The organism is Actimicrobium sp. CCI2.3 (assembly GCF_035019065.1).
Classification (GTDB): domain Bacteria; phylum Pseudomonadota; class Gammaproteobacteria; order Burkholderiales; family Burkholderiaceae_D; genus Actimicrobium.
In genome coordinates this window covers 57,672-111,198 of record NZ_JASJWR010000011.1, presented here as the reverse complement: position 1 = coordinate 111,198, position 53,527 = coordinate 57,672, and the positions used below count along the sequence as shown (strand labels likewise).

Here is a 53,527-nt window from a genome sequence, read left to right as displayed (position 1 = left end):
CTTCCACCAAGTGCCCACACTTATCAACTGTTAATTGTTAAAGAACTTCCTGCACTCCGAACTGCACTTCGATTAACCTCACCGACCGTGCCGTGTTTTGCGCTGCTGACAAAGCGTTTTGTTTGTCTGCTTCAGAGAAGTGAGATTATGCTGCCTTGCGATGTTGCCGTCAACCTTTTCGTTGGCGCGTTTTGCTTTTAATTCCTTCCAAAACCGGAGTTCCGCTCGCATCGTTCGCTAACGTCACTACCGCATCGACAAAACTGCATTACCTTTTACTCCGCCCCGCTTTCCAGCGGGAGGCGAACTATATCAAATGCCCCGGAACGTTGGCAAGCGTTTCTCAACGAAAGCTTTCATTCCTTCTTTCTGATCTTCGGTAGCAAAAGTACTGTGAAACATACGACGCTCAAAAAGAACACCTTCAGACAGACTTACCTCGTAAGCGCGATTCACGGACTCTTTGATCATCATCACGGAGGGAAGCGACATACTTGAAATAACGATCGCCGCTGCAATAGCTTCATCGAACAACTTATCGAGGGATACTACACGCGAGACCAAGCCAGCCCGCTCAGCTTCGTTGGCGTCCATCATCCGCGCAGTCAGGCACAAATCCATCGCCTTTGATTTTGAAACGGCTCTTGGCAAGCGCTGAGTTCCGCCAGCTCCGGGCATGATCCCCAGCTTGACTTCAGGCTGACCAAATTTGGCATTGTCAGCAGCGATGATGAAATCGCACATCATTGCCAATTCGCATCCGCCACCCAATGCGTAACCTGCAACCGCGGCAATGACCGGCTTGCGTATCGTGCGAATCCTCTCCCAGTTACGGGTGATGTAATCCCCCTTGTAAGCGTCCATGTAACTGTAATTCGACATTGCACCTATATCGGCACCGGCAGCAAAAGCTTTCTCGCTTCCGGTCAAGACGATGCAGCCAATTTCTTCATTTGCATCAAAGTCGGCCAAGGCATTGCCCAACTCGTCCATCAGTACATCGTTCAAGGCATTGAGTGCTTTCGGCCGGTTCAGGCGAATGACACCAACGCGATCTTGTGTTTCAACCAGTATGTTTTCGTAAATCATAGCGATCTGCCACTCCATTAATTTAAAGGGAAAAATCTTTATTTCATCATCGCGGTATTCGCCGGCAATTTGGGCAGCAGCACCCACATCGTTCCACGCTGCTTCATCTTTCCAGCTTTTTCACCGGCCTCGGCACCGAAACCCCAGAAATAATCGGCACGCACTGCATTCTTGATGGCACCACCGGTATCCTGCGCCATCATTAACCGCTGCAATACAGCAGGATTATTAGGTTGGGTGGTGGACAAATAAACCGGTGCTCCCAGCGGAATAAACTGGGTATCGACAGCAATCGACCGCTGTGGTGTCAGTGGAACCCCAAGCGCTCCTTTGGGTCCTTTCCTGGGATCAGGAATGGATTCTTCCTTAAAAAACACGAAACTCGGATTGGCATTAAGCAGCTCCTGCTGGCGCTCCGGATGCGCTGCGTACCAGGCCTTGATTCCTTGCGCCGACGCCTGGTCGAGTGTCAGTTCACCACGATCAACTAAATAGCGACCAATGGATTTATAGGGATAGCCATTTTGATCCGCATAAGCAAGCCGAACGACAGAGCTCCCATCGGCGAACGATACCCTGCCCGAACCTTGAACTTGGAGAAAGAAAGCTTCGATGGGATCGTCCACCCAAAGCAGTTCCTTGCCTGACAGCGAGCCTGCTTTTGTCAGATCAGCGCGCGGGTAATAGGCCACGACCTTATTTCCCTGGATCCTCCCGCGCAAACGCATACCTTTCAATTCGGGATACACCGACGCAAGGTCAATCGTCAGCATGTCATCTGGCGTACGGTAAATCGGTGTCTGATAAATGCCGCCGCGCTTGCGGGCTCCGCGCAGCAAAGGCTCGTAATAACCCGTCACCAGTCCAGTGTCCGATCCATCCGCATTAAAGACTTGGTTAGGCACAAAGAAAGAAACAAAAAAGCGACGTACTGCCTGCAAGTCAGAGGCATTGACATCGCGTGCAATCGAGCAAGGCTCTTTCCAGTCGGCTTTCTTGATCAGTGCCTCGCAAGAGGCCAGAAACGCAGGCCAGCTTTCGCGTTGATCATCCTGCTCCCATCCCGGCAATACAGAAAAATTAACCGGACGCAGTGTTTCGCCTTTTTGGGCTGCTGGAGGAATACCAGGCACGGGAGCCGCAACCGGCGGCTCGGTGGGCGCGGTAACGCAACCACCCAGAATGATGGCGAGCATGGAAACTGAAGCGAGTAAGCTGAGGCGTTTTAATGACATGAAAGGTAATCTGTTATGTGGCTGTTACTGTTGGAAGCTGGTGTCGCTGGATGTTTGCTGATATTTATCGTCTGGTGGACGATGTATTCGGGCCCGAAAGCGCGCCGTCCGCCGCCGAAACCGCAGTCCCCTGAAGAAGACGACAAGGCTTGATTCAATGCAGGGTGCGCGGCAACGACAATACGAATTCTGGAATCACGGCCTGAAATTGTTCTCCATCCTGCGCGACACAAAAATATTCTCCTCGCATTGAACCTTGCGGTGTAGCCAGCGTTGCACCGCTGGTGTATTCAAATGCCTGCCCGGGCTCAAGCAACGGTTGATGACCAACCACACCGAGACCGCGCACTTCGTCAATATGGTTATTCCCGTCTGTGATCACCCAGTGACGGGAGATTAACTGTGCAGGAATCTGCCCCGTATTCTTGATGGTCACTGCATACGCAAACACGAAGGTCGAACGCTCCGGCTCGGACTGGTCGGCCAGGTACTGTGCTCTGACGGTTACGGTGAATTCGTACGCTGCTGCCATGAATATTCCTCGGCTGGTTGGGGTTGGATCAAATTGCTCTGACAATCGCTCTGGCAAAAGGTCTGGAAAATATTACAACCAAATCGACCGCACATTCTGACGAACGGTTCGCCGCTTAGCAAGCCTGACAAGGTTAAAATGCCGCACTTCCATTGAATTGACGACCATGCCAACTTACCACATCGCTCCCAGCATCCTGTCAGCCGACTTTGCCCGTCTAGGTGAAGAAGTACGTAACGTCGTCAGCGCCGGTGCTGACATCATTCACTTCGACGTGATGGACAACCATTACGTTCCCAACCTGACCATTGGCCCGCTGGTCTGCGCGGCAATCCGTCCGCATGTCCAGGTGCCGATCGACGTGCATCTGATGGTCAAGCCAGTTGATCGGCTTATCCCGGACTTCGCCAAAGCGGGAGCCAATATCATCAGCTTCCACCCCGAAGCATCGGAACACATTGATCGCACGCTGCAACTGATTCGCGATAACGGCTGCAAGGCTGGGCTGGTATTCAATCCTGGCACTCCTCTGCACTTTCTTGATCATGTGATGGACAAGCTAGATTTGATCCTGATCATGTCGGTCAATCCTGGCTTCGGTGGTCAGTCCTTTATTCCGGAAGCACTGAAAAAAATCGCGGCAGTGCGCAAGCTGATCGATGAATCCGGTCGTTCGATCCTGCTCGAAGTCGATGGCGGTATCAAGATCGAGAATATCGCTGCCGCGGCCAAAGCGGGCGCGGATACGTTTGTTGCCGGCTCGGCGATCTTTGGCGCGACTGACTACAAAACAGTCATCGATGCCATGCGCGCTGAACTGGCTGGCGCATGAATTTTACCGGCATCCGCGCGGCCATCATCGACCTCGACGGCACGATGATCGATACCGCACCGGATTTTCATTGCGCGATCAATCGGATGCGCGACGAACTCTCGCTCGTCCCGCTTGACCTGGAACTGATCAAGGGATTCGTCGGCAAAGGATCAGAAAACCTGATGCGCCGTGTACTGGCCGTCGATTTCAACGAGCAGGATGTCGAGCGCCATTTCGACGCCGCGTTGGCGTCGTATCAACGCCATTACCTGGCCATCAACGGCGACTACGTCACCCTGTACGACCAGGTCCATGAAGGCCTCGCGCAACTGCGGCACCAGCAGATCCGGCTGGCTTGCGTGACCAACAAGCCGATCGCCTTTGCACTGCCGCTGCTGGAAAAAACCGGACTACGCGACTATTTCGAGCTGGTCTACGGCGGCGACTCGTTGCCAACCAAGAAGCCAGAACCCGGCCCGTTCCTGCAAGTCTGCGCAGACTTCGGCATCACGCCGGCGCAAGTGGTGGCGATCGGCGATTCGTCCAACGATGCCCGCGCTGCCCGTGCAGCGGGCTGCCATGTGCTGAGCGTTCCGTATGGCTACAACCATGGCGAACCTGTACAGTCGATTGACTCGGATGGTATAGTCCAGACGCTGCTTGAAGCAGCCGGACTGATCTCATATTGATCCCACTACTGACACCTCTCACTCATGCTTCTCGCTAAAAAAACACACGCATGCTTCACCAGCGCTCCCGAGGCCTGGCTGTGGCGAGGCTGGCAAATCCCGGACTGAACTGTCCCCGATTCGCCGTTGATTTCGCCTGCCGGCGTCAACGTTTCCCGAGAACCCGCCATCCCGACAACCGGGAGGCCTGGAGAGCACCATGACCGAACTCGAATTCAAATCGCTTGCCACGCAAGGCTATAACCGTATCCCGCTGATTGCCGAAGCCTTCGCCGATCTCGAAACCCCGCTGACGCTCTACCTGAAACTGGCACAGCCTCAACACGCCGGGAAGAATACCTTTCTGCTTGAATCCGTCGTCGGCGGCGAACGCTTCGGACGCTACTCGTTCATTGGCTTGCCGGCCACGACACTCATGCGCAGCAGTGGCAACCTGACCGAAGTCCTCGTCGATGGCAAAGTCACCGAATCCGTCAGCGGCAACCCGCTCGACTTCATTGAACAATTCCAGAGCCGCTACAAGGTAGCCATCCGCCCGGGCATGCCACGGTTTTGCGGCGGACTAGCCGGTTATTTTGGCTACGACACGGTACGCCACATCGAAAAACGGCTGGCCGACTCGACCCCGAAAGACGATCTCGGATTACCCGATATCCAGTTGATGGTGACCGAAGAACTGGCCGTCATCGACAACCTGTCCGGCAAGCTCTACCTGATCGTCTATGCCGACCCGACCCGGCCCGAAGCGTTTTCGACCGCCCGCCAGCGTCTCAAGGACTTGCGCGCGATGCTGCGTCGCGCCGTCGATGCACCGGTCACATCGGCTTCGGTGCGCACCGAAAGCATCCGCGATTTTCCGCGCGACGCCTACCTGAAGGCCGTCGCCCAAGCCAAGGAATACGTGATGGCCGGCGACCTGATGCAAGTGCAGATTGGCCAGCGCATCCGTAAGCCCTACGTCGATTCGCCACTCAGTCTGTATCGTGCGCTGCGCTCGCTGAACCCGTCGCCCTACATGTACTTCTACAATTTTGGTGACATGCAGATCGTCGGTGCCTCGCCGGAAATACTGGTCCGTAACGAGAGCATCAATGCCGACCAGATGAAGGTCACGATCCGCCCGCTGGCCGGTACCCGTCCGCGCGGATCCACCCCGGAGAGCGACGCTGCGCTGGCCACCGAACTGCTGGCCGATCCGAAAGAAATCGCCGAGCACGTGATGCTGATCGACCTGGCCCGCAACGACCTTGGCCGCATCGCCGAAACCGGCAGCGTCAAGGTCACTGACAAGTTCGTCATCGAAAAATATTCCCACGTACAGCACATCGTGTCGAACGTCGAAGCCGTGCTCAAACCGAGCCTGTCCAACCTTGATGTACTCAAGGCGACCTTCCCGGCCGGCACGCTGTCGGGCGCGCCGAAAGTACGCGCCATGGAAGTCATCGACGAACTCGAACTGACCAAGCGTGGCATCTACGGTGGAGCCTGCGGTTACCTGTCGTTTGGTGGCGAAATGGACCTGGCAATTGCGATCCGCACCGGCGTCATCAAGGACGGCATGTTGTACGTGCAGGCCGCGGCTGGCATCGTCGCCGATTCAGTCCCCGAAATGGAATGGCAGGAAACCGAGAACAAGGCCCGCGCCGTATTACGCGCAGCGGAACAAGTACAAGATGGCCTGGACGGGGAGATCTGACATGCTGCTAATGATCGACAACTACGATTCGTTTACATATAACCTGGTGCAGTACTTTGGCGAACTCGGCGAGGACGTGCGCACCGTACGCAATGACGAAGTCACGCTCGACGCCATCGCGGCGATGAAGCCGGACCATATCTGCATCTCGCCGGGACCGTGCACCCCGCATGAAGCCGGTGTCTCGGTGCCGTTGCTGCAACGCTTTGCCGGCCAGATTCCGATCCTCGGCGTGTGCCTCGGCCATCAGGCCATCGGCGCGGCATTCGGCGGCAAAGTGATCCGGGCACGCGAAGTCATGCACGGCAAGACGTCGCTCATTGCTCACACCGGCGTGAGTGTCTTCAAGGATTTGCCGAGTCCTTACACGGTCACCCGCTATCACTCGCTGGCCATCGAGCGCGCCTCGTTGCCGGCGTGCCTGGAAGTCACCGCCTGGACCGATGACGGCGAAATCATGGGCGTGCAGCATAAGGAATTCAATGTGCATGGCGTGCAATTCCATCCCGAATCGATCTTGTCGGAGCATGGTCACGCGCTACTGCAAAACTTCCTGCGTGGCTGACGTGCCCACCTCCCCTCCATTGACAGGACATGCTATGCCCATCACGCCTCAAGAAGCGCTGCTGCGCTGTATCGACCACCGCGAAATTTTTCATGACGAAATGCTGTCGCTGTTCCGCCAGATCATGCAGGGCGAGATGTCGCCGGTGATGATCGCGGCGCTGACAATGGGCCTGCGCGTGAAGAAAGAAACCGTCGGAGAAATCGCCGCCGCCGCCCAGGTCATGCGCGAGTTCGCCACCAAGGTGCCAATGGCCGACACCACCAACCTGCTCGACATCGTCGGTACCGGTGGTGACGGTGCCCACACCTTCAACATCTCGACCGCCACGATGTTCGTCGCTGCAGCGGCCGGCGCGCGTGTGGCCAAGCATGGCGGACGCAGCGTGTCATCGTCGTCGGGCAGCGCCGATGTACTCGAAGCACTCGGCGCGAACATCAATCTGAAACCCGAACAGATCGCCCAATCGATTGCCCAGACCGGCATCGGTTTCATGTTCGCACCCAACCATCACGCGGCCATGAAACACGCTGCACCGGTACGCAAGGAACTCGGTGTGCGGACCATTTTCAACATCCTCGGTCCGCTGACCAATCCGGCTGGTGCCCCCCATATCCTGATGGGTGTCTTCCACGCCGACCTCGTCGGCATCCAGGTGCGTGTGCTGCAGCGACTCGGTGCGCAACATGCGATGGTGGTCTGGGGTCGCGACAACATGGACGAGATTTCGCTCGGTGCCGGCACCCTCGTTGGTGAGCTGGTCAATGGCGAAATCCGCGAGTACGAAATCCATCCGGAAGACTTCGGTCTGGCCATGGTCGCCAGCCGCAACCTCAAGGTCAGCAATGCGAGCGAATCGCGTCAGAAAATCCTCGAAGCGCTCGACGACACCCCCGGTCCGGTACGCGATATCGTCGCTCTCAATGCCGGCGCAGCGCTGTATGCCGCCGGTATCTCCGCGTCCATCGGCGAGGGGTTGATCGCCGCGCAAGCCGCCATCGCCTCCGGTGCCGCACGTGCCAAGCTGGCGCAATTTGTCAGCGTTACCCAGCAACTAGCCAGCTCCTGAAGCCACGAAAATCATGTCCGATATCCTTACCAAAATCCTCGACGTCAAAGCCGACGAAGTCGCTGCCGCCAAAAAATACCGTGACTTTGCCAGCCTGCGCCGCGAAGTCGAAGCCGATACCGAAGCACGCAGCAATCTGCGCGGATTCGAAGCCAGCCTGCGCCAGAAAATCGCTGCCGGTCAGGCCGGCGTGATCGCCGAAATCAAGAAGGCCTCGCCATCAAAAGGCGTGCTGCGGGTCGATTTCAAGCCCGCCGACATCGCCGCCAGCTACGCACAATTCGGCGCTGCCTGCCTGTCGGTACTGACCGATGTGAACTTCTTTCAGGGCGATCCGGCCTATCTGCGCCAAGCCCGTGCAGCCTGCAGTTTGCCGGCGCTACGCAAGGATTTCATGATCGATCCGTACCAGATTTATGAAGCCCGCAGCTGGGGTGCGGATGCCATCCTGCTGATCGTCGCGGCACTCGATCACGGCTTGATGGCCGAGATGGAAGCCGTCGCGCACGAACTGGGAATGGGCGTGCTGATCGAGGTGCACAACGCGGACGAACTGACCGCCGCGCTGCGTCTCAAGAGCGCGCTGCTCGGCGTGAACAACCGCAACTTGCGTACCTTCGAGACTTCGCTGCAAAACACCATCGACCTGCTGCCGCGCATCTCGCCGGACAAGCTGGTCATCACCGAGTCGGGCATCGTCACCACCGACGATGTCAAGCGCATGCGCGATCACGACGTCAATGCGTTCCTGGTCGGAGAAGCCTTCATGCGCGCCGCCGATCCGGGATTCGAACTGAACCGGCTCTTCGCCTGAACCGGGAATTCAACCGAGCCAGGCACGCCGCAATTTGACCGCAGCGGCGGGCTTGTCCAGCAACGACAAGGTGTTGGCCGGGGCATCATCGAGTGCGAGTTTGACGTTGAATGTCATCAGCTCGTCGCGCCGGAATGCATGCACTGCCACCTTGTCACCAGCGCGATAGCGTCGCAGCAAATCGGCCAGATTGGTGGCATTGACGCGTAATCCGTCGATGGCCACCAGCACATCGCCGGCCGACAGACCGGCCCGGTGCGCGACGCCTTTTTCATAGACGCTGGCGAGCTTGCAGTCATTGCCGTCGCGGGCAGTACGCACACCTAGCGCCACCACTCCCGATGCCTTCTTTGCGGCGAACACGACACCGAATGGCGCGAGCACGTCGGCCAGTGGCAAGTCGGTCGTACCGCGTACCGCACGGTCGAGCAGGCGCTTGAGCTTGAGGCCGCTGGCTTCGTCGATCAATGCCTCGACTTCGGCCTCGGTGACGCCACGGCCAGTCTCGAAAAAGTCGCGGCCATAGCGCTGCCACAACAACCGCATCACATCATCGAGTGACTTCTTGCCGGCTGTTTCGGCACGAATGGTCAGGTCCAGCGTCAGTGCGACTAACGAACCCTTTGTGTAGTAGCTGACGATCGCGTTCGGCGCATTTTCATCCTGCCGGTAGTATTTGATCCACGCATCGAAACTCGAATCCGCCACCGATTGCTTGCTGCGGCCACTGCCACGCAGCACGCTGTCGATGGTCTTGCCAAGCAACGTGAAGTAGGCAGCGTCATCGATGACACCGCTGCGTACCAGCATCAGGTCATCGTAATAACTGGTGAACCCTTCAAACAACCAGAGCAGCGAGGTATAGCTTTCGCTGGCCAGCGCATACGGCGCGAAGGCAGCTGGCTTGATGCGCTTGACGTTCCAGGTATGGAAATATTCGTGGCTGCACAGACCGAGGAAGGTGCGGTAACCGTCGTTCAGTTCGGGCTGGCCAAGCACTGGCAAGTCGGCCCGCTTGCAGATCAATGCGGTCGACGCGCGGTGCTCAAGTCCGCCATAGCCATCGCCGACCGCCAGCGTCATGAACAGATAACGCGCCATCGGTGCGCGTTTGGAGTCGGGTTCAAACAGGCCAATCTGCGCTTCGCAAATCCGGGTCAGGTCAGCCTGCAGTCGCGCCATGTCGAGGTTTGGAACATTGCCGGTGATGACGATATCGTGCGGTACGCCATGCGCGACAAACGTCGCCAGGGCAAAGGACCCCAGCTCGACCGGATGGTCGATCAACTCATCATAATTCGCTGCGACATAAGTGCCGAAACCCAGACGTCTCGCATCGAGTTCGGGCAATGCGGTAGCGACGCGCCAGTTCTGGCAAGCCACGTCGTCCGGCTTGACGATATCGACGACGTGCGGCACGCCGTCCTGCCCTGCCACTTGCAGGAACACGCTGGTGCCATTGAAAAATCCATGCGTCTGATCAAGATGCGCCGCACGTACCGACAAGTCCCACGCATAGACGTCGTAACTGACGACGAGCGCACCGCTGCAGGCAGCCGCTTGCCAGCTGTGCTTGTCACGCTTGCGCAGGATGACTTTCTTGCCACCCGAGCTGGCCCGGATCTGCACGATATTGCGGGCGAATTCGCGGATCATGTAGCTGCCCGGAATCCATGCCGGCAGACTCAGCAACTGGCCCGCCGGGTCGGGCCGGGCAATGGTCAGCGTGACTGCGAACAAGTGAGCGCCGAGATCGCGCGCGACGATGGTGTAATGAATCGGATGGGTCGTATCGTTGTTCACATCAGCTCCTGACATTGGCAGCGAGGAAGGTCACGAGCAATGCCGAGACGACTACGCAAGTAAGTTTGAAACGCAGACCGATAAACCAGCCCGGAATGTCGTACCACTGGTACAGGCGCTTGTCGATCTGGTAGGCGGCGATGAAGCCGGCCATCAGTACCGCAAAACCCACACCAATTTCGATCCGCGAGGCCAGCAGTGCAATCAGCGATGGCGTCACACCCCAGATCAGAGCGCGCTTGGTCTGATCGATAGTGAGCAACTTGACGGTCAGCGCCGCTCCCCAATGAATACCCCCGAGGAACGAGAGAATGGCAATCCCGTAAGCCAGCTGCGCCTTGATCAGATAACCGAGCCAATCGGGATGCACCAGCCAGCAGCCGAGCGACAACAACACAAATGGAATCAGCCCGGCAAATCCGAGCCGGAATGCCAGCCGCTGGTTAAAAAAATTGATGTTCATGCAGAAAATTTCCAGAGGTGGAAGGGACAGGCAGGATCATACAAGAGCTGCAGAACTAACCACTTTTTTGCAGGTCGTCCGGCGTGTCGATATCAAAAAAGATGCCGGGATCATCCACTTCGACCTCGACCACAGGATTGGCCCTGACCACTTCGCGCGCACCTCGATCGCCGTGCATGCCCAGTAGTGCCTGCTGGTGCAAGCGACTGAATCCGACCGGATTGCCGCGCCGCCCCTGATGCACGGGGACTGCAATATCGGCACCATTGCGAATTGCCAGATCAAGCGCGACGATGGTCGACGACTTCACGTGCGGCATGTCGGCCAGCGCCACAATCCAGCCCGGCGCGGCCGCACTGCTGCGCACGCCATGTGCCAGCGTGTGACCCATACCGGCAGCGGCATCGGCACAGCAACTGGTAGCAAAGCCGGACTGATGCAGCAAGGTCATCAGCCGCAAGGCATCGGGATGCACCACGACCAGCATGCTGGTTAATGCCAGCGCGAGCCGTTGCGCCGAACGCACGGCGACATGCTCGCCCTGCGGCATGATCTGCAGCAGTTTGTCCTGCAAGCCACTTGGATCAAAACGGCGGCCACGCCCTGCCGCAAGCAGGAGTCCGGTGCAATGCATCGTCGTGCGCCGTCAGGCCAGGTCGAATGGCAACTTGCGCAAGCGCTTGCCACTGAGCTTGGCCAATGCATTGGCGAAGGCCGGTGCCAGTGGCGGCAAGCCGGGTTCGCCCATGCCGGTCGGTGCATCGCCCGAAGCGACAATATGCACGGCCACCTTCGGCATGTCGGACATGCGTGCAACGACATAATCGTTGAAGTTGTTTTGCTCGACCACGCCATCCTTGAGCGTCACGGCTGCACCGGCCAGTGTGGTACCCAATCCCATCAGAATCGCCCCCTGCACCTGGGCCTCGATCGTCAGCGGATTGACCGCCAGGTTGCAATGCACGCCGGCGGTCACCGAATGCAGCTTGGGCTTGCCATCTGCCATCGAGGCCACCACGACGTAGGCCACCACCGAGTTGAATGACTCGTGGATCGCCACGCCAAAGGCCTGGCCTGCTGGCAGCTTGGTCTTGCCGTAACCGGACTTGGCCACCGCAAGGTCAAGTGCTGCCAGATGACGCGGATGCTTGTCACCAATGAGCTTCTTGCGATAGGCCACCGGATCGGCACCGGCCATCTGGGCGGCTTCATCGATCAGTGTCTCCATCACGAAACCCGTATGGGTCGAGCCGACCGAACGCCACCACAGCACGGGCACGTTGGCCGTGACATTGTGAACCGACAGGTTCATTGGCAATCCGTAGGGCACACCCATGCCTTCGGTCATCGTGGAGTCAACTCCGTCCTTGACGGCGAAGGCTTCAAAAGGCGTTCCCATCATGATCGACTGGCTCACGATCGTGTGATTCCAGGCCACGATATCGCCCTTCTCGTCGAGCCCGATTTCGGCCCGATGGACTGTAGCCGGACGGTAATATCCGCCCTTGATGTCATCTTCCCGACTCCAGATCACTTTGATCGGGCTGGTTTTCCCGGCGGTTTTCCAGGCCTTGGCAACCTGTACCGCTTCAACGATAAAGTCCGAGCTTGGCACCGCGCGCCGGCCAAAACCGCCACCGGCCATCATCGTGTTCAAGGTTACCTGCTCGACTTTCATGCCCGCCGTACGTGCAATCGCACCTTGGTCAACGGTCTGGAACTGGGTGCCCGCCCAGACTGTGCAGCGATCGGCCTTCAAGTCGACGATGCAGTTCAACGGTTCCATCGGCGCGTGCGCCAGATACGGAAACTCATAGTCTGCCGTGATTTTTTTCGGTGCCGTCGCGAGCTTGCCGATGTCGGCCTTGAGCGCGACCGTACCGGGCTTTTGCGCCAACTCCTTGTAAGCAATCAGTTGCTTGTCGCTGCTGATTTTTTCGACCGCACTGGTATTCCACTCGATGACGAGCGCGTCGCGCCCGGTCTTCGCCGGCCAGTAGCCGTCAGCGATCACAACGACGCCGCTCCCACCGCGATCGGTTGGCACTTCCAGCACGGCCAGCACGCCCTTGACCGCCAATGCCTTGCTCGCATCGAATTTGCCGACCTTGCCGCCAAATACCGGCGGACGTGCGACGACGGCGACTTTCATGCCGGGCACGCTGGCATCAATCCCAAACACTTGCTCGCCGGTTGATTTGGCACGAGCATCAATTCGTGGCGTCGGCTTGCCGATGATCCTGAAGCTCTTTGGATCTTTCAGCGCGACTTTTTCCGGCATCGGCTGCTTCATCGCAGCGTCGGCCAGCGCGCCATAGTTCGCCTTCTTGCCGCCGGGGCCGATGACGACACCCTTGGCGGTACTGCACTGAGCAGGCTTGACTTGCCATTGTTCGGCTGCGGCTGCGATGAGCATGGCCCGAGCGGTTGCGCCGATTTCACGGTACTGCGTGTAGGAGTGGGCGATGGTGCCGGAGCCGCCGGTCATTTGCATGCCGAATACCGGATCTTTGAAAACGTCGGCGGCAGGTGCCAGCTCGCTACGGACTTTGGTCCAGTCGCAATCGAGTTCTTCGGCGATCAGCATTGGCAGGCTGGTGTTGACACCCTGGCCAAATTCAAGACGGTTGACCGCCACGGTAATGGTGTTGTCGGGAGCAATCCGCAAAAAGGCGTTGGGCGCATACACCGCTTTCAGTGCCTGCGCGTTGGCCAGCTTGTTCGCGCCAGGCACGAAGAAGCCGAGCAACAAGCCACCGCCCACCACACCGGAAACTTTCATGAAACTACGGCGCGACACCGCGATTGAGGCCGGGCTTGCTTCGCCGGCACCAACGGGGCCAGCCTGATTTATCCATTCAGTACGCATTTGATTCTCCGAAAAGTGACAGGGCTCAGGCCAGCGCTTTTGACGCATCCTTGATCGCCGCGCGAATGCGCTGGTAGGTGCCGCAACGGCAGATATTGCCGCTCATGGCGGCGTCGATATCGGCATCGGAAGGTGATTTGTTAGAACGCAGCAAGGCGGTGGCTGTCATGACCTGGCCGCTCTGGCAGTAACCGCATTGCGGCACGTCAAGCTTGACCCAGGCCGCTTGTACCGCCTTGCCGATCGGATCGGCCTGCATGGCTTCGATGGTCGTGATCTTCGCACCGGCAGCCGCCGAAATCGGCGTCACGCAGGACCGGATTGGCTGGCCATTCAGATGGACGGTACAGGCACCGCACAGCGCCGCGCCGCAGCCGAACTTGGTGCCAGTCATATCGAGGTTATCCCGCAATGCCCACAAAATCGGAGTGGAAGGATCGGCATCGACCTGCATGTCTTTACCGTTGATATTGAGTGTGACCATGGCGTACTCCGTATGGTGAGGTGTGCTTGCGCTGACGCAGCGCGTTGGTTCGGTGGAATATAACGGATTTTATCGGGAGCCGGCGAAGCATCCCCCCGTTATTTCATGAATTGTGCGCGATTATTGCGTCGCGAGCTTGGCTTCCAGCCCCTTGGCATCCATCGCGCCGGGCACCCGGCTGCCATCGGCAAAGAAGATGGTTGGTGTTCCCGTGATGCGCAGCTTTTGTCCCAGCGCGAATACTTTTTCATTTGGCGTAGGGCATGCGACCGGCGCTGCGGCAGCTTCCTTGCCACGTAACATCCAGTCATCCCAGGCCTTGTTACGATCTGCAGCACACCAGACATTCTTGGCCTTCACGCCAGAGTCGTCGGACAAAATGTTGTAGAGAAAGGTATAGACAGTCAGGTTATCGACCCCTTGCAGGTTCTGTCGGAAGCGCTTGCAATAGCCGCAATTGGGATCCTCGAACACGGCAATGATCCGCTTGCCGTCACCCTTGACCGTTTTGATGGCCATCTCCAGTGGCAAGTCAGAGAACTTGACGCGGCTGACCTCGTCGATGCGCGCCTTCGTCAGATCTTTGAACGTCTTGCTTTCCATCACGCGGCCAACGAACAGGTAGTTCGCTTGCTCGTCGGTGTACAGAATGTCGCCACCGACATGCAATTCATAGAGTCCGCCATACGGCGTCTTGCGGACGGATTCGACGACGGCTCCCTCCCCCAGGCGCGGCTCGATGAGCTTCTTGATTTTGGCTTCCTGCGGTGTTTCAGCGCAAGCAACCAGGGTCGACAGGGTCAGCGAAGCAGCGAGTACAGACTTGAAAAAGTTCATGCAGTTAATTCCAGTAATGGGGTTGTGTACGCGGGATAAGGCAATCACTTGGTGCCTCCGGCAGCATGCGACATCAGGCGTCTTTTTATGACAGGCAACTTGTTGAGCAAGTTCAATCCAAGATTGCGAACCAGTCGCAGCGGTTCGAACTGCGACGAAAACAATCGCTGCAATCCGTCGGTCGCCATCTGCATCATCAGCACTTCTTCCTTGCGCGAACGCGCGTAACTTTGCAACAGACGGGCCTCACCACAATCGCGTCTGGCTTCGCTGCCAGACAAGACACGCAACAACGCAGCGACATCACCGAAACCCAGGTTCATCCCGTGCCCTGCCATCGGATGGATGACATGCGCGGCATCCCCAACCAGGGCGATACGCGGAGCGACAAACTGATGCGCACGGATTAACGCCAGCGGAATCGCGTGAACCCGTTCCGGCACCATCGGCAGCAACTGGCCAAACGGCTGACCGGGTAATGCCGTCAAGCGTGCGGCCAACTGCTGCGGCGACTCGCTCATCAGTGTTGCCGCGAGCGCATCCGGTGCCGACCAGACCAGCGAGACGCGCTGCCCTGACAACGGCAGCAATGCGATGATTCCTTCGGTGGAAGTGAACCACTGGTAAGCGACTCCTTGATGGGCAACGCTGCAATCAAAGTTGCTGACGACGGCGCGCTGTCCGTAAGGCCGGTAGTCGATCCCGATATCTGCATGGTTCCGCACCCAGGAATGGGCACCGTCAGCACCAATGACCAACGCAGCCGTCAATCTGGTGCCATCGGCCAGATGAATATGCGCACCGTCTGCCTCGACCTGCAACTGGTCAACCGTACCGCTGACCAGCGTCACATCCCGAGAAAAGCGCAGTGCCGCATCGAGTGCCTGATCAAGATTACGGTGCTCGACAATCCAGGCCAGTGCCGCGACATGCGCTCCGTAGGCGTCGAACTCGATCTTGCCGGCATGGTCGCCATCGCCGATGACCACCATTGCATCAATGGCCGCAATGCGTTCAGCGTCCAGCGCGTCCCACACTTTCAGTGAAGTCAGCAAATCGCGCGCCACCTCGTTCAATGCATAGACCCGCAAGTCCCAGGTCGCAGGTGCGCTTGCTGCCACGGGCGGAGCGGGAGGACAAAGCAGCGACACCCGGAATCCCGCCTGCGCCAATCCGAGCGCTGCGGTTTTTCCTATGGTGCCATTGCCGATAACGCAAATGTCGGTATGCATGTAGCTCGATCAAAAGAGGTTGGTATAAAAGTAGCTCCACGATTATAGCGGCTGGTCAAAAATTAGATTTTCCTGCCAGCTTGCAAAATCCGAAAGACTTGCTATAATTTCGCACCTTGGCCTGGTAGCTCAGTCGGTAGAGCAGAGGATTGAAAATCCTTGTGTCGGTGGTTCGATTCCGCCCCGGGCCACCAAGAAATAGTTCTTACATAACGCCAACCTTCGCAGGTTGGCGTTTTTGTTTGTGGGGCGGAAAGCGTGCGTGTCCAGTCTATTTCCGGTATTGTTCAGAAGGCAATCAGCGTTCAATGACGGAGTCTCGAGGATGAAAGAAGCGCCCCGCATCATTATCATCGCAGGCCCGAACGGCGCTGGGAAAACCACATTCGCACGCGAATTTCTGCCGGGCGAAGCTGCCTGCCCCGTGTTCATCAATGCCGACTTAATCGCTGCAGGAATTGCGCCGTTTGCACCCGAAACGGCATCACTACGAGCCGGGCGCTTGATGTTGCAGGAATTGACACGCCACTTTGACGCACGCACCAGTTTCGCCTTTGAAACGACTCTTTCAGAGTCGGGGCTACTTGCGTCTGATTGACGAATGGCAAATGGCTGGCTATCGCATCAAACTTATTTTTCTCCAATTGGCGAGCGCTGAAGAAGCCATTGCTCGTGTCGCGCAAAGGGTCAGACAAGGCGGCCATCACATCCCGGAAGAAGTGATTCGCCGTCGCTTTATTGCCGGAAAAAATAATTTTGAACAACTCTATGCGCCCATCGTGGACGCTTGGGCTTTGTATGACAAAGCCGGTTCCGTGCCGGCCCTCATCGACTGGAGCGAACGATAATGAACAAACAACCCATTGAACAGGCCATGGACCGCGATCTGCGCCTTTCGCAAGTCGCCATGCAAAGGGCAGTCCAGCGTGCGCATGATCTAGCAAGAGCAACCGGCACATCCATCGTCGTCAGTCACGATGGTGTCATCGAATACCTGAAACCTCATGTGCAGGTAATTTCAGCGAATAAATAAGCATGAAGATTGAAAAGCCTTTTGTCGGTGGTTCGATTCCGCCCCGGGCCACCAATAGATTCACCATTTAGCCCGCCCTTAACCAGGCGGGCTTTTTGTTGTGCTGGTTCCGCGTACTCCACTTTACTCAGCAAGCATATTGTTTGATCCAGCGACGAATCGCGGTCTCGCCACTATCCATACTTCGGCTGTTCCGAGTGGTCGTCAGCCGCTGTTTCTTGATCATGCGAACGACCTCCAGCTTCAGGCTGATGTTGAACTGTCGGCGTTGCTTTTTATTGATTTTTCCTCTGGGGGTGGAGATTTCCAGCTATCGAGGTCAGTGCCTGCAGTTCATACGGCACGCGCCATCACTGACATAGATAGCGAACAACAGCATACCGGCCCTGGCCTGTACTTGATCAATGGCACGCGTATCGAGTACACCGATATGAGTAAAACTGTCTTAGCCAGGAGCCTGTGTTCTCTAGAGAAAATTCTTCAGAGGATTTTGATTTGGCGCTGCAGCAGCTTCTTCCAAGCAGAAATATTCGCCCGACGAAAGACGAACAATCCTCAATTCCCTCAATAAGCCTTGGCCAAAAATGACAGTGACAAGCCGTGTGCCAATGACGAGGTCTTCTGGTGATAAGCCGGACGCTCCCAGCAATTGAACCCGTGATCGACGCCTGGATAGACCTCAATTACCGCCGTTTTCACTTCGGCGAATGCTTCCTGAACCGCTTTCACTGCCGCAGGCGCAATGTAGTGATCATTTTCTGCAAAATGTATCAGGATCGGACAGGTCACCTTGTCGACCAGATTCAGATGCTCCTCGATGGATCCCGGGTAGTAACACACAGCGGCATCGACGCCGGCGCTAGCTGCGCTGAGGTAGGACAGCAAGCCGCCCATACAGTATCCCAGCGAAGCCACCTTGCCATTACATTGTGGCAGTGCACGTAATGCGCTGACCGTTGCCGTCAAATCCTGTATCGCCAGCGGGAAATCCGTGTTTTGCATGAAACCGATTGCCGCACCGAAATCGGTTTCGGTATAACCAAGGTCGACGCCCGGTTGCTGACGCCAGAACAGGTCCGGTGCAAGCACCACGTAGCCGTCAAGCGCGTATTGGTCGGCCACTGCCTTGATATGGCCGTTAACACCGAAAATTTCCTGAATCAGCACAATGCCCGGACCAGCTCCTGTCGGCGGTAGCGCCAGGTAACCCTGAAAAGTTTGTCCGTCATGGCTGGCAATATCAATCATTTGAGATGTCATGGTGTCATTTCTTTCAAAATGTGAGGAAGTGATGGGGATGTGGTCCGCCGGCGTCGTGAGTTCCGTCGCGACAGGCAGCTGGGCCATTCCTGCGCCGAGCCGCAAAGCCCGATGAAGTCTAGGGTATTCGGACTATTCGTGCTGGATCGATTACAAAGACGCCGGCACATCCCCAGGCCCGTCGCCGCCCCGATGCAGACAGCCAGCGCAAATTGCGCCCTGTAACGTACACCGCTTCATACACCTTGGCATCAACAAATACACGGCTGAAATACCCGATTGCCAATACGCCAGCCCTTATTTATAACAGCATCCCGACCAGTGACTTCACACGACCTGAATTACAGGGTGTGCCCCCAAAAAAATAGCCCGGCAAGTTGCGGGCTATTTCTATTTAAACTTATCAGCTCAAGCACTGGTCTTCAGCTTGGCAACCCGAGGGGCCCGTTCCGGGATCAGGTCAGGTGGTAGTCGGCCCTTTTGGGCCAGCAACTTGATGAAATCCTGCACGATCTGACGATGGTGCATGTCCAGCTCCATGAAGTCAGCAATCAGTTTCGATTGCGCCGATTCGGAAGCGCCGCTGTTCTGGGGAGCCGAGATCACCGCATTATCTTCCGGCCCGCCAAAACGTAACCACTCTGCAGTAACGCCCAGCCAGTTGGAAAGGGCGCGTAACTTATCCTGAGTTGGGATAGATTCACCAACCAGCCATTTTCTGGCTGCATGGACGGTAATCGGACTACCTGAAAACCGGAAGTTGAATTCGCGAGACAAATAAGTCGGATGGTTCGCAGCATGATTGGCGTTGCGTAACGCCAGTTGCAAGCGAGCACTGAAGGCAGTGCGTTCGGTGGATGTTTTCATTTTATGCAATTCCGGAGGCAGTTTTTAGGCATCGACACATACACATGGTCCAGTCGTCGTTTTCAATCATGTTCCGCCTTCTACTACCGAAAGGTAGCAGAAGCTCCCGATGGATACGAGAAATATTTCTTGGTAACCCGAGCATACAGCATGTACCTCACCGAATACTATTAGTTTCAATAAATGACCAATAATTTGAAATCTGTCGTTTTGGTTTGTTTTACCAGTTTGAAGGGCTTGCGAGAGGACACACTCTTTTTCAAGAGCAGAACTCCTTTGACAAACTCCCGTTGACCGGTCTGTTGCATAAATGAACTATCCGAATGAAATGTCAATTTTTATTGTGAACTTTTGTTAAAGCAAAACGAAAAAAATCCCATGTTTAACAAAAGTTGGTAGATTGTTGGCAACTAATCCTGAAGACCCTTTGTGAACGCCCGCCTATGAGAATTGCCGTCCTTGATGATGACCGTACACAAACCGACCTGGTATGCCAAGTCCTGACGGCTGCTGGTCATGTCTGCCATCCGTTTCAAAGTGGCAAAGAAATGCTGAACCAGCTTCGTCGGGAAAGTTTTGACATGCTGATCATCGACTGGCAAGTACCTGACCTGAGCGGCGCTGACGTCTTGCGCTGGGCGCGCGAAAAATTGCCCGCCGTCTTGCCCGTTCTTTTCATGACCAGTCGTTCCGGTGAAGATGACATCGTCGCTGGCCTGGCTGCGGGAGCGGACGACTACATGATCAAGCCGATCCGGCGTGGAGAATTGGTTGCACGGGTGCAAGCATTGTTGCGGCGTGCTTATCCGACTCAAAACACGATCGAGCAAATTCAGTTCAGTCACTACATTTTTGAACCGCGTACCGGTCGCTTGCTCGATCATGGCGAAGCGGTGGAACTGACACAAAAAGAATTCGACCTGGCCTTGCTCCTGTTTCGAAATCTGGGACGACCGCTGTCTCGCGCCTATATTCTTGAAGCGGTTTGGTCACGCGACGTTGAAATTCCGTCGCGTACGATGGATACCCACGTATCGCGGGTGCGTACCAAATTAAAATTACGCCCAGAAAATGGTTTCCGGCTTGCACCGGTTTATAGTTACGGCTACCGTCTGGAACAAGTCTCCGGCTAACGAGTCAGTTGCAGTGAAGAAAACGCATGCATGCAACCACAACAGGCTGGCTCAGGATAGGTTTACTGGTATCGGTTGCATTGCTATCCTCGCCGCGGGCACAGTCGGCGGAAGCGAATGACGGACTGCTAGTGTCCGCCTCCGACATTACTGTCACCGCTCGTCAGGGCGACACCCTGTCCTCGATCGCCTCGCAATTTACCAAGGCAACCAGTAACTGGATTGCCATCGGAAAACTCAATCACATCAGCAAAGACACCAGCGTTCCAGTGGGCAGTGCCATTGTCATCCCGGCCAGCTTGCTGCCTGACGAACCCGGAGAAGCCCGCGTCATCATGGTGTCCGGCAAAGTCACGGCGATGGGTACCGACAAACAATCTGTGAAACTGAAGGTCGGCAGCCAGTTGACCGAGGGCATGCAGATTGAAACCGCAAGCAACAGTTTTTTGACGCTGGGCTTATCGGATGCGTCTCGCGTTTCACTGCCGTCGAATACCCGCATCAGACTGTCTGTCTTGCGCATGGCCCGATACACCCGCAGTCCACGAACCGAAATCACCATACTCGGTGGCAAAGTTGAATCGCAAATCAGCCCGCTCGCACCCAGCATGGGACGCTTCGAGATCCGCACGCCGCTGGCAATGGCCGGCGTGCGCGGCACGTATTTCCGCGTCGGTCTGCTCGCCGATGGCACGACGGCCACTGAATTGCTGTCCGGTGCCGTCGAAGTCAGTCGGCGAACGCCAGGTCCCGGCGTCACCTTGCAAGCTGGACAAGGCAATATCGTCAGTGCCGCCATGGCTGGATTGCCAGTAGCGCTGCTGGAGGCGCCGCAACTGAACGGCCAAGCCGCGATGCTGCCAGGTCGTATTGCCCAGTTCAAGACCAGCACGCTAGCGGGTGCCAAGGCCTATCACCTCCAGATCAGTACCGATGCCAGGGGTGAGGACCTGTTCGCCGAAACGCGGTCTACCGGCAATCCGATCCAGCTCGGCGGTATCGATGCGGGTGACTACTTCGTACGTATCTCGGCCATCGATGCCATGGGATTGGAAGGTTTTTCTCGTATCGTGCCAGTCAGCCTGCGCCCGCCTCCCTCTGCGGAGAGTCCGACACCGATACCTTCGGCACCGACAGTCGACTTCAGCGATAGCCGCCAATTCCAGCTCAGCTGGCGTAGTCCGACCGCTGCCGGGTTCAATCTCCAGGTCGCTCGCGATGTCAGGTTCAGCTGGCTCCAGTTCAACACCACTAGCAAAAAACCGCTGCTGATGCTGCCGCGTCCACCATTCGGTACCTACTTTACCCGCGTGCAAATTCGCAATAGCGATGGCAGCACAGGTCCGTATTCGGCAACGCAGAGTTTTGTCGTGACCGATCAGTGGATCATCCATGAAGGCGAACCGATCGCGTCACAATCAGACTGGCCCCGCTAACGCATCATGCCCATCCGCTCCTTCCTGCACATGCCGCAACTGACGGCAATGAAAAATTATTTTGCGCTGCGCGAATGGATCACGATGTTGCTGGTGATGCTGTTGCTGGCTGCCGGACTGGGCTGGCAAAACGGTCTGGGACGACTCGACCTGACGATCTATGACCAGCTTATTTCTGCCAGTCCCCGGCCTGCCCGCGAGGACATCATCATCGTTGCCATCGATGATTACAGCCTGGCTGAACTGGGTCGCTGGCCGTGGCCGCGCGAGCGACATGCGCAGCTGATCGACCAGCTCAGTGCGGCGCAACCACGCGCCATTGGCCTCGACGTGATCCTGTCGGAGCCCGAACCGGCACCCCGGCTTGGTGATATGGCACTGCAGGCAGCGATGGTCCGCAGCAAGCGCGTGATTCTGCCGGTGGTCATTACTGAGAACGGCGTCGACCACACCGCCACACCGCCGATAGCGGAATTCGCCCAAGTCGCCAAGGGCCTGGGTCATATTGGCATGGTCATCGATCCGGACGGCGTCTTGCGTAGCGCGTTTCTCGATGAAACCAGCGCGCGCGGGACCTGGCAGCATTTCGCCGCGATGATCGGCAGCGACCAGTTGCCTGCTTCCCGTCACCGCGAGCGACCAATGCTCATTCCCTATGCCGGCAGCAGCGGGCATGTGATGTCGGTGCCTTACGCCGCGGTACTGCGCGGCGAAGTTCCGGCGGCCTTCTTCACAAATAAATACGTGCTGATCGGTGCGACGGCCGTCGGCATGACTGATGCCTATCCGACACCGCTATCGGGCGAAGCCGGCGGCATGCCCGGAGTTGAAATCAGCGCCAATATTCTGGCCAGCCTGCTCGATGAACGCTCGCTAGTCGCCGCACGCCCCTGGCAAACTGCGCTGCTGAGCGGCCTTCCGGTATTGCTGGCGATGCTGGGCTACCTGTTTCTGTCACCGAGGACGGGATTACTGGCGACGGCCGGATTACTTCTGACTAGCCTGGCTGTCGCATTACTGGCCTTTCGGCTGGGGCTGTGGATACCGCCGGCGGCGGCCTGTATTGCCCTGATCATCGCTTATCCTCTGTGGAGCTGGCGCAGACTCGATGCGGCCATCAGCTATCTGAGCCAGGAATTCGGCCGACTCGACAGCGAACCGCATTTATTGCCCGAGCAGCGTCAGCGCGAACCACGCAATACCGACGTGCTGGAGCGGCGCATCAATGCGATGAAAAACGCTGCGCGGCGAGTACGTGACTTGCGCAAGTTTGTCTCCGACAGCATCGACAGCCTGCCCGATGCCACGCTGGTGACGACGGTCGATGGCTATGTCCTGTTATCGAACAAGCATGCGGTCGATTACTTTGGCCGCGTCGGCTTCAAGACCATCAACGGCGCGTTGCTGCCCTACCTGTTTGCGACGCCGGGCCAAACCGTCCCGCATGCGTTCGATCCCGACCTCGAAGGGCCGTTCGACTGGTGGGACCTGCTCGATCCCAAGCGTGCCGCGACCTTCGCCGACGGCATCGGCTATCGCAACGAGGCGGGTGCCGAACTGCTGGTACGCAGCGCAGCATGCCGCTCGAACGAGGATGTGCTGACCGGCTGGATCGTCAGTATTGTCGACATCTCGGCAATCAAGTCGGCCGAACGCAGCAGGGATGAAACCCTGCGGTTCCTGTCGCACGACATGCGTACCCCTCAGGCATCCATCCTGGCGCTGCTGGAATTACAGGCTGATCCGACATCGGCATTGCCGGAAGCGGAGCTGTTTTCCCGCATCGACAAGGCATGCCGAAAGACACTCGGACTAGCCGATAATTTTGTCCAGCTCGCTCGCGCCGAGTCTCATGAATACCGTCTGGAGGAGCATGATTTTCAGGACATCGTGTTCGATGCCACCGATGAAATGTGGACCCTGGCCAGCAGCAAAAAAATCCTGATTCGCAACGAGCTCACCAGCGAACACTTCGCGGTCCGCGTTGATCGCGGGCTGATGACACGGGCTTTCACCAACCTGCTCTCGAACGCGATCAACTACAGCCCGGAAGGAACCGTCATTACCTGCGCATTACGGCAACGCACGACCCTGCTTGGCACGCTGGTCGTCTGCGACATCACCGATCAGGGCTACGGCATTGCGGCGTCCGATCAGGTCAAACTGTTCCACCGGTTCCAGCGCGTTGACCAGCCCAACCAGCCGCGCCACGATGGTATTGGTCTCGGACTGGTCTTCGTCAAAACCGTGATCGAACGCCATCATGGCGAAATTTCATTTACCAGCAAGGTCGGCCTGGGTACCACCTTCACCGTGGTGTTACCGGTGATCAGTGTGCACACCTGACAGGTCATCGCGCATCCCACGCTATAATGACTTCTCACAAAGCAAGCCGGTCCATCCATACAATGCAATTGCTCGCTCTCGGACTCAATCACACCACCGCGCCGCTGTCACTGCGCGAAAAAGTCGCGTTCCCAACTGACCAGATCGGTCAGGCAGTCAGCGCAGCGCGAGCGTGGTTCGGTCGGGACGGCAACCTGCGTATCGGTGACGAAGCCGCCATCCTGTCGACCTGCAACCGCACCGAACTGTACGCCGCCAGCGACCTGCCGGGCGGTGCCGAAGCAGTACTCGATTCGACCGCTCATTTCCTTGCCAGTTATCACAACCTGCCCTATTCCGAATTGCGTCCGTTCCTGTATGCCCGCCCGCAAGACGCAGCCGTGCGACATGCATTCCGGGTCGCGTCCGGCCTCGATTCGATGGTGCTGGGCGAGCCACAAATTCTGGGCCAGATGAAAGAAGCCGTGCGCCAGTCTGATGCAGCCGGTGGCCTGGGCACCTATCTGCACCAACTGTTCCAGCGTACGTTCTCGGTCGCCAAGGAAGTCCGCAGCACGACGGAAATTGGCGCTCACAGCATCTCGATGGCAGCAGCAGCGGTGCGGTTGTCGCAACGGATTTTCGACAGCATCAACGACCAGCACGTGCTGTTCATCGGCGCGGGTGAAATGATTGAATTGTGCGCAACCCATTTTGCTGCACACAATCCGAAATCGATCACCATTGCCAACCGGACGCTGGAACGTGGCCAGGCACTGGCAGAACGATTCGGCGGCAAGTCGATCAGACTGGCCGAGCTCTCCGAAAAACTGGCCGCTTTTGACATCGTCGTCTCGTGCACGGCTTCGGCATTGCCAATCCTCGGTCTGGGCATGGTCGAACGGGCGGTCAAGACTCGTCGTCACAAGCCGATGTTCATGGTCGACCTGGCCGTGCCTCGCGACATCGAACATGAAGTTGCCCGCCTCGATGACGTCTTCCTGTACACCGTCGACGATCTGGGTGCCGTGGTCCAGACCGGCCTCGAAAGTCGGCTGGCGGCAGTATCCCAAGCCGAAGCCATCATCGACACCCGTGTGCAATCGTTCATGCACTGGATCGACCATCGCGCCGTCGTGCCAGTCATTCAGGAGCTGCACGAAACCAGTGAAGTGATGCGCTTGCATGAACTGGAGCGCGCCCACAAGCTGCTGGCACGCGGCGAAGATATCAATGTGGTGCTCGAAGCCCTGTCACGCGGGCTGACCGCCAAGTTTTTGCACGGCCCGCAACATGCATTGAATAACGCCGAGGGGGATGAACGCGCCCGCCTCGCAGCGCTACTGCCGCAATTGTTCCGCAATCGCCGCTAGCCGGTTACGCGTACTGCTCTTCGCTATTCCATGCGCCACCCGGCGTGCGTCTCACCCGCTTTCCAGGATGTCCAATGAAACCATCGATGCTCGTCAAACTTGATCAGCTGGCCGACCGGCTGGGTGAACTCAATGAGCTGCTCACACAAGAAGACCTCGCTTCGGACATGGACAACTATCGCAAGCTGACCCGCGAGCATGCCGAGCTCGGTCCGCTGGTGGCACTGTATGACCGCTTTCGCGTCACCGAAGCCGACATCGCCACTGCACAGGAAATGCTGGCCGATCCGGATATGAAAGATTTTGCGCAAGAGGAAATCCTCGCCGCCCGCGCGCGCGCCGAGCAGATCGAAGCCGACCTGCAAACCATGCTGCTGCCGAAAGACCCCAACGACGAGCGCAACCTGTTCCTCGAAATCCGCGCCGGCACCGGCGGTGACGAATCGGCGCTGTTCGCCGGCGACCTGTTGCGCATGTACACGCGCTACGCCGAGCGCAATCGCTGGCAGGTCGAAATGGTGTCCGAATCGAGTTCGGATGTCGGCGGCTACAAGGAAGTCATCGTGCGGGTCACCGGCAACGGTGCGTATTCGCGACTGAAGTTCGAGTCCGGTGGCCATCGCGTGCAGCGGGTGCCGACGACTGAAACGCAAGGTCGCATCCACACTTCAGCCTGCACCGTGGCCGTCATGCCCGAGGTCGACGAGATCAGCGATGTCGACATCAACCCGTCCGACCTGCGCATCGATACCTATCGTGCCTCTGGTGCCGGCGGCCAGCATATCAACAAGACCGACTCTGCCGTGCGCATCACTCACCTGCCCACTGGCATCGTGGTCGAATGCCAGGACGACCGTAGTCAGCACAAGAACAAGGCGTCGGCACTCAAGGTGCTTGCCGCGCGGATCAAGGATGCGCAAGTGCGCGAGCAGCAATCAAAAGAAGCTGCCACGCGCAAGTCGCTGATCGGTTCGGGCGACCGCAGTGAACGGATACGCACTTATAATTTTCCGCAGGGACGCATGACGGACCACCGCATCAATCTGACGCTCTACAAGCTCGACTTCATCATGGACGGCGACCTCAATGATCTGACTGGTGCGCTGGCAACCGAACACCAGGCTGAACTGCTGGCCGCTTTGGGCGAGGACAATTGATTCTCGCCAGCTTCAGCTACCGTTAAGGTCCCGTACTTTTTTTCCACCGACTTTTTTTCCTTGCCACTCTCATGAAAAACTCAAAACCAATCCTGTTCTGTATCGCGCTGGCGTGTTTCGTTCTGCTTGGCGTGGCGCTCTACTTGCAGATTGTCGAGCGCATGCAACCCTGTCCGCTGTGCATCATCCAGCGTTACGCGTTTGCGGCGATCGCTCTGATCTGCCTGGTGTTTGCCTTGTTGCCACGCGGTGCCAGCGCCACCGGCGCGGGCTTCGCGGCACTGGTTGCGCTGGCTGGCGCGGGCACTGCCGGCTGGCATCTATGGGTCAAGGCCCATCCTGAAATTACCTGCGGTGTCGATCCGCTGGAAACGTCGCTCAATGCGCTGGCACCGGCGAACTGGCTGCCGCTGGTCTTCAAGGCCGACGGCTTCTGCAGCACGCCGTATGCACCGCTCTTCGGACTGTCAATTCCGCAATGGTCACTGGTCTGGTTTGTCGGTTTCGTACTGATACTTGGCTGGATCGCCATCAAGCGCGGCCGCTAGGATGCCTCTTATCCTCGCTGGCGACACCATCGACACCGTGCTGAAGCAACCAGCACCCGGACTGGCGGAACGTCGCATCCTGCTCGGCCATGTACTTGGCCTGACGCGCGTCGCGCTCATTACCCGGTCCGAACAAGCGCTCACGCCTGCCCAGGCAGCCGGTGTCGCAGAGTTGTTTGCACGCCGCATTGCCGGCGAGCCCATTGCGTATCTGATTGGCTCGCGCGAATTTTACGGCTTGCGTTTCGAGGTCACGCCAGCGGTCCTGATCCCGCGCCCGGAGACCGAACTGCTGGTAGAGCTGGCGATCGATCGGCTGCCACGTCAGGGCCGCGTGCTCGACATGGGAACCGGTTCCGGAGCGATTGCCGTGGCGATCGCCAACAGTCGGCGCGACGCCGCTGTCAGTGCCGTCGATCTCAGCGACGCCGCACTGGCGGTAGCGCGTCGCAATGCGACCTGCCACGCGGTACAAGTGCACCTGCTACGCAGTGACTGGTATGCGGCACTGAGCGAACAACGTTTTGACATGATTGTCGCCAATCCGCCGTACATCGTCGCTGGTGATCATCACCTGAGCGAAGGCGATTTGCGCTTTGAGCCGGTCGATGCACTCACCGATCACTCCGATGGTTTAAGTGCGCTGCGCCACATCATCCGTGGCGCAGCAGCGTTCCTTGAGCCGGCTGGCTGGCTCCTGCTGGAACACGGTTACGACCAGGCTGCGGCGGTATGCGCACTGCTCGATACTGCGCAGTTCACCGAGGTACAAAGCTGGGCAGACCTGGCTGGCATCGCTCGCGTCAGCGGTGGCCGCCGGTGCAGCGTGACGTCATAGCTGTTTCGTGCAATCCTGATTCGTTCTCCATTCACCGCCTGATTTTCATTTCACTGTACACGCCATGCTGCCATCCATCGAACAACGCCTCGCCCTTGAACTCGTCGCCCGTCCGGCCCAAGTCGCCGCTGCCATCGCCCTGCTCGACGAAGGCGCGACCGTGCCGTTCATCGCACGATATCGCAAGGAAGTCACCGGCGGCCTCGACGACATCCAGTTGCGCCTGCTCGAAGAGCGTCTGCGCTATTTGCGCGAACTCGAGGCACGTCGCAGCGCCATCATCAGCGCCATCGAAGAACAGAACAAGATGACGCCAGCCTTGCTCGACATGATTCTGCATGCCGAAGACAAGACGCGCCTCGAAGACCTGTACTTGCCATTCAAGCTCAAGCGCCGCACCAAGGCGCAGATCGCGGCTGAAGCTGGCCTGACCGAACTGGCCGACGCACTGCTCGCCGACCCGCAACAGGATCCGGAAGTCGCGGCGGCAGCGTACCTGAAACCGCCATTCAGCACCGACAGCGGCGACAATCCGGGCGTCGCCGATACCAAGGCGGCACTTGACGGCGCACGCCAGATACTCATGGAGCGCTTTGCCGAAGACGCGACCTTGTTGCAGGCGCTGCGCGAATACCTGACCGAACACGGCATCGTCGAATCGAAAGTCATCGATGGCCAACAGGATGCCGGTGCCAAGTTTTCCGACTATTTTGATTACTCCGAAACGCTGGGCACGATCCCGTCACATCGGGCGCTGGCGCTGTTTCGTGGTCGACGCGAAGAGATGCTGACCATCGTGCTGCGTCTCGACACGGAAACGGAAAAGCCGAAATGGGATGCACCGCATAATCCCTGCGAAGGCCGCATCGCAGCACGCTTCGGCGTGCGCAATCAGGGCCGGCCCGCCGACAAATGGCTGGCCGACACGGTGCGCTGGGCGTGGCGCGTGAAAGTATTCATGCACCTGGAAACAGAACTGATGACCGGACTGCGCGAGCGCGCCGAGGTGGAGGCAATCAATGTCTTCGCACTCAACCTGAAGGCGCTGCTGCTGGCCGCACCTGCCGGACAGCACGCAACGATGGGACTCGATCCGGGTTTGCGCACGGGCGTCAAAGTCGCCGTCGTCGATGCCACCGGCAAGGTCGTCGATACCAGCACCATTTATCCGCACCAGCCTCGCAACGATTGGGATGGGTCGCTGCACACGCTGGCGCAACTGGCTGAAAAACATCAGGTCACACTGATTTCGATCGGCAACGGCACCGCCTCGCGCGAAACCGACAAACTCGCCCAGGACCTGATCAAGCTGCGGCCGGAATTGAAGATGACCAAGATTGTGGTCTCCGAAGCGGGCGCCTCGGTGTATTCGGCGTCGGAGTTTGCGTCACGCGAATTGCCGGACATGGATGTGTCGATCCGCGGTGCCGTCTCGATCGCGCGGCGCTTGCAGGACCCGTTGGCAGAGCTTGTCAAGATCGATCCGAAGTCGATCGGCGTCGGCCAGTACCAGCATGATGTCGGCCAGACGCAATTGGCGCGGTCACTTGATGCTGTAGTGGAGGATTGCGTCAATGCGGTCGGTGTCGATGTCAATACTGCGTCGGCACCGCTGCTGGCCCGCGTCTCGGGACTGAGCAGCAGCGTCGCACAAAGCATCGTCACCTACCGTGACCTGAAAGGCGCATTTACGTCGCGTGCCGCATTGCGCGACGTACCTCGGCTCGGTGACAAGACCTTCGAGCAGGCCGCCGGATTCTTGCGCGTCATGGGCAGCGACAATCCGCTTGACGCCTCGGCCGTGCATCCGGAATCGTATGCGCTGGTACAAAAAATTCTGGCCGATATCCAGAAAGACGTGAAAGCGCTCATCGGCGACGAGCGCTTGCTGAAGTCGCTCAATCCAGCCCGCTACGCCGATGACAAATTCGGTGTGCCGACGATCACCGATATCTTGAAGGAGCTCGAAAAACCGGGTCGCGACCCCCGTCCGGAATTCACCACGGCGACTTTCAAGGAGGGCGTTGAAGCGCTACGTGACTTGCGCCCTGACATGATCCTCGAAGGCGTGGTCACCAACGTCGCCGCCTTCGGTGCGTTCGTCGATATCGGCGTGCATCAGGACGGGTTAGTTCACATCTCTGCGCTATCGAACACCTTTGTCAAAGACCCGCATAGCGTCGTCAAGGCTGGCCAGGTGGTGCGCGTCAAAGTGCTGGAGGTCGATGAAAAACGCAAGCGCATCGCACTGACAATGCGACTGACCGACAGCGCACCGGTAGCCGGTGCCAAGGTGGAGCAACGTGCTGACCGCAATGATGCAAAACGGCTGACGCAACATCATCAGCAGCAACAGACCCGCACACCCGATGCCGGCAATGCGATGGCAGCGGCCTTTGCAAAACTCAAATCCTGATCAAGCAAGAGCAGCTGCTTTTTCCTATAATGACCAACCAAACTAGTGAGGTAAGCATGAGCGACGTAAAAACCTGGATTCAAGAGACCGTTACCCAAAACCCGGTCGTACTGTTCATGAAGGGCACTGCCCAATTTCCGCAATGCGGCTTTTCGGGGCGTGCGATTCAATTACTGAAATCGAGTGGCGTCGACAACCTCGTCACCATCAATGTGCTGGATGACGCCGAAGTTCGCCAGGGCATCAAGGACTATTCAAACTGGCCGACCGTTCCGCAGTTGTATATCAAAGGCGAGTTCGTCGGCGGCACAGACATCATGAACGAGATGTTTGAATCCGGCGAACTGCAAACTCTGCTCAAGGCCTGATGTGATGGAAGCAGCAGCGCCACGCCGCCTGATTATTGCCATCACCGGGGCTTCCGGATCGATCTACGGGGTGCGTCTGCTGCAGGTATTGCGCGAAGTCGGCGGCATCGAAACCCATCTGATGGTCTCCGAGTCCGGCGTACTGAACCTGCATCACGAACTCGACATGGACCGCAAACAGATCGGCGCACTGGCCGACGTGGTCCACAACGTCAGAGATGTCGGCGCTTCGATTGCCAGCGGATCGTTTCAGTCTGACGGAATGATCATTGCGCCCTGCTCGATGAAGACGCTGGCCTCGGTTGCCATGGGGATGTCGGATAACCTGATCACGCGCGCGGCCGATGTCGTTCTCAAGGAACGGCGGCGACTCATCCTGATGGTCCGCGAGACGCCATTCAATCTTGCCCACCTGCGCAACATGACCTCGGTCACTGAGATGGGTGGCATCATTTTCCCGCCACTGCCAGGGTTCTACCAGCGACCGGCGTCGATTGCAGAGATGGTTGACCACACGGTCGGACGCGTGCTCGACATGGTCAGTGTCAGCCATCAGATGACCCCCAGGTGGGGCGGCTTGAAAGCAGGAAATGGATAGTCAATATTGACTATCAACATGAAAAAAGCCCGTGATCGATAAAATCACGGGCTTTTTAAATGGTGCCGATTGCAGGACTTGAACCCGCCACCCCATGATTACAAATCATGTGCTCTACCAGATGAGCTAAATCGGCGAAACTGGAAAGTGCATATTGTACTTGATTACTTGATGCGTGTGAGCGTTGGACGACCACCTTTTTTTGGCGGCTGCGGCTGCGGGTCGTCTTCATTACCGCTGTTTTCCCCGGGCTCCTGCGATGCTTGAGGCACCGAGGTCAACGTCGGCGCAATGCTGGTCGGCTCCGTAACAAGCGCTGCCTCGCTGCTTGCTGATGCGCCACCTGCGTCACTATCCCGAGCTGGAAAACGGGACACTTCAAAAGCCATCCCTTGTCCATTTTCACGCGCATAGATCGCAATGATATTTTCAACAGGGACCGAAATGTCGCGAGATACCCCCCCAAAACGCGCACTGAAACGCACCAGATCGTTATCCATCTTCAGCGCACTAGTCGCATCGAAACTGATGTTCAATACGATCTCGCCATTTTTGACGAACTGCATTGGCACCTTGGTACTCGCGTCAACGAGAACTGCCAGATAGGGCGTATAGCCATTATCGGTACACCACTCGTAGATGGCGCGTAGCAGGTAGGGCTTGGTAGAAGATTCGGGCATGGGACTCTGCAAGTACCTATCAGGGGGTCGCTTGCCGCGCACTCGGAAAAATAACTTCCAGAGTGCGCGCAAGCGTGTTGGGATGAACGATTCGATCAGCGACGCATCACTTTTTCAGATGGCGTCAGCGCCTCGATATAGGCAGGACGGGAAAAAATCCGTTCGGCATATTTCATCAGCGGTGCGGCGGTCTTGGACAACTCGATACCATAGTGATCAAGACGCCAAAGTAGCGGTGCAACCGCAACGTCGAGCATCGAAAATTCATCGCCCAGCATGTACTTATTTTTCAGGAACAATGGTGCCAAGGTAGTCAGGCGATCGCGGATTTCCTGACGCGCTTTTTCCTGCAGCTTTTCAGCGCCTTTGGTCTTGTCATTTTCAAGCGCATGCACATGAACAAACAATTCTTTTTCAAAATTGAACAGCATCAGGCGTGCACGAGCGCGCATCAGCGGATCGGCCGGCATCAGTTGCGGATGCGGGAATCGTTCGTCGATATATTCATTGATGATATTCGACTCGTACAGAATCAGATCACGTTCGACCAGGATGGGTACCTGACCATAAGGATTCATCGTCGAGATGTCTTCCGGCTTGTTGAACAAGTCGACATCGCGCACTTCAAAATCCATGCCTTTTTCAAACAACACAAGGCGGCAGCGCTGGGAAAACGGGCAAGTAGTACCCGAGTAGAGAACCATCATTTTGTAGTTCCTTAGAAACAACGGGGTGAGACGATAACCGTCTCACCCCGACAAACCTGCCCGCAACGTGCGGGCCAGACAAATTACTTAACTTCTTTCCAGAAGGACGCATTCAGTCGCCAGGCGATGACGACAAACAGACTCATGAAAAGCAGAACGATGACTCCGAGGCGACGGCGCTGGTTTTGTGCCGGCTCACCCATCCAGCTCATGAAACCGACCAGGTCACCAATGGCCTGATCGTATTCGATCGTGGTCATTTTTCCTGGCTTGACCTGCGTATAGCCCGCGAACTTGTGCATGACCTTGGATTCGTCATGCGGATCTTTGACCTCGACGTATTTGGCTTCACGAATCCCTTGAAGTTCCCACAATACATGGGGCATCGCAGCATTCGGATACACCATATTGTTCCAGCCGGTCGGCCGACTTTCGTCCTTGTAGAACGTGCGCAGATAGGTGTACAGGTAGTCTGCCCCGGACCCCGCCTCGGAAGACTTTGCCCGTGACATCACTGACAGATCCGGAGGAACGACGCCAAACCATTCCTTGGAATCCTTTGGCATCATCGACACTTTCATCAGATCGCCTACCTTGTCTGAAGCGAACAGCAGATTGGTCTTGATTTGGTCTTCGCTCAGTCCAATATCACGCATCCTGTTGTAACGCATTGATGCTGCTGCATGACAATTCAAACAATAGTTAACGAACAGTTTGGCGCCATGTTGCAACGAGGTCAGATCAGTAGCATGGTCAGGTGCGCGGTCAAGTTTGGCAGCGCCTTCGTTCGCCAGAGCCAGTGCGGGCACGAATGCCAGCACCATTATCAATTTTTTAAACAGTTTCATTCTTGATCCCTTGGCGAATTAATGCGGATGAAACGTGACACGTTTCGGCACGGGCTTGAATTTTCCGGCTGCACTCCACCAAGGCATCAGAAGGAAGAAGCCAAAGTAAATGAATGTGCAGATCTGCGAGACCAGCGTACGACCATCAGTCGGAGGCAATACACCCAAATAGCCGAGAACCAGGAATGAAATACCGAAGACGACATAGACGTACTTGTGCCAGGTTGGGCGATAACGGATAGACCTGACTTCGGAATGATCCAGCCATGGCATGCCGGCCAGAATCAATACCGAAGCACCCATCAGCACCACACCAAAAAACTTCGCGTCAAGCACGAACATCGAAGCAATCGCCACCAGTCCGATAACCGCCGATGCCATCTTGGCCAAACCGGACAGGCGCGACTTCAGGATCAGTAGCGCGACGTAGGCTGCTACGGCCACCATCATTGCGTACAGGAATTGCGACGTCGTTGCCCGCAGCACAGAGTAGAACGGCGTGAAGTACCACACCGGCGCAATGTGCGGAGGCGTCTTCAGCGAATCAGCAGGCAGGAAGTTGTTGTACTCGAGAAAGTAGCCACCCATTTCTGGGGCAAAGAAAATCACTGCACTGAAAATCGTCAGAAAGATCGTCACACCGTACAAGTCATGAACCGAGTAGTAAGGATGCGATGGAATCGCGTCCAGCGGATGGCCGTCAGGACCCAATGTGTCCTTGACGTCGATACCGTCAGGATTGTTCGAGCCGACTTCATGCAGCGCGATCAGGTGAGACACTACCAGGCCCAGCAGTACAAGCGGAATAGCAATCACGTGGAAAGCAAAGAACCGGTTCAAGGTCGCATCGGACACAACGTAGTCGCCACGAATCCACAGCGACAAGTCAGGACCAATGAAGGGGATCGCACCGAACAGGTTGACGATTACCTGAGCGCCCCAGTAGGACATCTGGCCCCATGGCAGCAAGTAGCCAAAGAACGCTTCACCCATCAGGCACAGAAAGATCGCGACGCCAAACAGCCAGATCAGCTCACGCGGCTTGCGGTACGAACCGTATAGCAGCGCACGGGTCATGTGCAGATAAATAATGATGAAAAACGCCGACGCTCCGGTCGAGTGCATGTAGCGCACCAGCCAGCCCCACGGCACGTCACGCATGATGTATTCGACAGAAGCGAATGCCAGCGTGGCGTCCGGCTTGTAGTGCATGACCAGAAAGATACCAGTCACGATCTGCATCACCAGCACCAGCATCGCCAGCGAGCCGAAGATGTAGAACCAGTTGAAGTTTTTAGGAGCGTAGTACTGGCCCCATTGATCGTTCCAGAGTTTGGTCAACGGGAAGCGCGAATCGACCCAATTCAGGGCCTTGTCTGCCATCGGCGCGTTGGCCGGCAGTTTTTTTTCGTGAAACGCCATGATTACGCCTCGCCTTTCTCGTCTTTGCCAATGACTATCTTGCCGTCGCCAAGAAACATGTGACGTGGCACCTGAAGATTGTCAGGCGCGGGTTTGTTCTTGTAGACGCGACCGGCGAGGTCGAATGTCGAACCGTGGCATGGGCAGAGGAATCCGCCGTGCCAGTCGTCCGGCAACGATGGCTGTGGTCCTGTCTGGAACTTGGTGCCTGGCGAACATCCCAGATGCGAGCAAATTCCGACAGCGACCAGGATTTCCGGTTTGATCGAACGGAATTCATTGCGCGCGTATTCCGGCGTCAGCTCATCCTTGTTGCGCTCGGAATTTGGATCGGCCAACTCTGCATCGGTTTTCGTGTCTTTCAGCGAGGCCATCATCTCGGGCGTGCGCTTGAGAATCCATACAGGCTTGCCGCGCCACTCCACGGTCCTCATTTCGCCAGGCGCAAGGCCTGCAATATCGACTTCCACCGATGCCCCGGCGGCTTTTGCCCGCTCGGACGGTGCGAAAGTAGACACAAGCGCTCCCGCTGTTGCCAACCCTGCTACCCCGCCTGCCGCGCACGTCGCGACGAGCAAACCACGTCGACCGGAATCGACCTGTTTTTCGTTACTCATACCAACCCCAATCAGTCAAAATGCGAATTCCGTTCGAAACTGCTAGCAGTCGCGGATTATATCGGAGGCGACACGCCTTTTAAAGCGTTTACGTATTCCTGACAGTATTTTAATGAAGTTTTTCAATGGAACATTTTGAATGGCGACTTGATTTTTAGTTTTCACGACAAACAACTGGGCACCAAAGAGGGTTCAAAGAGGGTCGATAACGTGGGTTTAATCCATCACACGCCCGCCATGCAATGCCCGCATAGCGCAGACCAGGCGGCACCGGTACAATCGAAAACTTGGTAACAATCCGATCGGGGAGCACATGGGGATGCTGCAGGAATTTAAAACTTTCGCCGTCAAGGGTAACGTCATGGACCTCGCCGTCGGTGTCATTATTGGCGCTGCATTCGGCAAGATTGTTGATTCCATCGTCCAAGACGTGATCATGCCAGTCGTCAGCACCATTTTTGGCGGCCTTGATTTTTCCAACTATTACGTGCCATTGAATGGTCAGGGAATGCAGTTATCATTGATCGAAGCTAAAAAAGCAGGTGCCGTACTCGCCTACGGGAGTTTTCTGACCGTGCTGATTAATTTCGTGATTCTGGCGTTTATTATTTTCCAGATGGTCCGACTAGTTAATGCAGCCAGGCACAAGCAACCTGAGCCCGCGCCAGCACGATCAGTGACACCGGAAGACGTCCTCTTGCTGCGAGAAATCCGCGACGCATTACGCAAATGACCAACGCAAGTTTCACTTGATTGCTTCGATTCACACTAATTTTTCAATTACCAATTATCACTATTTATGCGACGTCTCTGGCTTCTGTTTGCTCAAACCGCTACCGTGGCACTTGCTCTCTGGTTTATCGTCGCGGTCCTCAAACCCGACTGGCTCAATAACCTGCCAGGCACTTCGCATCAAGAGCGACTGGGATCGTCCACCGTCGCGGTGCAGGTGGCACCCGCCAATACACTACCTGCGACACAAGGCTCGTATCGTGATGCCGCGCGCCTGGCCATGCCCTCCGTTGTCAACATTTATACGACCAAAGGCGCAAGACAGGCTCGCAATCCGATGCTTGACGATCCGTTCTTCAAGAAATTTTTTGGCGAGCGGCCGGAGCTCGATGAAAAACAGGTGAGCCTTGGCTCGGGTGTCGTCATCAGCTCGCAAGGCTATATCCTGACCAACAATCATGTCGTTGAAGCGGCAGATGAAATTGAAGTTGCCTTTGCCGACGGACGCAAAGCCGTCGCCAAAGTGGTCGGCGCAGACCCTGAAACCGACCTTGCCGTTGTCAAGGTCGCACTACAAAACCTGCCGGCAATCACGCTCGGCCACATCGAACAATCGATGGTCGGTGATGTGGTGCTTGCCATAGGCAACCCGTTCGGTGTCGGCCAGACAGTAACGATGGGCATTATTTCGGCGCTCGGCCGCAATCACCTGAACATCAACACGTTTGAAAATTTCATCCAGACCGATGCAGCCATCAATCCTGGCAATTCAGGGGGCGCATTGATCGATACGAATGGCAATCTGCTCGGCATCAATACCGCCATTTATTCGCGCAGCGGTGGCTCGCTTGGCATCGGTTTTGCCATTCCGGTGAGTACCGCCAAAATGGTGATGGAGTCGATCATCAATACCGGCTCGGTCGTGCGAGGCTGGATAGGTGTCGAGCCACAGGACATAACGCTGGAACTGGCCGAGAGCTTTGGGCTTAACCGCAAATCCGGAGCCATCATTGCAGGGGTTCAACGCAATGGACCAGCCGACCGGGCGGGCATGCGACCTGGCGATATTCTCCTGGCAGTCGAGGGCAAGCCCGTCACCGACACCACCGAAATGCTCAATCTGATCGCGCAACTCACCCCCGGCAAGAAGGCGAAGATGACGGTACAACGAAAACTTCAAGAGACCACGCTGGATGTCACCATCGGCAAGCGACCAAAGCAGCAACAACGACCGATAGACAGCGAGTAAGCCGAATGCATCTGCGCGACCTGACGCAATTTCTTGCCGAGCTTTCCGAGAATAACAACCGTGCCTGGTTCGTCATGAACAAACCGCGCTATGACATCCTGCGCGCCGAATTTCTTGAACTGGTCACAGGACTGATTGCGACGATGGCGCGCTTTGATCCGCTGGTAGCGGATTGCAATCCCAAAAAAGCGCTCTTCCGCATTAATCGCGACATGCGCTTCTCGCACGTCAAGATTCCCTACAAGACAACGTTTTCAGCCGCCATCATTCCAAATGGAATGAAGAAGCCTAGCGAGGGTGGCGGGCCGTCGTACTATTTCCAGATTGACGCAGCAGGCAACTTGCTCGTGGCCGGCGGCGAGTACATGCCACCAGCCGATCGTTTGCGACGGATTCGACAGCATGTGATCGCCGATCCGGGTGGTCTTGCAAAGGTATTGAAGAAAAAGAGTTTCGATGCACGCTACGGCGGATTGCAGCAAGAGGGCAAGCTGACACGCCCACCCAAAGGCTTTGATGCGGACGAGCCACAAATCGAAACGATCAAGCTGAAGAATTTCATAGCCTGGAGCGCGACCAGCCTGAAGGACACCACACCGATGACGCTGGAGAACGACATTGCCAGCGCCTTCAGTGATGTGCAGCCACTGATTGAGTGGCTGCGTCAGGCTTAGGCTTCCGGTACGTCCTCGGGAGCCTTGGTCATACGGGTAAACATTGGTGCGACCAGCAAACCCACTTCATACAGAACACACAGCGGCACCGCCAGCAAGAGCTGACTCATGATATCCGGCGGTGTCACGACAGCCGCAAGCACGAAGGCTCCGACGATCACGTACGGACGAACCTCGCGTAACTTCTCGACCGAGACAATGCCCATTCGCACCAGCACGATCACAACGATCGGCACTTCAAACGTCAATCCGAATGCGATGAACATCGTCATCACAAAACCGAAATAGGCATCGATATCCGGCGCGACGGAAATCGACTTCGGCGCAAAGTTGTTGACGAATTTAAATACGACACTGAACACCAAAAAATAGCAGAATGCCACGCCAGTCACGAACAGCACAGAAGACGACACGACTAGCGGGGCGATCAGTTTTTTCTCGTGGGAATACAGGCCGGGAGCAACAAAAGCCCATAGCTGATAAAGCACCCACGGCAACGCAATCATGAACGCCACCAGCAAGGTCACCTTGACAGGGATCAGGAACGGCGTAATGACACCGGTGGCGATCATGTGACTGCCTTCCGGCAATGCCACCATCATCGGATAGGCCAGCAAATCGTAGATTTGGCCAGCCCACGGCATGAGGCACAAGAACACGACGACCACGGCAATCGAGGCCTTGAGGATGCGATTGCGCAGTTCGATCAGATGCGAAATGAAGGTGTCTTGCACCCCCTCCGACAGAATGTCTGGTTTCATGATGAGGTGCCGGAAACAGGGAATTTCAAAAAGGGATAATCACGGCAGCGCAGGACGGTCATCACAGGAAAAAACCGTTTCCTGATGAACCGGACGGTCGGTATCTGGCAACCCGTGCCGCACCGGAAATGACGTGTGACTTATGGCCATTCTGATGCTTGTACCAGCTTGGCAGAGCCGAATTGCGTGCCAGTTTTTTCTTGCGGAAAAGCTTTGCTTTCACGGCTACCTGATCAGGTGTCGGCGTATCGCTCAAGGCGTTTTCTTCGTAGGCATTGCCGGACCAGGCCGATTGCATCGAACTCTCGACCTCGTTCATGCTCTTCGAGATACTTTGACCGACGTCACTGGCGGCTTCCTGCACATCTTTGTGCATCTTGCGCAGTTCGTCGAGCTCAATCTCACGACTGACTTCGGTTTTGACTTGCAAAATATAGCGCTGCGCGCGGCCGTACAAAGTACCGGCCATGCGGGCGACACGCGGCAGCTTTTCCGGGCCGATCACGACCAGGGCGACAACGCCTATCAAGGCAATCTTGGTGAGACCGAGATCTATCATGTGGGGGGAGTCAGAGTGAACCGGACGGACTGGAATATCCAGCCAGGACCGCATTAGCTCTTCGTCTTCTCTTTCGCATCAACGTCAATGGTGGCCTTGTCGTCCGACTTGGCGGTGGTTGTCTTGCCAGCCTCGGTTTCTTCGTCGCCCTTGACGCCGTCCTTGAAACCCTTGACGGCCTTGCCAAGGTCGGAGCCCATGCTGCCAATTTTCTTGGTGCCAAAAACCAGCATCACGATAACCAGAACGATTAACCAATGCCAGATACTGAATGAACCCATGACAATTACTCCTTGCGTATGCAAACGTACTACGATGATTGAATGGTTGGATTAGGACTGGCGACTACCCGCGCCAAGGATGCGGACCACCAATCACATGAAGGTGCAAATGGTACACCTCCTGACCGCCATCCGGGCCGGTGTTAAAAAGAGTCTTGAAACCGCCGCTGGCAACGCCTTGAGCATCGACCACATAATTGCAGCCCTGCTCTGCAGCCAGCCTGGGCGCAAGCAGCATCATCTTGCCAAGCAAGAAGGCATGATGTTCGGTGCAATCGGCGAGGGTAGCAATATGTTCCTTCGGTACGATCAGAAAATGGACCGGTGCCGCTGGATGGATATCGAGGAAAGCCACCACGTCGTCGTCCTCGTAAATCGCGGTGGACGGAATCTGTTTCGCGGCGATCTTACAGAAAAGACAGGCACTCATGCGGTTGCTCCGAAAAGGAATGGATAGTTACTGACCAGTACGACGATGTCCCGCTCAATGGCAGACTAGTCGCCATTTATCTCGCGCTCGATCAATTTGCGGTTGGCTTTTTCCTCGATCCCGGACAAGCCTTCGCGACGCGCCAGTTCATCGAGCACTTGCTGAGGCGTCAGGTTGAACTGCGCCAGCATGATCAGCGAATGGAACCACAGGTCCGCGCATTCATAAATCACCTTGCTGGTGTCGCCATCCACCCGTGCGTCCTTGGCTGCCATCACGGTCTCGGTCGCTTCTTCGCCGATTTTTTTCAGGATCGCGTCGTCGCCTTTTGAAAACAAACGGGACACGTACGAGTTTGCCGGGTCGCCACCATTAGCCAGTTTGCGGCTTTCAATGACGGTAGCCAGTCTTTGCAATGTAGTGCTCATGAGATCTTGTTGCGATAGTCGGGGAACCATCGCAACCTGTGCCTTGTATGAAAGAGAGGGATAACAGCGCAGTCAGGCTGCGCCACCGGTTATTTGTAGATACTGGCGGGGTCCACTAGCACCGGGTCAACGCTGACCCATTCGCCATCGCCGACCGACCCTTCAAACTTCTGAAAGAAACACGAGTGCCGGCCCGTATGACAAGCGATATTGCCAGTTTGTTCCACTTTCAGCAGAACGACATCCTCATCACAATCGAGGCGAATATCGTGCACCTTTTGCGTGTGCCCGGACTCTTCGCCCTTGTGCCACAACTTCTTGCGCGATCGACTCCAGTACACCGCTTCGCCGAGTTCGACCGTACGCTCAAGCGCATCGCGATTCATCCAGGCGAACATCAGGACATCATTGGAGCCCAGCTCCTGAGCGATCACCGGAACCAGACCGTATTCGTCCCACTTGACCTTGTTGAGCCACTTCACCTTGATACTCATGTCAATCTCACCGCTATCTGTTGGGCCGCCATGAACTGCTTGGCTTCGGCAATCGTGTGGTGGCCGTAATGAAAAATACTTGCTGCCAACACGGCATCGGCTTTGCCGATCCGAACACCATCGGCAAGGTCCTGCAAACCACCGACACCACCAGAGGCAATGACCGGAATACTAACCGCATCGGATACCGCCGCGGTTAACGCCAGATCAAAGCCGCTGCGCGTACCGTCGCGATCCATGCTGGTCAGCAGCAATTCGCCGGCGCCGAACGCGGCCATTTTTTTCGCCCATTCGATCACGTCCAGTCCGGTCGCCTTGCGCCCGCCATGGGTAAAGACTTCCCACTTGCCCTCGCCGGAACGCTTCGCGTCAATTGCCACGACGATGCATTGCGATCCGTGTTTTTGCGCTGCGTCAAAGACCAGTTGCGGATTGCTGATCGCTGACGAATTAATGCTGACCTTGTCGGCACCGGCATTGAGCAAGCGTCGCACGTCTTCAACCACGCGCACACCGCCACCGACCGTCAACGGAATGAAGACGGTGGAGGCAACGGCTTCGATGATGTGCAAAATCAGGTCGCGTCCGTCCGAGGTGGCCGTGATATCCAGAAAAGTGATCTCGTCGGCACCTTGCTCGTCATAGCGGCGGGCGATTTCTACCGGGTCACCGGCGTCGCGCAGCTCAAGAAAGTTGATACCCTTGACGACCCGACCTGCCGTCACATCGAGACAGGGAATGATCCGTTTTGCCAGTGTCATGGGGTATCGGGGATGGTTTGATCCAGATCGGCAGTGAGCGTATCGGCACGCTCTTGTGCCGAGCGCAAATCCAGCGTGCCTTCATAAATCGACCGTCCGCAAATAACGCCTTCGATGCCTTCAAACTGCACTGCACACAGCGCCTCGACATCCTTGACGTTATGCACGCCACCGGATGCGATGACCGGGATCGTCATGCTTTGCGCCAGCTTGACGGTGGCTTCCATGTTGATGCCGCCCATCATGCCATCGCGGCCGATGTCGGTATAGACGATGGCTTCACAACCGTAGTCTTCAAACTTTCGGGCCAGGTCGATGACTTCGTGGCCGGTCAGTTTGCTCCAGCCATCGGTGGCGACCTTGCCGTCACGGGCATCCAGGCCGACGATGATCTGGCCCGGAAAGGCGCTGCAGGCATCCTGAAGAAAGCCCGGACTCTTGACTGCAGCAGTTCCGATGATGATGTAACTCAAGCCATCATCAAGATAGCGTTCGATGGTATCGAGGTCGCGGATACCGCCGCCGAGCTGGATCGGGATTTCATCGATGCCGTTGGCTTCGGCAAACTCGCGTACTGCCTTGACGATGGCCTTGACGGCGCTTTCATTTTTTGGCTTGCCGGCGAACGCACCATTAAGGTCGACCAGATGCAGGCGACGCGCGCCCTGCTCAAGCCAGTGACGCGCCATCGCGCCCGGGTCTTCGGAAAATACGGTGGCCTGATCCATGTCACCTTGTTTAAGGCGAACACAATGACCGTCTTTGAGATCGATAGCGGGAATGAGCAACATGGCTGTTGATTAAGTAAATAAAAATGTAAATGACAAGCGATCGGGTCGACCGCGCTCAGGGATTCCAGTGCACAAAATTCTTGTAGAGCTGCAAACCGGCCGACGCACTTTTCTCGGGGTGGAACTGGGTGGCGAAAATATTATCACGCGCAACCGCGCAGGCAAAAGGTGCTCCGTACAAGCTTTCACCAGCGACATGGGACGCATCGGCAGGTTGAGCGTAATAACTGTGAACGAAGTAAAAATAACTCTGGTCGGGAATCCCCTCCCAAAGAGGATGAATCGCCGTTTGACGTACTCGGTTCCATCCCATCTGCGGCACTTTGAAACGCGAGCCGTCTTCCTGCAACTGGCCATCCAGCTGAAACTTGACAACTTTTCCGGGCAGCAGGCCAAGACCTGGCGTATCCCCTTCTTCGCTCCAGTCGAACAGCAATTGCTCTCCGACACAGACCCCGAGCAGTGGCTTGCTGCGCACTGCCTCAAGCAGCGCATCCTGCAGGCCGGATTCGCGCAGGCTGCGCATGCAATCCGGTATAGCGCCCTGCCCCGGCAAGACCAGCCGGTCTGCCGTAACGATGTCCTGCACGTCACCTGAAATGCGCACATCGGCATCCGGTGCCACCTGGCGCAAGGCTTGCGCTACCGAGCGCAAATTCCCCATGCCGTAATCGACTACTACAATTTTGTTCATGCTTGAAGGTCTGACATCAATAAAAAAACGGACGAATTACAGCGAGCCTTTGGTCGACGGAATCGTACCGGCCGAGCGCGGATCCCGTTCGGCTGCCATGCGCAATGCGCGACCAAACGCCTTGAACACGGTCTCGCATTGATGATGGGCATTGTCACCGCGCAGGTTATCGATGTGCAGCGTGACCAGTGCGTGGTTGACGAAACCCTGGAAAAATTCATGAACGAGGTCGACATCGAACGCGCCAATCATCGAACGGGTGAACGGCACATTGAATTCGAGGCCCGGTCGGCCAGAGCAATCGATCACCACGCGCGACAAGGCTTCGTCGAGCGGCACATAAGCATGACCGTAACGCCGCACGCCCTTCTTGTCGCCAATGGCCAGCGCAAACGCCTGGCCGATCGTGATGCCGATATCTTCGACAGTATGATGCGCATCAATATGCAGGTCACCGTCGCATTCGACATCAAGATCAAACAGGCCGTGGCGAGCGATCTGATCCATCATGTGATCGAGAAACGGCACGCCCGATTTCAGGTTTTGACGCCCGGTGCCATCGAGGTTGATCGTGACGCGGATCTTGGTCTCGTTGGTGTTGCGGGTGACAGCGGCGATGCGCTGGATTTCAGGTGCGGTTGACATTATTCGGTCCAGATGATGATGAAAGGGATGCGGTAAATGCAGCGAGAAATGCGGCGTTTTCTTCCGGTGTGCTGACGGTAATCCGCAGACAATCTTCCAGCAGAGAATGCATTTTACCCACATTTTTAATCAGTACTTTGCGCGCCAGCAGATCGGCAAAAACGTCATCGCCGGTTTTGCCACAGCCACGAATCCGGATCAGCAGGAAATTCGCTGCTGACGGAAAGACTTCGACGCCTGGCAACGCGGCCAGCGCAGCACTGAGTACACTGCGTTGCTCGCGCAAAATCGCCGCCTGCGCGTCCAGCATGTCGGTATGTTCGAGTACGAATTCCGCTGCAGCTTGCGTCAGCACGTTGATGTTGTAAGGCGGACGCACCTTGTCGAATTCTGCCAGCAACGCCGCGCTACCGGACATGTAGCCAAGGCGAATGCCAGCGAGTCCGAGCTTCGAGACGGTGCGCATGACAATCAGATTATCGAACTCGGCCAGACGCGGCATGAAGCTCGTCGGCGCGAATGGCTGATAGGCTTCATCGACGATGACCACACCGCTGTCGCCCACCGCATGCAGGATGGTGACGATGTCAGCGCTGTCGAATAGCGTGCCGGTCGGATTGTTCGGATAGGCCAGATATGTGATCGCGGGCCGGTGCTGCGCGATCGCCGCGAGCATCGCCGGCAAGTCCAGCGTGAGGTCGGCTTGCAGTGGCACGCCGACAAATTCCATTCCGGCAAAGCGCGCCGACATCGCATACATCACGAAGCCAGGCAGCGGTGCCAGCACTTTCGCACCGGGCCGCGCACAGGCGACCGAGACCATCGCGATCAGTTCATCCGATCCATTGCCGAGCACCACATCGAAACCGGCCGGCACGCCGAAGCGTTCGCACAGTCCGGCCTTGAGCCTGGTGTAGCTGGGCACCGGATAGCGGTTCATTGCAACATCAGCCAGTCGCGCTCCGAGTTCTGCGCGCAGCTCGGCTGACAGCTGGTACGGATTTTCCATCGCATCGAGTTTCAGGAAGCCTTCCGCATCCTGCACGTGATAGGCCGACAGCGCACGCACTTCGGGGCGGATGATGTTTTCGATTAACGACATGATGGGATATCCGTAAGCAAGGTAAAAATCAGGCCGCGTCTTGCGCGTCCGTGTCGAGTTGTGCCAGCCGCTGCGCAATCATCGCGCAATAATCGGCATTGAGTTCAAAGCCGACAAACTGGCGACCACAGCGTTTGGCCGCGGCCGCCGTGGTACCGCTGCCCATGAACGGATCGAGCACAATGCCCCCCGGAGGACACGATGCCTTGACCATGCGCTCGACAATTTCGAGCGGCTTCTGGGTCGGATGATCGGCGCGTTCGCGGTGTTCGCGGTGCAAGCGCGAGACGCTCCAGACATCCTTCGGGTTGTAGCCGAGCTCCAGCCATTTCGCACCGACGAAGATCGAACGTGACCGGGCTTTTTTGGTCACGGCGTCGTACGGAATCCGGATCGCATCGAGGTCGAAGTAGTAATCCTTGCTGTTGGCGAAGAAGCCGATCGTGTCGTGCACCGATGAATACTTGCGAACGGTACCGCCCATTGACGGCACCCGTCTGTCCCAGACAATTTCATTGACCATCGTCATGCGCTGTTTCAGCAGCACGAAAATTTCCGGCGAATAGCGCCAGGTCAAAAAAATGTACAGGCTGCCGTTGGGCTTGAGCTTGGGCAGAGCGGCATCGATCCAGCATTGCATCCACGCCAGATACTCGGCCGTGGCCAGCTTGTCAGAATCGTTGCCGTAATCCTTGCCCAGCCCGTAAGGCGGATCGGCCAGAATCAGGTCGATCGCGCCATCAGGAATCCGTGCCAATCCCGCCAGCGCGTCTTCACAGAAGACCTGATTGTGCCAGTCAGCCACGCCACGGTCCGGCATTTATCGCAAGCGCATTTCTGCCGAGCGGGCATGCGCCTGCAAGCCTTCGCCATAGGCCAGCTCGGCGGCGATCTTGCCCAGCGTGATGGCACCGGCGGCACTGACGTGAATGATCGACGAGCGCTTCTGGAAGTCATACACACCGAGCGGCGACGAGAACCGTGCCGTGCGCGAGGTCGGCAGCACATGATTCGGACCGGCGCAATAATCGCCCAGCGCTTCGGAAGAAAAACGGCCAAGAAACATCGCGCCCGCATGACGAATCTGATCTGCCCAGTGCTGTGGTTCGGCAGCAGAAATCTCCAGATGCTCGGCTGCGATCCGGTTGGCGATCTCGCAGGCTTCTTCCATGCTACGCACCTTGATCAGCGCGCCGCGGTTCGTCAGCGACGTGGCGATGGTTGCCTTGCGCGGCATCTCTTCGATGAGCCGGTTGATGCTGGCTTCAACCGCCAGCAGATAGGCCGCATCCGGACACAGCAAAATCGATTGCGCCAGTTCGTCATGTTCGGCTTGCGAGAACAGGTCCATCGCGATCCAGTCGGGATCGGTGCTGCCGTCGCAAATCACGAGGATCTCGGACGGGCCGGCAATCATGTCGATGCCGACGATGCCAAACACGCGGCGCTTGGCCGCAGCCACATAGGCATTGCCGGGACCGACGATCTTGTCGACTTGCGGGATAGTCGCGGTGCCATAAGCCAGCGCACCGACTGCTTGCGCACCGCCGATCGTGAAGACGCGATCGACACCGGCAATCGCCGCAGCGGCCAGCACCAGCTGGTTCTTGACGCCCGCCGGTGTCGGCACGACCATGATGACTTCGGCCACACCAGCCACCTTGGCCGGGATCGCGTTCATCAGGACCGATGACGGATAGGCCGCCTTGCCACCCGGGACGTAGATACCGACGCGGTCGAGCGGTGTGACTTTCTGGCCCAGCACGGTGCCATCGGCCTCGGTGTACGTGAAGCCGGCAGAGCCGCATTCGGCTTTCTGACGTTCGTGATAACTGCGCACGCGGTCGGCGGCCTGCTGCAATGCGTCGCGTCGCACTGGCGACAGATTGTTCAGCGCGGCGTGCAATTGGGCTTGCGGGATTTCGAGCGCACCGACGCTGTCAGCGTCCACCTGATCGAATTGATGGGTGAACTCCAGCACGGCGTCATCGCCTCGCCGTTTGACTTTGGCCAGGATGGTCGCGGCCGCGTGGTCGATGGCGGCATCGTCACTGGCATCGAATGCCAGCACGGCGTCGAGCCGAGCCAGAAAATCGGGTTCGGTGGAATCAAGTTTGCGGATCTGGATTGTCATGGTTTGCCTGTTTGTGCCTGTTCTTACGTGTTGCGTACCTGTTGTGTACCTGTCTCAAGCGGGCGCCGAGTTAAATCCGGGAAGCTTTTTCAAAGGCTTCAAGGATCGGTTGCAAACGCTCGCGCTTGAGTTTCAATGCGGCCTGGTTGACCACCAGCCGCGCCGAGATTTCCATGATGTGTTCGACTTCGACGAGATTATTGGCGCGCAGCGTATTGCCGGTGCTGACCATGTCGACGATGGCGTCCGACAACCCCACCAGCGGTGCCAGCTCCATCGAACCGTACAGCTTGATCAGGTCGACGTGCACGCCCTTCGAGGCGAAATGCTCGCGCGCTGTCTGCACGTATTTGGTGGCGACGCGCAGGCGCGCACCGTGGCGCACGGCGGTCGCGTAGTCGAACCCGTCCTGCACCGCAACCGACATCCGGCAATTGGCAATATTGAGATCGATCGGCTGATACAGGCCTTCGCCGCCATGTTCCTGCAAGACATCCTTGCCGGCCACGCCGAAATCGGCAGCGCCATATTGCACGTAGGTCGGCACGTCCGACGCGCGCACGATGATGACGCGCACATACGGATTATTGGTCGCCAGGATCAGCTTGCGCGATGTTTCCGGGTCTTCGGTCACCATGATGCCGGCCGCTTCGAGCAACGGGATCGTTTCATCGAAGATGCGCCCTTTTGACAAGGCCAGGGTCAGTTGCTGTTCGATGGGGATATTCATTTGACTCGCTCGATCTGTGCGCCGACTGCCGACAATTTGACTTCCATGCGGTCGTAACCGCGGTCCAGGTGATAAATCCGTTCGATCAGGGTCTGGCCCTGCGCGGCAAGACCGGCAATGACCAGCGACGCCGACGCACGCAGATCGGTCGCCATGACCGGTGCGCCAACAAATTTATCGACGCCCTTGATGATGGCGATGTTGCCTTCGATATCAATCGCTGCGCCGAGCCGGTTCATTTCCTGAACGTGCATGAAGCGGTTCTCAAAGATGGTTTCGGTGACGTGACTGGTGCCTTCCGCAATACAGTTGAGCGCCATGAACTGCGCCTGCATGTCCGTCGGAAAGCCCGGATATTCGGTCGTGCGAAAGCTGATCGCTTTCGGCCGTGCCGCCATCTGAACGCGAATCCAGTCGGGGCCAGACGTCAGGATCACGCCGGCTTCGCGCAACTTGTCGAGCGCCACATCGAGGATGTCACTGCGGGTATTTTTCAGGATCACGTCGCCACCAGTCGCCGCCACCGCGCACAGGAACGTGCCGGTCTCGATGCGGTCGGCAATGACGGTATGCTCGGCACCATGCAAGCTGGCGACGCCCTGGATGACGAGGCGATCGGTGCCAATGCCGTCGATCTTCGCGCCCATCGCCACCAGCAAGTGCGCAAGGTCGGCGACTTCCGGTTCGCGGGCGGCATTTTCGAGGATGGTTTCTCCTTCAGCCAGCGTGGCGGCCATCAGCAGATTTTCGGTGCCGGTGACGGTGATCATGTCGGTGACGATGCGCGTGCCCTTGAGCTTTTTGGCGCGGGCATGGATGTAGCCGGCTTCGATCGTGATCTCGGCACCCATCGCTTGCAAACCCTTGATGTGCTGGTCGACCGGTCGCGAACCAATTGCGCATCCGCCTGGCAGCGAGACCTTGGCTTCACCGAAACGGGCCAGCAACGGACCGAGGACAAGGATCGAAGCGCGCATGGTTTTCACCATGTCATACGGCGCTTCGAGCTTGTCGATGGCGGCACCATTGAGCATGACCTGGCTGCCTTCCTGCTCGGCACGCAAGCCCATCTGCCGCAGCAGCTTGAGCATGGTCGTGACATCCTGCAGTTGCGGCACGTTCGACAAGTGCACGCTGTCTGCTGTCAGCAACCCGGCACACAGGATAGGCAGCGCAGCATTCTTGGCACCCGAAATGTGGATCTCGCCGGACAGCCGCTGCCCGCCCGTGATGAGAAGTTTATCCATTCGTGGCGAACTCCTCGGGCGTCAGGGTCTTCATCGACAATGCGTGGATTTCTTCACGCATGCGGTCGCCGAGCGCGGCATAGACAATCTGATGGCGCTGGATCAGACGCTTGCCGGCAAACGCCTCGGACACGATGACGGCCTTGAAATGCTGGCCATCGCCTTCGACTTCAACGTGACTGCAAGCGAGGCCGGCAGCGATATAACTCTTGACGAGTTCTGGAGTAGGAAACATGGTGATATCTTTAAAAAAACGTGTTCAGTGACGAAGCTTGTAACCGCTCTTGAGCATACCGACGGCAATCACGGCCAGCAACAGCGTGAAGGCACCGACAATCGACAGACTCAGTAGGGGATTGACGTCGGACTGGCCGAAAAAGCCGAACCGGAAACCGTCAATCATGTAGAAAAACGGGTTGAAATGCGAGACTGTCTGCCACATCGGCGGTAACGAATGAATCGAGTAAAACACGCCGGACAAGAAGGTAGCCGGCATGATGACAAAATTCTGGAAGGCTGCCAGCTGGTCAAATTTTTCTGCCCAGATACCGGCGATCAAGCCCATCGTGCCCAGCATGAACGCACCCAGCAAGGCGAAAATCAGGATCCACCACGGTGCCACGAACGACAGTTTCGCAAACCATGCAGTGACCACGAAGACACCGGCACCGACGCCGAAACCGCGTACCACGGACGCCAGCACATAGGCATTGAACAACTCCCAGTGCGACAGCGGCGGCAACATCACGAACACCAGATTGCCGGTGATCTTTGACTGGATCAGCGATGACGAGGTATTGGCGAACGCATTTTGCAGAATGCTCATCATCACCAGACCGGGGATCAGGAACGCGGTGTAGCCCACACCCGGATAAACTTCGACCCGGCCTTCCAGCACGTGGCCAAAAATCACCAGGTACAGCATGGCAGTGACAATAGGCGCGGTCAGCGTTTGCGTCGCGACCTTCCAGAAGCGCAGTACTTCCTTGTAGAACAGGGTCTGAAAACCGATCATTGGTCACCGTCCATAATTTGCAAAAATACGTCTTCGAGGTCGGCTTGCTTGAGCTGCATGTCTTCGATGACGACCCCGCCTTCACGCAAGCGTGCCAGGATCGGTTCGACATCGTTGTAGCCGGTCACGCGTAACGTGAACTGATTGCCTGAGCGGAGCTGCTCCGGATTGGTGACCAGTGGCTTGAGACTGTCCGGCAGCAGGCCGCTGGCCAGACGCACCACTAGTTGTGAACCGGAGATGCGCTTGATCAGATTGGCCGTCGAATCCAGCGCAACCACCTTGCCGGCCTTGAGCATCGCCACCCGATTGCACAGTGCCTGTGCTTCCTCGAGATAGTGCGTGGTCAGCACGACGGTGTGCCCTTCGCGGTTTAGGCGGGCAACAAACTTCCACAAGGTCTGGCGCAGTTCGACATCGACGCCGGCGGTCGGTTCGTCGAGCACGATCACAGGCGGCTTGTGCACCAGCGCCTGCGCGACCAGCACACGACGCTTCATGCCACCCGACAGCGCACGCATGTTGGTATCGGCTTTGTTGGTCAGATCGAGGTGATGCATGATTTCGTCGATCCACTTGTCATTGTTCTTCAGACCGAAATAGCCGGACTGCATGCGCAAGGTTTCGCGCACTGAAAAGAATGGATCGAATACCAATTCCTGCGGCACCACACCAAGGCGCGCGCGTGCCGCCCGGTAATCGGTCACCACATCATGGCCTTCGACCGTGACGGTACCGGAATCAGGCCGGCTCAGACCGGCGATGATCGAGATCAGTGTGGTCTTGCCGGCACCGTTCGGGCCGAGCAGGCCAAAGAATTCACCCTGCTCGATCGACAGCGATACGCGGTCGAGCGCACGCAGCGACTGAAAGCTTTTTTCTACATTGGTAATCTGGATGGCGGCCATGGGGGCGGTTGCGCAATTCTTGGAAGTAATCCGGATGTCATCCGGAAGTGAGCAAAATACAGAAATTCGGGGTCGTCCGATGCTGGAAGAACGCCTTCGATTATAGGGGATTTCCGATCACGGAATTTACCTGCCGAACCGTGAAATCAGTGATGTGGCAAGTCAGCGCGGGGGACTTGCAACAGCTCGGCGACACCGTACAAGGTCGCTAGGCTGGTCAGACTGGCAGGCGGATTGGTAAAGTGCAGCAGCGCAGAACGCTCATGTGCCGCGCGTTGCCAGCCCAACAGGACCGCCACGGCACTTGAATCGACGCGACCGACTTGCGCCAGATCGATGACCTGCTGCCCAGTCGCGATCGCACGCAAGCCGGTGTCAAGGACACCTTTCGCGGTGTCAAAGGTCATCGATTGGGCAGGGGCAAACATCATGGACAATCAGCTTGACGACTTGGCGGCGAGCGACTTGTTCTTGTCGGTCAGCGCCTTGATCAGGCCATCGACACCGCCACGGCTAATCTCGGCTGCAAACGTACTTTTGTACGTTTCAACCAGCCAGGCACCCAGCACATTGACGTCATAGATGCGCCAGCCAGCCTCCGTTTTTTCGAGCCGGTAGTTGAGTTGAAGCGGCTCTCCACGTGATTGCAACACCCGCGAACGCACCTCGACGTCGACATCAGCGGGCATCGAACGCATCGGCAGGAACTCGACTTTCTGGTCGCGCACTTGCGAGATGGCACCCGAATAGGTGTAGACCAGCAAGCTACGGAATTGTGTCGTCAGCGCCTGTTGCTGTTCGGGTGTGGCGTTGCGCCAGAAGCGCCCTGCTGCCAGTGCAGTCATCTTCTTGAAATCGACAGACGGCAGGATTTTTTCTTCGACGACTTGCAGCACGCGCTGCTGGCTGCCATTTTGAATCGCCTTGTCAGCCTTGGCAATATCAAGTACTTCCTGACTGATGCGCTTGACCAGCGCTTCCGGTGCCTCGACTTCGGCGGCAACGACATGGCCGGAAAATGACAACACACCGAGTGTGACGACTGCAGCAAACAACTGTTTAAAATTTTTCATGGTTTTCCATTTCTATAACTGGGGCCTGAACTCAAGTCCGGGCTTACTCGGTCTTGTCAGCCAAACGTACGGACGGTGCCTCCGCTGACACCGGCGCTTGTGGTAGTGCGGTAACAGGTACCGTCACACCATCAGCTTCAGATGAGGTCGCCGAGCGCTCGTTCAAGTACGAATCGTCGACGCTCGACTTGCGCCCCTTGCCTTTGGGTACATCGCCGTCATACACCCGGCTCTGACGACGCTGCATATAGGCATCACGAACGAATTCATAACGATCCAGTGCGGCATCTTCGATCAGGCTGGAGGCATCGAGCACACTGGCGCGCAAGTCGACCAATCGCACCGCTGTTCCCATGTTGCGCACATTGACCGGATCCTTGTAGGTCCACGGATCACCAACGATGTCGAGCGGCGTCGCTGCCGTGTCACGCAACGTCGACGAGCCGAACAACGGCAGAACAACGTACGGTCCCGACGATACGCCCCAGCGACCAAGGGTCTGACCAAAATCTTCACGATGCTTTTGCAAGCCGGCTTCCGAACTGATGTCGAGCAGGCCACCCAATCCGAGCGTGCTGTTGACGGCGACACGCATGAAATCGTTCAGGCCATCTTCTACTTTTCCCTGCAACAAATTATTGACTGCGGTCCAGACATCGCCGAGGTTACCGAAAAAATTGCCCACGCCAGTCTGCACGAACTGTGGCAATACATTCCTGTATGCAGTAGCAGCCGGCTTGATCGCCACACGGTCCAGGCCGTCGTTGAAGCTGAACATGGCACGGTTGTAACCCTCAAACGGATCCTGAGGATTTCGGGAGGTGGCACAACCGGACATGGCAACAGCCAGCACCAGCATCGAGACGCGTTTTACAACAGGGTTCATTTGGTTTGATCCTTTCCGTCGGCTGCCTTGCTGAACAAGAACTGAGTGATCAGATTCTCGAGAACCAGGGCCGATTGTGTCATTTTTATGTTGTCACCGGCAGCGAGCACATTCGT

Annotated in this window: 63 protein-coding genes and 2 tRNA genes (1 of these 65 running past the window's edge); 25 read left to right on the top strand and 40 right to left on the bottom strand. The window is 57.0% G+C overall.

The window, feature by feature from the left end; genetic code table 11:
- On the top strand, window positions 1-201 hold a 201-nt coding region (locus tag QN370_RS08510), incomplete at its 5' end, for a hypothetical protein (RefSeq protein WP_323581708.1).
- 111 nt (window positions 202-312) lie between these two features.
- Here the strand turns inward: QN370_RS08510 and QN370_RS08505 are convergent.
- From QN370_RS08505 to apaG, 3 genes are all read right to left on the bottom strand, one after another.
- The gene (locus tag QN370_RS08505; RefSeq protein WP_322127190.1) at window positions 313-1,089 is read right to left on the bottom strand and encodes an enoyl-CoA hydratase; all 777 of its coding nucleotides are present in this window, start codon (window positions 1,087-1,089) and stop codon (window positions 313-315) included.
- Between the two features lie 38 nt (window positions 1,090-1,127).
- Window positions 1,128-2,324, bottom strand: a complete 1,197-nt coding sequence (locus QN370_RS08500) for a murein transglycosylase A (RefSeq protein WP_322126158.1) — start codon at window positions 2,322-2,324, stop codon at window positions 1,128-1,130.
- 154 nt (window positions 2,325-2,478) lie between these two features.
- Entirely contained in the window at window positions 2,479-2,856 is a 378-nt protein-coding gene (gene apaG / locus QN370_RS08495; RefSeq protein WP_322126157.1) for a Co2+/Mg2+ efflux protein ApaG, read from the bottom strand.
- A gap of 166 nt (window positions 2,857-3,022) precedes the next feature.
- Between apaG and rpe the strand changes: the two genes are divergently transcribed.
- The 6 genes from rpe (at window position 3,023) to trpC (ending at window position 8,503) form a co-directional block, all read left to right on the top strand.
- On the top strand, window positions 3,023-3,688 hold the full coding sequence (gene rpe / locus QN370_RS08490; RefSeq protein ID WP_322126156.1) for a ribulose-phosphate 3-epimerase: 666 nt from the start codon (window positions 3,023-3,025) through the stop codon (window positions 3,686-3,688).
- Complete coding sequence (locus QN370_RS08485; RefSeq protein ID WP_322126155.1) at window positions 3,685-4,359, top strand: phosphoglycolate phosphatase; 675 nt, start codon at window positions 3,685-3,687, stop codon at window positions 4,357-4,359. The genes rpe and QN370_RS08485 overlap by 4 nt, the downstream gene beginning before the upstream one ends.
- A 199-nt stretch (window positions 4,360-4,558) precedes the next feature.
- Window positions 4,559-6,055 carry an anthranilate synthase component I gene (gene trpE, locus QN370_RS08480; protein ID WP_322126154.1) on the top strand — a complete coding sequence of 499 codons (1,497 nt, stop codon included), beginning with the start codon at window positions 4,559-4,561 and terminating at the stop codon, window positions 6,053-6,055.
- Between the two features lies 1 nt (window position 6,056).
- The gene (locus QN370_RS08475; RefSeq protein ID WP_322126153.1) at window positions 6,057-6,620 is read left to right on the top strand and encodes an aminodeoxychorismate/anthranilate synthase component II; all 564 of its coding nucleotides are present in this window, start codon (window positions 6,057-6,059) and stop codon (window positions 6,618-6,620) included.
- Between the two features lie 34 nt (window positions 6,621-6,654).
- A complete protein-coding gene (trpD, locus tag QN370_RS08470) occupies window positions 6,655-7,689 on the top strand; it encodes an anthranilate phosphoribosyltransferase (protein WP_322126152.1) in 1,035 nt (344 codons plus the stop codon).
- A 13-nt stretch (window positions 7,690-7,702) separates the two neighbouring features.
- Window positions 7,703-8,503 (top strand): indole-3-glycerol phosphate synthase TrpC, encoded by an 801-nt coding sequence (trpC, locus tag QN370_RS08465; protein WP_322126151.1) that lies wholly within the window; start codon window positions 7,703-7,705, stop codon window positions 8,501-8,503.
- Window positions 8,504-8,512: 9 nt separating this feature from the next.
- Here the strand turns inward: trpC and QN370_RS08460 are convergent, their stop codons facing one another.
- The 7 genes from QN370_RS08460 to QN370_RS08430 all read right to left on the bottom strand — a co-directional run bounded on the left by QN370_RS08460 (window position 8,513) and on the right by QN370_RS08430 (window position 16,191).
- The gene (locus QN370_RS08460) at window positions 8,513-10,306 is read right to left on the bottom strand and encodes a M61 family metallopeptidase (RefSeq protein ID WP_322126150.1); all 1,794 of its coding nucleotides are present in this window, start codon (window positions 10,304-10,306) and stop codon (window positions 8,513-8,515) included.
- Window position 10,307: 1 nt separating this feature from the next.
- On the bottom strand, window positions 10,308-10,769 hold the full coding sequence (locus QN370_RS08455) for a DUF3429 domain-containing protein (RefSeq protein WP_322126149.1): 462 nt from the start codon (window positions 10,767-10,769) through the stop codon (window positions 10,308-10,310).
- Between the two features lie 55 nt (window positions 10,770-10,824).
- The gene (locus QN370_RS08450) at window positions 10,825-11,403 is read right to left on the bottom strand and encodes a nucleotidyltransferase family protein (RefSeq protein ID WP_322126148.1); all 579 of its coding nucleotides are present in this window, start codon (window positions 11,401-11,403) and stop codon (window positions 10,825-10,827) included.
- Between the two features lie 12 nt (window positions 11,404-11,415).
- On the bottom strand, window positions 11,416-13,638 hold the full coding sequence (locus QN370_RS08445) for a xanthine dehydrogenase family protein molybdopterin-binding subunit (RefSeq protein ID WP_322126147.1): 2,223 nt from the start codon (window positions 13,636-13,638) through the stop codon (window positions 11,416-11,418).
- Between the two features lie 25 nt (window positions 13,639-13,663).
- On the bottom strand, window positions 13,664-14,122 hold the full coding sequence (locus QN370_RS08440) for a (2Fe-2S)-binding protein (protein ID WP_322126146.1): 459 nt from the start codon (window positions 14,120-14,122) through the stop codon (window positions 13,664-13,666).
- 120 nt (window positions 14,123-14,242) lie between these two features.
- On the bottom strand, window positions 14,243-14,959 hold the full coding sequence (locus QN370_RS08435; protein WP_322126145.1) for a DsbC family protein: 717 nt from the start codon (window positions 14,957-14,959) through the stop codon (window positions 14,243-14,245).
- A 44-nt stretch (window positions 14,960-15,003) separates the two neighbouring features.
- Window positions 15,004-16,191 (bottom strand): FAD-dependent monooxygenase, encoded by a 1,188-nt coding sequence (locus tag QN370_RS08430; protein WP_322126144.1) that lies wholly within the window; start codon window positions 16,189-16,191, stop codon window positions 15,004-15,006.
- 118 nt (window positions 16,192-16,309) lie between these two features.
- On the opposite strand from QN370_RS08430, the gene QN370_RS08425 reads away from it, so the two are divergent.
- The 5 genes from QN370_RS08425 to QN370_RS08405 all read left to right on the top strand — a co-directional run bounded on the left by QN370_RS08425 (window position 16,310) and on the right by QN370_RS08405 (window position 17,795).
- Window positions 16,310-16,385: transfer RNA gene (locus tag QN370_RS08425), tRNA-Phe, on the top strand.
- Between the two features lie 131 nt (window positions 16,386-16,516).
- Entirely contained in the window at window positions 16,517-16,789 is a 273-nt protein-coding gene (locus QN370_RS08420) for a hypothetical protein (RefSeq protein WP_322126143.1), read from the top strand.
- Between the two features lie 10 nt (window positions 16,790-16,799).
- The gene (locus QN370_RS08415) at window positions 16,800-17,039 is read left to right on the top strand and encodes a hypothetical protein (protein ID WP_322126142.1); all 240 of its coding nucleotides are present in this window, start codon (window positions 16,800-16,802) and stop codon (window positions 17,037-17,039) included.
- Window positions 17,039-17,224: a hypothetical protein gene (locus tag QN370_RS08410; protein WP_322126141.1), complete on the top strand. Its 186-nt coding sequence runs from the start codon at window positions 17,039-17,041 to the stop codon at window positions 17,222-17,224. The genes QN370_RS08415 and QN370_RS08410 overlap by 1 nt, the downstream gene beginning before the upstream one ends.
- A 139-nt stretch (window positions 17,225-17,363) precedes the next feature.
- A complete protein-coding gene (locus QN370_RS08405) occupies window positions 17,364-17,795 on the top strand; it encodes a hypothetical protein (protein ID WP_322126140.1) in 432 nt (143 codons plus the stop codon).
- Here QN370_RS08405 and QN370_RS08400 read toward each other — a convergent pair.
- Together QN370_RS08400 and QN370_RS08395 are read right to left on the bottom strand one after the other, a co-directional pair.
- Window positions 17,789-18,484 carry a dienelactone hydrolase family protein gene (locus tag QN370_RS08400; RefSeq protein WP_322126139.1) on the bottom strand — a complete coding sequence of 232 codons (696 nt, stop codon included), beginning with the start codon at window positions 18,482-18,484 and terminating at the stop codon, window positions 17,789-17,791. The two genes, QN370_RS08405 and QN370_RS08400, sit on opposite strands and share 7 nt — an antisense overlap.
- Window positions 18,485-18,892: 408 nt before the next feature.
- Entirely contained in the window at window positions 18,893-19,351 is a 459-nt protein-coding gene (locus QN370_RS08395) for a hypothetical protein (RefSeq protein ID WP_322126138.1), read from the bottom strand.
- Between the two features lie 443 nt (window positions 19,352-19,794).
- On the opposite strand from QN370_RS08395, the gene QN370_RS08390 reads away from it, so the two are divergent.
- From QN370_RS08390 to QN370_RS08345, 10 genes are all read left to right on the top strand, one after another.
- Entirely contained in the window at window positions 19,795-20,484 is a 690-nt protein-coding gene (locus QN370_RS08390) for a response regulator transcription factor (RefSeq protein ID WP_322126137.1), read from the top strand.
- Between the two features lie 131 nt (window positions 20,485-20,615).
- Entirely contained in the window at window positions 20,616-21,920 is a 1,305-nt protein-coding gene (locus tag QN370_RS08385) for a FecR domain-containing protein (RefSeq protein WP_322126136.1), read from the top strand.
- A gap of 6 nt (window positions 21,921-21,926) precedes the next feature.
- Complete coding sequence (locus QN370_RS08380; RefSeq protein ID WP_322126135.1) at window positions 21,927-24,266, top strand: CHASE2 domain-containing protein; 2,340 nt, start codon at window positions 21,927-21,929, stop codon at window positions 24,264-24,266.
- Window positions 24,267-24,328: 62 nt separating this feature from the next.
- The gene (hemA, locus tag QN370_RS08375; protein ID WP_322126134.1) at window positions 24,329-25,618 is read left to right on the top strand and encodes a glutamyl-tRNA reductase; all 1,290 of its coding nucleotides are present in this window, start codon (window positions 24,329-24,331) and stop codon (window positions 25,616-25,618) included.
- Between the two features lie 74 nt (window positions 25,619-25,692).
- Window positions 25,693-26,775 carry a peptide chain release factor 1 gene (prfA, locus tag QN370_RS08370; RefSeq protein ID WP_322126133.1) on the top strand — a complete coding sequence of 361 codons (1,083 nt, stop codon included), beginning with the start codon at window positions 25,693-25,695 and terminating at the stop codon, window positions 26,773-26,775.
- A gap of 71 nt (window positions 26,776-26,846) precedes the next feature.
- Window positions 26,847-27,323: a disulfide bond formation protein B gene (locus QN370_RS08365; protein ID WP_322126132.1), complete on the top strand. Its 477-nt coding sequence runs from the start codon at window positions 26,847-26,849 to the stop codon at window positions 27,321-27,323.
- A 1-nt stretch (window position 27,324) separates the two neighbouring features.
- The gene (gene prmC / locus QN370_RS08360) at window positions 27,325-28,161 is read left to right on the top strand and encodes a peptide chain release factor N(5)-glutamine methyltransferase (protein WP_322126131.1); all 837 of its coding nucleotides are present in this window, start codon (window positions 27,325-27,327) and stop codon (window positions 28,159-28,161) included.
- Between the two features lie 64 nt (window positions 28,162-28,225).
- Window positions 28,226-30,577, top strand: a complete 2,352-nt coding sequence (locus tag QN370_RS08355; protein ID WP_322126130.1) for a Tex family protein — start codon at window positions 28,226-28,228, stop codon at window positions 30,575-30,577.
- A gap of 56 nt (window positions 30,578-30,633) precedes the next feature.
- A complete protein-coding gene (gene grxD / locus QN370_RS08350) occupies window positions 30,634-30,945 on the top strand; it encodes a Grx4 family monothiol glutaredoxin (protein WP_322126129.1) in 312 nt (103 codons plus the stop codon).
- A 4-nt stretch (window positions 30,946-30,949) separates the two neighbouring features.
- Window positions 30,950-31,543: a UbiX family flavin prenyltransferase gene (locus tag QN370_RS08345; RefSeq protein ID WP_322126128.1), complete on the top strand. Its 594-nt coding sequence runs from the start codon at window positions 30,950-30,952 to the stop codon at window positions 31,541-31,543.
- Between the two features lie 60 nt (window positions 31,544-31,603).
- On the opposite strand, the gene QN370_RS08340 is transcribed toward QN370_RS08345, so the two are convergent.
- The 6 genes from QN370_RS08340 to petA all read right to left on the bottom strand — a co-directional run bounded on the left by QN370_RS08340 (window position 31,604) and on the right by petA (window position 35,817).
- A tRNA-Thr gene (locus QN370_RS08340) sits at window positions 31,604-31,679 on the bottom strand.
- A gap of 28 nt (window positions 31,680-31,707) precedes the next feature.
- A complete protein-coding gene (locus QN370_RS08335; protein WP_322126127.1) occupies window positions 31,708-32,223 on the bottom strand; it encodes a ClpXP protease specificity-enhancing factor in 516 nt (171 codons plus the stop codon).
- Between the two features lie 95 nt (window positions 32,224-32,318).
- Window positions 32,319-32,930 (bottom strand): glutathione S-transferase N-terminal domain-containing protein, encoded by a 612-nt coding sequence (locus QN370_RS08330; RefSeq protein ID WP_322126126.1) that lies wholly within the window; start codon window positions 32,928-32,930, stop codon window positions 32,319-32,321.
- A gap of 83 nt (window positions 32,931-33,013) precedes the next feature.
- On the bottom strand, window positions 33,014-33,778 hold the full coding sequence (locus QN370_RS08325; protein ID WP_322126125.1) for a cytochrome c1: 765 nt from the start codon (window positions 33,776-33,778) through the stop codon (window positions 33,014-33,016).
- A gap of 18 nt (window positions 33,779-33,796) precedes the next feature.
- Window positions 33,797-35,203 carry a cytochrome bc complex cytochrome b subunit gene (locus QN370_RS08320; protein ID WP_322127189.1) on the bottom strand — a complete coding sequence of 469 codons (1,407 nt, stop codon included), beginning with the start codon at window positions 35,201-35,203 and terminating at the stop codon, window positions 33,797-33,799.
- A complete protein-coding gene (gene petA / locus QN370_RS08315) occupies window positions 35,203-35,817 on the bottom strand; it encodes a ubiquinol-cytochrome c reductase iron-sulfur subunit (RefSeq protein WP_322126124.1) in 615 nt (204 codons plus the stop codon). The genes QN370_RS08320 and petA overlap by 1 nt, the downstream gene beginning before the upstream one ends.
- A 313-nt stretch (window positions 35,818-36,130) precedes the next feature.
- On the opposite strand from petA, the gene mscL reads away from it, so the two are divergent.
- The 3 genes from mscL to QN370_RS08300 all read left to right on the top strand — a co-directional run bounded on the left by mscL (window position 36,131) and on the right by QN370_RS08300 (window position 38,472).
- Window positions 36,131-36,550, top strand: a complete 420-nt coding sequence (gene mscL, locus QN370_RS08310; RefSeq protein ID WP_322126123.1) for a large conductance mechanosensitive channel protein MscL — start codon at window positions 36,131-36,133, stop codon at window positions 36,548-36,550.
- Between the two features lie 66 nt (window positions 36,551-36,616).
- Window positions 36,617-37,798: a trypsin-like peptidase domain-containing protein gene (locus tag QN370_RS08305; protein ID WP_322126122.1), complete on the top strand. Its 1,182-nt coding sequence runs from the start codon at window positions 36,617-36,619 to the stop codon at window positions 37,796-37,798.
- A 5-nt stretch (window positions 37,799-37,803) separates the two neighbouring features.
- Window positions 37,804-38,472, top strand: coding sequence for a DUF2461 domain-containing protein (locus tag QN370_RS08300; protein WP_322126121.1), 669 nt, complete (start codon window positions 37,804-37,806; stop codon window positions 38,470-38,472).
- Here the strand turns inward: QN370_RS08300 and tatC are convergent.
- The 22 genes from tatC to mlaD all read right to left on the bottom strand — a co-directional run.
- Entirely contained in the window at window positions 38,469-39,233 is a 765-nt protein-coding gene (gene tatC, locus QN370_RS08295; RefSeq protein WP_322126120.1) for a twin-arginine translocase subunit TatC, read from the bottom strand. The two genes, QN370_RS08300 and tatC, sit on opposite strands and share 4 nt — an antisense overlap.
- 61 nt (window positions 39,234-39,294) lie before the next feature.
- Window positions 39,295-39,792, bottom strand: coding sequence for a Sec-independent protein translocase protein TatB (gene tatB / locus QN370_RS08290; protein WP_322126119.1), 498 nt, complete (start codon window positions 39,790-39,792; stop codon window positions 39,295-39,297).
- 53 nt (window positions 39,793-39,845) lie between these two features.
- A complete protein-coding gene (gene tatA, locus QN370_RS08285; protein WP_322126118.1) occupies window positions 39,846-40,073 on the bottom strand; it encodes a Sec-independent protein translocase subunit TatA in 228 nt (75 codons plus the stop codon).
- A gap of 64 nt (window positions 40,074-40,137) precedes the next feature.
- On the bottom strand, window positions 40,138-40,503 hold the full coding sequence (locus QN370_RS08280) for a histidine triad nucleotide-binding protein (protein ID WP_322126117.1): 366 nt from the start codon (window positions 40,501-40,503) through the stop codon (window positions 40,138-40,140).
- 65 nt (window positions 40,504-40,568) lie between these two features.
- Window positions 40,569-40,931, bottom strand: a complete 363-nt coding sequence (locus tag QN370_RS08275) for a phosphoribosyl-ATP diphosphatase (protein ID WP_322126116.1) — start codon at window positions 40,929-40,931, stop codon at window positions 40,569-40,571.
- Window positions 40,932-41,020: 89 nt separating this feature from the next.
- The gene (gene hisI / locus QN370_RS08270) at window positions 41,021-41,425 is read right to left on the bottom strand and encodes a phosphoribosyl-AMP cyclohydrolase (protein ID WP_322126115.1); all 405 of its coding nucleotides are present in this window, start codon (window positions 41,423-41,425) and stop codon (window positions 41,021-41,023) included.
- Window positions 41,422-42,186, bottom strand: coding sequence for an imidazole glycerol phosphate synthase subunit HisF (gene hisF / locus QN370_RS08265; RefSeq protein WP_322126114.1), 765 nt, complete (start codon window positions 42,184-42,186; stop codon window positions 41,422-41,424). The genes hisI and hisF overlap by 4 nt, the downstream gene beginning before the upstream one ends.
- On the bottom strand, window positions 42,183-42,977 hold the full coding sequence (hisA, locus tag QN370_RS08260; protein WP_322126113.1) for a 1-(5-phosphoribosyl)-5-[(5-phosphoribosylamino)methylideneamino]imidazole-4-carboxamide isomerase: 795 nt from the start codon (window positions 42,975-42,977) through the stop codon (window positions 42,183-42,185). Before hisA ends, hisF begins: the two co-directional genes overlap by 4 nt.
- A 55-nt stretch (window positions 42,978-43,032) precedes the next feature.
- Window positions 43,033-43,671, bottom strand: a complete 639-nt coding sequence (gene hisH / locus QN370_RS08255; RefSeq protein WP_322126112.1) for an imidazole glycerol phosphate synthase subunit HisH — start codon at window positions 43,669-43,671, stop codon at window positions 43,033-43,035.
- Between the two features lie 36 nt (window positions 43,672-43,707).
- Window positions 43,708-44,316 carry an imidazoleglycerol-phosphate dehydratase HisB gene (hisB, locus tag QN370_RS08250; protein WP_322126111.1) on the bottom strand — a complete coding sequence of 203 codons (609 nt, stop codon included), beginning with the start codon at window positions 44,314-44,316 and terminating at the stop codon, window positions 43,708-43,710.
- The gene (gene hisC, locus QN370_RS08245) at window positions 44,300-45,418 is read right to left on the bottom strand and encodes a histidinol-phosphate transaminase (RefSeq protein ID WP_322126110.1); all 1,119 of its coding nucleotides are present in this window, start codon (window positions 45,416-45,418) and stop codon (window positions 44,300-44,302) included. Before hisC ends, hisB begins: the two co-directional genes overlap by 17 nt.
- Before the next feature lie 28 nt (window positions 45,419-45,446).
- Window positions 45,447-46,238 (bottom strand): site-specific DNA-methyltransferase, encoded by a 792-nt coding sequence (locus QN370_RS08240; RefSeq protein ID WP_322126109.1) that lies wholly within the window; start codon window positions 46,236-46,238, stop codon window positions 45,447-45,449.
- Entirely contained in the window at window positions 46,239-47,552 is a 1,314-nt protein-coding gene (hisD, locus tag QN370_RS08235; protein WP_322126108.1) for a histidinol dehydrogenase, read from the bottom strand.
- A 70-nt stretch (window positions 47,553-47,622) separates the two neighbouring features.
- Window positions 47,623-48,270: an ATP phosphoribosyltransferase gene (hisG, locus tag QN370_RS08230; RefSeq protein WP_322127188.1), complete on the bottom strand. Its 648-nt coding sequence runs from the start codon at window positions 48,268-48,270 to the stop codon at window positions 47,623-47,625.
- A gap of 8 nt (window positions 48,271-48,278) precedes the next feature.
- Window positions 48,279-49,529, bottom strand: a complete 1,251-nt coding sequence (gene murA / locus QN370_RS08225; protein ID WP_322126107.1) for a UDP-N-acetylglucosamine 1-carboxyvinyltransferase — start codon at window positions 49,527-49,529, stop codon at window positions 48,279-48,281.
- On the bottom strand, window positions 49,522-49,764 hold the full coding sequence (locus QN370_RS08220) for a BolA family protein (protein ID WP_322126106.1): 243 nt from the start codon (window positions 49,762-49,764) through the stop codon (window positions 49,522-49,524). Before QN370_RS08220 ends, murA begins: the two co-directional genes overlap by 8 nt.
- Before the next feature lie 24 nt (window positions 49,765-49,788).
- Window positions 49,789-50,544, bottom strand: a complete 756-nt coding sequence (locus QN370_RS08215) for an ABC transporter permease (RefSeq protein ID WP_322126105.1) — start codon at window positions 50,542-50,544, stop codon at window positions 49,789-49,791.
- A complete protein-coding gene (locus tag QN370_RS08210; protein WP_322126104.1) occupies window positions 50,541-51,452 on the bottom strand; it encodes an ABC transporter ATP-binding protein in 912 nt (303 codons plus the stop codon). Before QN370_RS08210 ends, QN370_RS08215 begins: the two co-directional genes overlap by 4 nt.
- A 146-nt stretch (window positions 51,453-51,598) precedes the next feature.
- Window positions 51,599-51,883: an STAS domain-containing protein gene (locus QN370_RS08205; protein WP_416172106.1), complete on the bottom strand. Its 285-nt coding sequence runs from the start codon at window positions 51,881-51,883 to the stop codon at window positions 51,599-51,601.
- Window positions 51,884-51,889: 6 nt separating this feature from the next.
- Window positions 51,890-52,525: an ABC transporter substrate-binding protein gene (locus tag QN370_RS08200; RefSeq protein WP_322126103.1), complete on the bottom strand. Its 636-nt coding sequence runs from the start codon at window positions 52,523-52,525 to the stop codon at window positions 51,890-51,892.
- 43 nt (window positions 52,526-52,568) lie between these two features.
- Complete coding sequence (locus QN370_RS08195) at window positions 52,569-53,411, bottom strand: VacJ family lipoprotein (protein WP_322126102.1); 843 nt, start codon at window positions 53,409-53,411, stop codon at window positions 52,569-52,571.
- Window positions 53,408-53,527: the final stretch of an outer membrane lipid asymmetry maintenance protein MlaD gene (mlaD, locus tag QN370_RS08190; RefSeq protein WP_322126101.1), read on the bottom strand. Its footprint extends 354 nt past the window's final position; the window shows 120 of its 474 coding nt (coding positions 355-474); its start codon lies off the right edge, out of view — the gene reads right to left on this strand; the stop codon is at window positions 53,408-53,410. The genes QN370_RS08195 and mlaD overlap by 4 nt, the downstream gene beginning before the upstream one ends.

Bases quoted from the DNA above. Each gene is read 5' to 3' on its own strand.
- QN370_RS08500 (WP_322126158.1), bottom strand. From the start codon at position 2,324: ATGTCATTAAAACGCCTCAGCTTACTCGCTTCAGTTTCCATGCTCGCC.
- trpE (WP_322126154.1), top strand. From the start codon at position 4,559: ATGACCGAACTCGAATTCAAATCGCTTGCCACGCAAGGCTATAACCGT.
- QN370_RS08395 (WP_322126138.1), bottom strand. From the start codon at position 19,351: ATGAAAACATCCACCGAACGCACTGCCTTCAGTGCTCGCTTGCAACTG.
- QN370_RS08280 (WP_322126117.1), bottom strand. From the start codon at position 40,503: ATGAGTGCCTGTCTTTTCTGTAAGATCGCCGCGAAACAGATTCCGTCC.
- QN370_RS08420 (WP_322126143.1), top strand. From the start codon at position 16,517: ATGAAAGAAGCGCCCCGCATCATTATCATCGCAGGCCCGAACGGCGCT.
- tatC (WP_322126120.1), bottom strand. From the start codon at position 39,233: ATGAAACCAGACATTCTGTCGGAGGGGGTGCAAGACACCTTCATTTCG.
- hisH (WP_322126112.1), bottom strand. From the start codon at position 43,671: ATGAACAAAATTGTAGTAGTCGATTACGGCATGGGGAATTTGCGCTCG.
- QN370_RS08415 (WP_322126142.1), top strand. From the start codon at position 16,800: ATGGCTGGCTATCGCATCAAACTTATTTTTCTCCAATTGGCGAGCGCT.
- QN370_RS08355 (WP_322126130.1), top strand. From the start codon at position 28,226: ATGCTGCCATCCATCGAACAACGCCTCGCCCTTGAACTCGTCGCCCGT.
- prfA (WP_322126133.1), top strand. From the start codon at position 25,693: ATGAAACCATCGATGCTCGTCAAACTTGATCAGCTGGCCGACCGGCTG.
- QN370_RS08305 (WP_322126122.1), top strand. From the start codon at position 36,617: ATGCGACGTCTCTGGCTTCTGTTTGCTCAAACCGCTACCGTGGCACTT.
- QN370_RS08275 (WP_322126116.1), bottom strand. From the start codon at position 40,931: ATGAGCACTACATTGCAAAGACTGGCTACCGTCATTGAAAGCCGCAAA.
- hisB (WP_322126111.1), bottom strand. From the start codon at position 44,316: ATGTCAACCGCACCTGAAATCCAGCGCATCGCCGCTGTCACCCGCAAC.
- apaG (WP_322126157.1), bottom strand. From the start codon at position 2,856: ATGGCAGCAGCGTACGAATTCACCGTAACCGTCAGAGCACAGTACCTG.
- tatA (WP_322126118.1), bottom strand. From the start codon at position 40,073: ATGGGTTCATTCAGTATCTGGCATTGGTTAATCGTTCTGGTTATCGTG.
- QN370_RS08195 (WP_322126102.1), bottom strand. From the start codon at position 53,411: ATGAACCCTGTTGTAAAACGCGTCTCGATGCTGGTGCTGGCTGTTGCC.
- QN370_RS08450 (WP_322126148.1), bottom strand. From the start codon at position 11,403: ATGCATTGCACCGGACTCCTGCTTGCGGCAGGGCGTGGCCGCCGTTTT.
- QN370_RS08330 (WP_322126126.1), bottom strand. From the start codon at position 32,930: ATGATGGTTCTCTACTCGGGTACTACTTGCCCGTTTTCCCAGCGCTGC.
- QN370_RS08440 (WP_322126146.1), bottom strand. From the start codon at position 14,122: ATGGTCACACTCAATATCAACGGTAAAGACATGCAGGTCGATGCCGAT.
- QN370_RS08240 (WP_322126109.1), bottom strand. From the start codon at position 46,238: ATGCCGGACCGTGGCGTGGCTGACTGGCACAATCAGGTCTTCTGTGAA.
- QN370_RS08445 (WP_322126147.1), bottom strand. From the start codon at position 13,638: ATGCGTACTGAATGGATAAATCAGGCTGGCCCCGTTGGTGCCGGCGAA.
- QN370_RS08345 (WP_322126128.1), top strand. From the start codon at position 30,950: ATGGAAGCAGCAGCGCCACGCCGCCTGATTATTGCCATCACCGGGGCT.
- QN370_RS08210 (WP_322126104.1), bottom strand. From the start codon at position 51,452: ATGGCCGCCATCCAGATTACCAATGTAGAAAAAAGCTTTCAGTCGCTG.
- prmC (WP_322126131.1), top strand. From the start codon at position 27,325: ATGCCTCTTATCCTCGCTGGCGACACCATCGACACCGTGCTGAAGCAA.
- trpD (WP_322126152.1), top strand. From the start codon at position 6,655: ATGCCCATCACGCCTCAAGAAGCGCTGCTGCGCTGTATCGACCACCGC.
- QN370_RS08325 (WP_322126125.1), bottom strand. From the start codon at position 33,778: ATGAAACTGTTTAAAAAATTGATAATGGTGCTGGCATTCGTGCCCGCA.
- trpC (WP_322126151.1), top strand. From the start codon at position 7,703: ATGTCCGATATCCTTACCAAAATCCTCGACGTCAAAGCCGACGAAGTC.
- grxD (WP_322126129.1), top strand. From the start codon at position 30,634: ATGAGCGACGTAAAAACCTGGATTCAAGAGACCGTTACCCAAAACCCG.
- QN370_RS08300 (WP_322126121.1), top strand. From the start codon at position 37,804: ATGCATCTGCGCGACCTGACGCAATTTCTTGCCGAGCTTTCCGAGAAT.
- QN370_RS08410 (WP_322126141.1), top strand. From the start codon at position 17,039: ATGAACAAACAACCCATTGAACAGGCCATGGACCGCGATCTGCGCCTT.
- QN370_RS08220 (WP_322126106.1), bottom strand. From the start codon at position 49,764: ATGTTTCCTACTCCAGAACTCGTCAAGAGTTATATCGCTGCCGGCCTC.
- QN370_RS08485 (WP_322126155.1), top strand. From the start codon at position 3,685: ATGAATTTTACCGGCATCCGCGCGGCCATCATCGACCTCGACGGCACG.
- QN370_RS08435 (WP_322126145.1), bottom strand. From the start codon at position 14,959: ATGAACTTTTTCAAGTCTGTACTCGCTGCTTCGCTGACCCTGTCGACC.
- QN370_RS08205 (WP_416172106.1), bottom strand. From the start codon at position 51,883: ATGATGTTTGCCCCTGCCCAATCGATGACCTTTGACACCGCGAAAGGT.
- QN370_RS08200 (WP_322126103.1), bottom strand. From the start codon at position 52,525: ATGAAAAATTTTAAACAGTTGTTTGCTGCAGTCGTCACACTCGGTGTG.
- hisD (WP_322126108.1), bottom strand. From the start codon at position 47,552: ATGACAATCCAGATCCGCAAACTTGATTCCACCGAACCCGATTTTCTG.
- hisC (WP_322126110.1), bottom strand. From the start codon at position 45,418: ATGTCGTTAATCGAAAACATCATCCGCCCCGAAGTGCGTGCGCTGTCG.
- QN370_RS08505 (WP_322127190.1), bottom strand. From the start codon at position 1,089: ATGATTTACGAAAACATACTGGTTGAAACACAAGATCGCGTTGGTGTC.
- petA (WP_322126124.1), bottom strand. From the start codon at position 35,817: ATGAGTAACGAAAAACAGGTCGATTCCGGTCGACGTGGTTTGCTCGTC.
- QN370_RS08335 (WP_322126127.1), bottom strand. From the start codon at position 32,223: ATGCCCGAATCTTCTACCAAGCCCTACCTGCTACGCGCCATCTACGAG.
- QN370_RS08390 (WP_322126137.1), top strand. From the start codon at position 19,795: ATGAGAATTGCCGTCCTTGATGATGACCGTACACAAACCGACCTGGTA.
- QN370_RS08365 (WP_322126132.1), top strand. From the start codon at position 26,847: ATGAAAAACTCAAAACCAATCCTGTTCTGTATCGCGCTGGCGTGTTTC.
- hisF (WP_322126114.1), bottom strand. From the start codon at position 42,186: ATGACACTGGCAAAACGGATCATTCCCTGTCTCGATGTGACGGCAGGT.
- QN370_RS08215 (WP_322126105.1), bottom strand. From the start codon at position 50,544: ATGATCGGTTTTCAGACCCTGTTCTACAAGGAAGTACTGCGCTTCTGG.
- QN370_RS08380 (WP_322126135.1), top strand. From the start codon at position 21,927: ATGCCCATCCGCTCCTTCCTGCACATGCCGCAACTGACGGCAATGAAA.
- QN370_RS08400 (WP_322126139.1), bottom strand. From the start codon at position 18,484: ATGACATCTCAAATGATTGATATTGCCAGCCATGACGGACAAACTTTT.
- hisI (WP_322126115.1), bottom strand. From the start codon at position 41,425: ATGAGTATCAAGGTGAAGTGGCTCAACAAGGTCAAGTGGGACGAATAC.
- QN370_RS08430 (WP_322126144.1), bottom strand. From the start codon at position 16,191: ATGCATACCGACATTTGCGTTATCGGCAATGGCACCATAGGAAAAACC.
- tatB (WP_322126119.1), bottom strand. From the start codon at position 39,792: ATGATAGATCTCGGTCTCACCAAGATTGCCTTGATAGGCGTTGTCGCC.
- hisA (WP_322126113.1), bottom strand. From the start codon at position 42,977: ATGTTGCTCATTCCCGCTATCGATCTCAAAGACGGTCATTGTGTTCGC.
- hemA (WP_322126134.1), top strand. From the start codon at position 24,329: ATGCAATTGCTCGCTCTCGGACTCAATCACACCACCGCGCCGCTGTCA.
- mscL (WP_322126123.1), top strand. From the start codon at position 36,131: ATGGGGATGCTGCAGGAATTTAAAACTTTCGCCGTCAAGGGTAACGTC.
- murA (WP_322126107.1), bottom strand. From the start codon at position 49,529: ATGGATAAACTTCTCATCACGGGCGGGCAGCGGCTGTCCGGCGAGATC.
- QN370_RS08475 (WP_322126153.1), top strand. From the start codon at position 6,057: ATGCTGCTAATGATCGACAACTACGATTCGTTTACATATAACCTGGTG.
- QN370_RS08455 (WP_322126149.1), bottom strand. From the start codon at position 10,769: ATGAACATCAATTTTTTTAACCAGCGGCTGGCATTCCGGCTCGGATTT.
- rpe (WP_322126156.1), top strand. From the start codon at position 3,023: ATGCCAACTTACCACATCGCTCCCAGCATCCTGTCAGCCGACTTTGCC.